This is a genomic window from Belliella alkalica, assembly GCF_022549785.1.
Lineage (GTDB): Bacteria > Bacteroidota > Bacteroidia > Cytophagales > Cyclobacteriaceae > Belliella > Belliella alkalica.
Genome location: NZ_JAKZGO010000008.1, coordinates 1 through 57,671 on the forward strand (window position 1 = coordinate 1; position 57,671 = coordinate 57,671).

The following is a 57,671-nucleotide window of genomic DNA, read 5'->3' on the forward strand; positions in this document are numbered from 1 at the left end:
CTCACTGTCACCAGGAGCCAATACTGCTATCGTCTCGCTCAGACCTGTCAATGGATCTTCTACCTCAATATTGGTCAGGGTAACATTACCATCGTTGCCCACTTCTATACTGTACGCAATCACATCGCCAACAGCACTGAAGCTTGTCGCTCCCGCATCGCCGTTCACCGACGTGGCAGTCTTCACTACCACTAGCGATGGGTTCAAGACAGGACCGTCTACTTCCTCTTCATCTGTCGCAGGATCTGTAGGCTCGCCGTCAGGATCTGTGCCCGTTGCGCTCGCTACATTCAATACGCTGCCKSMATCGATATCTGCCTGTGTTACTGTATAGGTCGTCGTAAAGGTCTCACTGTCACCAGGAGCCAATACTGCTATCGTCTCGCTCAGACCTGTCAATGGATCTTCTACCTCAATATTGGTCAGGGTAACATTACCATCGTTGCCCACTTCTATACTGTACGCAATCACATCGCCAACAGCACTGAAGCTTGTCGCTCCCGCATCGCCGTTCACCGACGTGGCAGTCTTCACTACCACTAGCGATGGGTTCAAGACAGGACCGTCTACTTCCTCTTCATCAGTCGTAGGATCCGTAGGATCGCCGTCAGGATCTGTGCCCGTCGCGCTCGCTACATTCAATACGCTGCCTGAATCGATATCTGCCTGTGTTACTGTATAGGTCGTCGTAAAGGTCTCACTGTCACCAGGAGCCAATACTGCTATCGTCTCGCTCAGGCCTGTCAATGGATCGTTAACCGCAACATTGGTCAAGGTAACATTACCATCGTTGCCCACCTCTATACTGTAAGCAATCACATCGCCAACAGCACTGAAGCTTGTCGCCCCCGCATCGCCGTTAACCGACGTGGCAGTCTTAACTACCGATAGCGATGGGTTCAAGACAGGACCATTAATAGTCACCATATCCGTACCCGTAACAGGACTTGGAATTGGTACACCTACATTACCGCCGACAATAGGCATTGCTGTCGCAGTCGCAGTGTTTTCAACCTGACCGTTGTCGATGTCTGATTGGGTAATCGTATATGTCGCAGTAAATTCAACCGAAGCTCCAGCTGCTAAAGAAGCTACCGAAACAGGCGTAATCGCTGACAAGCCCGACAATAGGTCTGTCACTGTAACATTCGTTAAAGTCACAGTGCTGTTATTTAGAACCGTAAACGTATAGGTAATCTCATCGTTAAGCTCATAGGTAAGCTGCGAGGCAGTCTTAGTCAGTGTAAGATATGCATAAGTAATAGTAACCGTCGCTGCATTCGAAACATTGCCCTGAGTATCGGAAATAGTATATTGGATAGGAGCAGGATCTCCTACAAAACCGGGCTCCGGCGTGAAGGTGATCTCGCCGGTGATTTCATCAACCGTCCAAGTGCCCTCACCAGGAACCACGAGCGGATCGCCGGCATTACTCGTCCCGACAATCTGAACGGATGCGACGTCCATTGGGAAGACAGTCGTCTGATTGTCATTCCCCACAACATCAAGCGTAACTGCCTGACCAACTGGGTTGCCAAAGCTTGAATCATCATTGGCAATAGGTGGGGAAATAGGCATAGGTGTAACCTCTGATGTGTTGTTACTCAAATTTGGATCATCATTATCACCAGAAACTGTAGCCACATTGGTATAGTCTCCTGTGGCATTTACAGTAGCTGTGATCTCAAGTGTAGCGCTAGCACCATTGACTAAATTACCAATGGTCCAAACACCTGTAGCATCATTGTACGTTCCTACAGACGGATCTGCACTTACGAAATCATAGCCTGATGGCAACTGGTCAGTAACGGTAACTCCTGTATTATCTTTTGGTCCAAAGTTAGAGGCTGTAAGGGTAAAAATAACTTCGCTCCCAACAAGTGGAGTTTCATTGTCTACTGTTTTGGAAATTCTTAAATCCGAATCACACACATCCTCAGACCTAATGATTAGAATCTGAGCTCGGTTTACTGGGAATGTATGCGAACCTGTGGCACCAAAGATAAATGTCCCAGAGCTAAACGAGTTATAGAATAATTGAATTGCATGATTAAAATCCTCAATACCTACATTAGGGCCAGGTATATTTGCAGGCCTAAAAAGCTCAAAACCTGATGGACTAGAGCCAATAAATCCTTCATTAACCAATTCAGAGCCTACTATGATTGCATCAGGAGCAGATGATAAAGCATAACCTGTAACCTCTCCCATAGGAATTATCCCACCGCCATCAATATCTGCCAAAGTAATCCAAACATTGTTCAAGGTAACAGGAGTACCAATTGGACTGTCAGGAGTAGCAGAGCCAGACTCCACTATGGTGTAGCTATACACAAAGTAAGGGTTGTTTGTTGCAAGCACTCCAACCAGTTCTAAATTTCCAGGATTCTGTCCTGCGTCAGCTATCTCCAACCTTCCGCTACCCAAACCATTTAACTCTGTAATTTGAAGTACCACATCATAAAAGGTACCACCTATATTGAAGGCATCACTTTGGATAACATAATCACCAACTTGAAGATTCCCCTCAGTACCAGAACCAGCTAAGAACTCTAAGCCATTCAATACACTATTGCCAATCAATCCGGCTTCTGGACAATTGATTACACTTATGATTGAGGCGGAGTCTTCATTATTAGTGGGATCTGGGTCAAAATTATCCCCATTAACTATTGCTGTATTTAAGTAATCTCCTGTAGCATTTACAGTAGCTGTGATTGTAAGGGTAGCTTCAGCCCCATTTGACATATTACTAATATCCCACAAGCCCGTATCAGGGAAATACTGACCAAAGCCAACAGAAACTGAATGACTCACATAAGTATAACCAGACGGCAAAACATCTTCAACCTGAACTCCCGTTGCTGCGCTAGGCCCATTGTTAGTAACAGTTACAGTAAAAGTAACCTGGTCGCCAACCAAAGGAGTCGGATTATTTACAGTTTTGGTAATCGCTAGGTCAGATTCAGCATTATTAGTATCAGTTGCTGTATTATTACTAAGATCTGTATCATTGATATTTGCAGGAGGTGTAGCTGTAACAGTATTGGTCAACGGCCCAGTAAAATTAGAAGGTACAGAAACTGTTAAAGTATAAGTGACTGTTCCTCCCACTGGCAAATTAACCAAATCATCAATAGCACCTGTTTGAATACCAGATACAGTTGTTGTCGCCCCACCTGAAGCTGTGGCTGTATAACTATAGTTCGCTGCTGGAATACCGGGAATCAATGGATCTTCAACTCGAACATTTGTAGCTCCGAAAGGACCTGCATTTGTCACCTCTATGGTGTAAACCACATTAGTTCCTGGGGAATAAATATCACTCCCATCTGTTTTCGTAACTTGAATATCCGCATCAAATGTAAGTATGCTAGACGGACAAATTGCCCCATCATTTAGGGATGATGAAGGAGCAGCAGAAATAACAGTTCGTTGGCCCGTAGTTAAATCAAACTGATAAAATCCACTTCCAAGATTAGCTGCACCATAGAAGCCACCTAAAGCATCTATAAACAAAGCCCCAAAAGCAATTGCAGTAGCAGGCGTTGGCCCCACTGCTTCGACTGCACCAGTAGTTCTATTTATTTTCCATATTCTACCTGGAGCTGTTGGGTCTCCTGGACCAAGCACCGTATATAGAAATCCATCAACTGGATTATATGCCAAATCAAAAAAGAGGACATTTCTAAACAGAGTTAATGTTTGAACCACAGCTCTAGTTGATACATCAATTTTATAAATCCTATTTGAAAAAGAACTGTTTGTAGTATGAACATAAAGAATTCCATCCTCATCAAAATCACCTGATAGGTAGTTGGTAACAGGAAGTCCGGTCACTTCACCCAAATCCACTGGAATTCCGGATTGGTCTATCCTTACTAAGCTATTAGTATTGGTACGGATTCCATACACAAGATTATCTTGGGAATTATACCCTATAGCATTATATGTAATTCCATGTGTACCATCATCAATCGGTTGAAAAACGAAAGGATTAGCGGACCTGATTATATCATATAAAATCGATGGATCTCCACTAACAATTGACTGGTTAAGGAATAAACTATTAGCTCCACAATCAAAAGGTACTGCAGGTTGGGTAGTAACGCTTGCTTCATTATTAGTAGGATCTGTATCATTGATATTGGCAGGAGGTGTAGCTGTTACAGTATTGGTTAAGGGCCCTGTAAACCCAGAAGGAACAGTAACTGTCAAGGTATAAGTAACTGTACCCCCTACTGGCAAATTAACCAAATCATCAATAGCACCTGTTTGGGTACCAGATACAGTTGTTGTCGCCCCTCCTGAAACCGTAGCTGTATAGCTATGATTAGCCTCAGGAATACTGGGAATCAATGGATCTTCAACTCGAACATTTGTAGCTCCAAAAGGCCCTACATTGGTAACTGTTATAGTGTAAACAAGATTATCTCCTGGAAAGTACGTTTGGTTATTGACTACTTTGGTAACTTGAATATCTGCGTCAAACGTAAGGGTACTTGTATAACACATAGCACCATCATTGTTAGACGAGCTTGGAGCATTTGAAATTAGTGTACTTTGCCCTGTATTTCTATCAAATTGAAAAAATCCACCTCCATTAACCGCTCCATAAATATTTCCATCTATATCGACATACATTGCTCCAACGCCACCGCCCGATAGATTTGGTGTACCAACATTAATCCAAGCTCCAGTATTTTGATTAATCCTGACCAACTGCCGAGTACTACTAGATACACCCCAAAAATTTCCAGAAATATGATCATATGCAATGTCAGTTATCCGCTCATTCGTGCCAATGGTTACAGCCCTGTCTTCTTCAACAGTTCTAGTTTGGACATTAACCTTATAAATCCGTGTACTATTATTGTTGAGAACCCAAAGAAATCCATCCGGATCAAAATCTGCCGCAACATAAGTAGAGTTAGCTGGAAGACCTGATACTGGTCCCATGTCACGAGCCACACCTGTAGCATCAATTACAATTAATCGATTGGTTGCTGTTACACTAGGATCAACCCTAAAACCATAAATAAGGTTATCAATAGGATTAAAACCAATAGCATTATAGTCAAAAGCACTAGTGCCAATGGTAGGAAATTCAAAAGGATTTGAGGAACGATCAACATTGCGGAGTTGATTCCCTTGAGAAAGAAAAATAGTGTTTGCAACACAGACATCGTCAAAGGCCTCAAAAGCCTCTGATACTGGGATAAAGGCAATATCACCTATATCCAATCTGTGACCAGTAGTAGCGCTAGTAGGTGAATTCAAGCCAATTATCATTCGGTCTGACAAACCATCAACGCGAACCAAAACAGATCCTCTAGCTTCGCTGGAAGAGTAAGCCCCAGTCAGATTATTCTGGGTTGCAAAGCGTCTGTTATCAGGGGCAGCAAAAACACCTATATTAGGTGATGTCGCAGTCCCTGGTGTCAGTGAAACTGAAGTAGGCTGGTTTGTACCATCTAGTCGCGATTGAAAAAATACCCGATCTTGCCAACCTGTACTTACGGTTGATCTATCGATATTATTTGCTCTAAAGCGCAGACCAACAATCGGTTCAGAAAACTGGATCACCATAAACCCGGCATTCGTTAGATCACCAGAACAGTCTACCCCAGTCGTAGATCTAAACCATATCATACCCGAATCTTCGTCGAAAGGCTCGCCAGCGCCAACATATTGTGGAGTCGTATCAATAATTCTTGGAGAATTTTGACCACAAACTGCACCAGTGAAACTTATTTCCGCATCAACCCCACTTCCTCCGATATTAGTAATGGTAACACCATTAGCGATATTGGTACCTGGCGCAAGCACATCTGTCCACTTAAGCAGCACCTCACCCGATTGAGCGTGTAAACTATTGTTAGACGCCAAGATTCCAGCGAATACAACAAAAAAATTTAGAATAGCCAAAGAGAGCTGTCGTTTTAAAGGACCTTTTGATCTTCTGAATAGATGATTAGTCATCGCAAAAAAAGAAGTAGGTAAATTTGCATTTTGCATTTTTAAAATACCAAGTAAAGAGGCCAAGTAAATTTGTAAATATTTCATCATGCGTGCGATTTCAAATTAAATGCATTATATCAATAAGAGATAGTCCTCTGACTACTTGACCAAAGTATTAAACACTATGTCAGATAGGGTTTTAATTGGAAAAATCTTTTCACTAGTGACATATGAGACCACTGATCTTTTACCGGTTTCAAAATAGATTCTAGTGGGGAACGGATTATTCCACACTACTTCAGAATAAGTAATGAAGTCACTTTTTACAGCTGCTGCAGAAACGATCAGATAGCCTCCAATAATTTGAGGCCTACCACTCACTGATTTCTTCTTAAGTGGATTAAAATCATGAATAAACCATAGTTCCGTCAATGTTGAATTGATCCTTAAAATCTGATTATCAATAGTCCACAAATTTTCTATTTGGCTATTTGTGAAATTTTTAAACCTGATAGTCGTAGAAGGAACTGGCCCTTTATCGAGAATATTCGCAAACCCAAAAGCAAATTTTGAGGAAGTGATTTTTGCATTTACCATCCCAGATACTGTCAAAAACAGACTGAAGAGGATTAATAGGTAAATATTTTTATTCATATCATTTGTATTAATATATTATCATAATCATATACCTGTTGTACTAAATCTCGTGAAGTTAAAAGGCATATATTTTTTAAAACACCAACCGCACCTCGGTTAATTAGCAAGTAAAAGGTACTTACCATACCAATTAAATTATTCTTTTTAAAGGCTTACCCTTTTTTACAATATGACTTTAATGAAGATTTAATACTTTTGCTGAAACTAGCATAGTGATAGAAACTCCATTAAGTTTAAAGTCCTTCATTTATTTAAATTTAGCCTAGAAATATTTGCACTACTTTAGGATTTCAACCTATCATCTCACAATTTTTCACATACTATATAGAGATATAAACATAATTTGAAAGAGCATAAAATTATCATACAATTAATGCATATCATCTTCGTGAGGCGATATACATAGATTACATTTTTTTTTATATAGAATACAAAATTAAGGTAAGTTATGACGAAAAGCACTTTATGGAATACGCATAACTACTCACGCTAGGGATAGAGTATACATAATTACAATAATCACATACTAAAAAATCATTTGACTATTGGTGCTCAATAAACTAAAGTAGGTTATAATACAATTGGGAATGATAAAATTTCTTTTGATAGAGTCAAATAAGATATCAAATACTTTTCAGAAAACTACTTCAAGATTTGAAGTGAATGACAAATTTAATAAGGGGTAAACTATGAAGAACCAGATATCTCAACTACTTAGTTTTCAAATATGCTATTTCACTATAAAACACTTAACTCTAAAGAAAATATCACAGATATTTTATCTCTATTTTATAAATCAGATAATGCATTCAGGATAGCTAACGAAAGGAATATTATTAATAGACTATTTATTTAGATTGAAAACTTATCACATATTTTTAAAAAATAGCTAAATCATTAAAGTAGGTAGGATATTAATATATGAACAAATATATATTCAGAATGATACCAGTAATTTAAAAAGAAAGTTCGCTTTGATTTATTTCAATACACCAGAAGCGGAAAGATTGCTAATTGCTAATTGATATTAGATATTAATCTAAATCAAACATAAATACTAAAATTATAATCTATTGGCAAAGTAGCGTATAATCATATGTGATTTTTTGAATATACATAATGACACCAACAGGTGAATACATAATATATAATTATGCGAATAAACACAAAATTAGATTGAAGCTAGCTTTAGTAAAATAATCTTCTAAAGAAAAGTCTTTCAAAAAAATATTAGACTGATTTAAATAAAAAAAACCACAAACTTCTTAGCTTGTGGTTTTATATATATGTAAATCTAAAATTTTAGATTTTAATTCTAAAATTACTTTCCTCCTAGTGCATTTGCGCCTGCAACAATCTCAAGGATTTCATTGGTAATCGCTGCTTGACGGGTTCTGTTATACATCAATCTCAATTCTTTCAACAACTCACCAGCATTTTCTGTTGCTTTGTCCATTGCTGTCATTCGAGCTCCATGTTCAGACGCATTGCTTTCTAATACCGCCTTAAAGAATTGTATCTTTAATGAAGTAGGCACAAGTTCCTCTATGATGTATTCTCTGGAAGGCTCAAGGATATAATCGGTATCAGAACTTTTAGTATCTAAACCTTCACTCTCGGAAATCATTGGTAAGAAATTTTCTGTAATTACTTCTTGAGTTGCCACATTTTTGAAGTGGTTATATACCAATACAACTTTGTCATAGTTTCCTTTTGCAAACTCAACCATTGCAAATTCAGCAGCCAACTTTACATTCTCAAAGGAGACATCAGAAAATATTTGATAGTAAGTATCAATTACATTGTATCCTCTTTTCTTGAAAAACTCGAATGCTTTTTTTCCTAAAGGAAGGATTGTGATATTTTTATCAGCAAACTGATTATTGACTGCAAAGCTTGAAGCTTTCAAAACATTCGTATTGAAAGCACCACAAAGCCCTTTGTCTGAAGTGATAGGTATTACAAGGACATTGTTGATTTCGCGTTTTTCAGCAAAAACAATGTCTGCTTGTCCGTCACTTGCCGCAGAAACATTATTCAGGATAACAGTCAATTTTTGAGAATAAGGACGCATCTGTGTGATTTTGTCCTGAGCTCTTCTCAATTTTGCGGCAGCTACCATTTTCATGGCTTTTGTGATCTGCTGCGTAGAGACTACCGAATTGATTCTTTCCTTTACTTCCTTTAAATTAGCCATATATTATTGTGATATGGAGAGGTATTTTTATAAAAACATACTTGAAAATCCCTTTCCAAGTATGTTTTGATCGATTAATTACTTAGCGTATTTTGGAGACAACTCTTTAGCAGCTGCTTCCAACAATTTACCTGCTGTGTCAATGTCTCCTTTTTTGATCGCAACCAAAGCTTCAGGATAACTAGCAGCCAACAGTAAATAGAATTCTTTTTCGAATTGTCTTGCTTTTTCTACAGGGACATTGTCCATCAAACCTTTAGTAGAAGCGTAGATAATTGCTACCTGATTCTCAACTGCCACTGGAGCATACTGAGCTTGCTTCAAGATTTCTTGGTTTCTTCTCCCTCTTTCGATTGTTCTTTTTGTAGATGCATCAAGATCAGAACCGAATTTAGAGAAAGCTTCCAATTCACGGAATTGAGCTTGATCCAATTTCAAAGTACCTGCCACTTTCTTCATTGATTTGATCTGTGCAGATCCACCTACCCTAGATACAGAAATACCTACGTTGATCGCAGGTCTGATACCTGAGTTGAAAAGGTTGGTTTCCAAGAAAATCTGACCATCCGTAATTGAGATCACGTTTGTTGGAATATATGCAGAAACGTCAGATGCTTGTGTTTCGATAATCGGAAGTGCGGTCAAAGATCCACCACCTTTTACCAAATGCTTGATAGAATCAGGTAGATCGTTCATTTCTTTTGCGATTTTGTCAGAAGCGTTGATTTTCGCAGCTCTTTCCAATAATCTTGAGTGAAGGTAGAATACATCACCAGGATATGCTTCACGTCCAGGAGGTCTTCTCAGTAGTAGGGATACTTCACGGTATGCTACTGCTTGCTTAGACAAATCATCATAAACAACCAATGCTGGTCTTCCTGTATCACGGAAAAACTCACCGATAGCAGCACCTGTAAATGGAGCAAAGAACTGCATAGGCGCTGGATCAGCAGCAGAAGCAGATACTACTACAGTGTATGGAAGTGCTCCACCTTTTTCCAAAGCAGCAACAACACCAGCGACAGTAGAAGCTTTCTGACCGATAGCTACATAGATACAGAATACAGGTTCCCCTCTATCGTAAAATTCTTTTTGGTTCAATATCGTATCGATAACAACTGCAGTTTTACCTGTCTGACGGTCACCAATTACCAATTCACGCTGACCTCTTCCGATTGGAATCATCGCATCAATTGATTTGATACCTGTCTGAAGTGGCTCTGTAACTGGCTGTCTGTAGATTACACCTGGAGCTTTTCTTTCCAAAGGCATATCATAAAGTTCACCTGCCAAAGGTCCTTTACCATCGATTGGGTTACCCAAAGTATCCACAACACGGCCAAGCATCCCTTCACCAACATTGATTGAAGCAATTTTCTTGGTTCTCTTTACAGTATCACCTTCTTTTACCTCTTTCGAGTCACCGAACAATACGGCACCGACGTTATCTTCTTCCAGGTTAAGCACCATTGCTTTGAGTCCGTTTTCAAACTCTAACAATTCACCAGCCTGAGCTTTAGAAAGTCCATAGATACGGGCTACACCATCACCTACTTGAAGGACGGTACCCACTTCTTCCAATTCAGCCTCAGTTCTGACACCAGAGAGTTGTTCTCTCAGTATTGCCGAAACTTCGTCAGGTCTTACTTCTGCCATTATCGAATATGATTAAATGTTATTGCTATGATTTATATTTTACTTTCGTAATGATTGTGAGAAAATTCCAAGCGAAGTGCTTTCAATTTGCTGCTTAGCGACTCATCCAATTGTCTGTCATTTACTTTCAAGACAAACCCTCCGATGATATCAGTATCAATTTTCTCTACCAATTCAATGTTGTCAAGTCCGGATATTTCCTTCACAATACCGACAAACTTACTTCTAAGGTCTTCGGTGATTGGGAAAGTAGTAGTCAAATCTGCTACTTGGATTCCTTTATGACTATTATATTGTTTTTGAAATTCTCTAGCGATGTCCACCAAAAGATCCGCTCTGTTTTTTCTAGCTACAATGCCATAAAATGCCATTGTCATTTTATTTGCAGTACTTGCAAACAATGCATTCAATACTTTCAATTTCTTGTCAAAATTGACGATTGGGCTTTTTAGACTCAAAGCAAAATCACGGTTAGCAGCTGCTACCGCTGTCAATTGCTTCATGTCAGCTAGGACTTCTTCAAGCGCACCCTTTTCAATGGCTAGCTCAAGAAGTGATTTTGCGTATCTGGTAGAAACTCTAAATTCAGACATCTTAGTTCAAGTTAATATCTTTTACCATTCCTTCTACCAACTCCTGCTGAGCTGCTTGGGATGAAAGATTTTTTCTTAATAATTTATCTGTAACTTCCAATGTAAGCTGAGCAACCTGATTTTTCACTTCAGTCAATGCCGCTTTTTTCTCATTTTCAATTACAGCCTTCGCATTCTCAATCATTTTTGCACCTTCGGAGATAGCTACCTGCTTGGCATCTTCAATCATTTTTGCAGAAGCTTCGTTGGCAGTTTTCAAAATGTTATCTCTTTCGATTCTTGCTTCTTGAAGCAATTTCTCGTTTTCAGATTTTAAGTTAGCCATTTCAGCTTTCGCTTGTTCAGCTGCTTTCAATGCATTGTCAATGCTTGATTCTCTTTCTTCCAAAGTCTCAAGGATAGGCTTCCAAGCAAACTTCATCAAAATAAATAACAAGGCTAGGAAACCGATTAGTTGCCAAATGATAAGCCCCGAACTAGGTAGTATAAGATCCATGTAATATGAGAGTTATAATTTCAATTTTGTTCAAATCAAGAGAAGGGATTGGCCTAACGCCAATCCCTCTTTTCTGTTGTTCTTAGAAAGTAAGACCACCTGCATTCAAAGCAATAAGTAGACAAACTACTACTGCAAACAGGGATACTACCTCAATAAGAGCTGCAATGATCAACATGGCAGTCTGAACTTTACCAGCAGCCTCAGGCTGACGAGCAATAGATTCCATAGCCTGACCACCAATTCTACCGATACCTAGACCTGCGCCTATCGCTACAATTCCAGCACCGATACCTGCACCCATAAGTGCTAATCCAGCAGACAATAATAATGAAGTTAACATACGTGTGTATTATTTATAAATTGAACAAAGAAATTCCAAATTAATGATGCTCATGCTCTGCTACTGCACCACCGATATACATCGCAGTGAAGAGTGTAAATACATAAGCCTGAATCGTTGCTACCAACAATTCGATAACATTCAAGAAAGTTACCATCAAGGTACTAACTACCCCAATAGCATAAGACTCAAATATGAATACCAATGCAATAAATGCTAAGATCACAATGTGACCTGCTGTAATTGCCACAAAGAGACGGACCATCAAGGCAAAAGGCTTGGTGAACAAACCAATAATCTCTACTGGCACAATAACTAACAACAATGGAATAGGAACTCCTGGAGTCATAAATACGTGCTTCCAGTACTCTTTATTCCCATTGACATTTACCAAAATAAAAGTCAAAACCGCTAGTGTTGCAGTCACAGCAATATTTCCCGTGAGGTTGGCTGCTCCTGGCATCAAACCCATCAAATTACCTATCCAAATAAAGAAGAATAGCGTAAGTAGATAAGGAACAAATTTTTTGTATTTAGGGCCAATTGCTTTGTGGGCAATTTCATCTCTTACAAAGATCACAATCGGTTCGATAAATGAAGCGATTCCCTTTGGAGACTTTACGCCATGCTTTTTGTAATGACTTGCAGCAGATAAGACAAGGTATCCCATCACCAAGATCACCAAAAACAACATCGCAACATTTTTTGTTATGGAAAGATCTGTAAAACTTGCGCCATCAGCTCTTTGCAAATGATCATGCTCATCTATATAGAAACCTTCTATACCATAAGCTTCTCCAAATTTGTGTGTCTCATGATCTTGAAAATCTGAAGACATGAAAATATCTAAGCCACGATCTGCGGAATAAATTATTACAGGCAATGGAAGCGTCACATGTGTATGCCCAAAGGTAGCAAAATGCCACTCGTGGGAGTCCTTTATGTGATGCATAATAAAACCAGTCTTATCTTCATCATCACCACTGGCAAAAGTGGGTGTTGAAAACGTCAGCAAAACGGCTGTAAATAAAACACTTAGGCAAACAAACTTACGGAACATCAAATCGAATTTTTATGACCTATTTTGAATTCGGGCGCAAATTAGCTATTAACCCGTATATATCAAATATTAAATAGAACAAATAAATAACAAAGAAATTAGCAACGAACAGAATTATATTCTCAACGTCCAATAATAGATAAATTACAATGAAGCCTAAACTCGCCAAAAATCTCAAAGCAGTAGCTCCAAGAAGTATATTTGAAGAATTTTCTTTGCTCAGTCTTGTTAGATAGTGCACAAAGGTTCCAGTAAGCCAAGTCAATAAAGCAAAAAAAGAAAGGATCTTCCAAATAGAATCATGAATCCAGTTTGGCTGGACATAATTTTGAAAGACATAGATGATACCTGCCAAAATTAGGGTTAGCGCCAAAATCCTTACTGTAAATATTTTTATGCTTGACATGATATCTTTACGAGGGCGCAAAATTAAGAATTTTTATTCTTTTCTTCTATTTTCTCGTCATTTTTAAGTGATTGAAAAAGTTGATAAAAAGCAAGAGTGATAGAAAGGAAACAAAAAAACAGGAGCCATACGGGAAATTTCATCTCACTTTTTTGTTGAATTACCCACCCAAACCACGTTCCAAGCCCTATAATGGCAAAAAGTTGAAATGATAGTCCGATGTATTTTACATACACAGGAAAACTATCCTGTGATAAGTTCTTTTTTGGATTCTTCAAGTTTTGCTTTCCCATTTACTTCATTAGAAGGGAATTCTCCCATTTGACATTTTCCATTAAACTTTGCCCCTGCCTCTACTACAAGTTTCTGGGTGAAAATATCTCCATCTATCAGTGCTGTTTTTTTCAAAAACAAAGTACCCAGACAATATACATCACCTTCTACTTTCCCAGAGACTTCAACCTCTTCTGCCTTGACTTTTCCAATTACCAATGCAGATTCACCAATTACAATTTTATTTTTTGAGTCTAGCGAGCCGTCTACTCTTCCTTCTACCCTTATATTTCCTTGGGCTTTGATATCACCAGTGATAGATGTTTCTTTTGAAATCACATTGCTGGAGCTAACCATTTCAGCCACAGATTTTTTATCTTCTTGCTTTTTAAACATATTAATTAAATGTAATGAATTCTTGGGGATTAAGTGGGCTACCTTTGTACCATAGCTCAAAATGTAAATGTTGCCCTGTAGTCAATTCACCGGTATTGCCAATGATGGAGATTATTTCTCCAGCTCTTATGATATCTCCTACAGATTTCAATAATACTGAATTATGTTTATAAAATGAAATTAATTCATTAGAATGCTGAATACCAATCACATAACCTGTATCCAAAGTCCAAGAAGAAAAAATGACTGTACCAACTGCGATTGCTTTGACTGGTTCATTAGCACTTGCAACTACATCAATACCAAAGTGATCAATCTGAGGATCAAATCCAGATACTACTACACCTTTTATGGGTGGAAAGAAATAGCTTTCCGTAAATGTATTTGGAACATAATCTCGTGGAGATGAAAAGTCAATCGGAATTCCCTTAAACTCCATTTCGATTGCTTTTGTAGATTCACTCTTACTAAATAAGTCAATTTGATCAGCAGATGCGGTAAGTCTATCTACATTTATGGAATCTTGTAGCAAGACTGTTCCTAGATCTTCACCGGAAATGATTCTCTGAATATTTTTTACATACAAGTCCTTTTGTTTGAGATCCACCATCAAAGAATCAACCATATCAGACAATTCCACAATCCTAGCCATATTTTCGTTTTCAAGGTACTCAGGGTCAAACCATGCCTTCAAAAAGGTCCTTGAAGCAAAAAGTGACAATCCAAAAGTGATAAACAAAAATAAAAAAATAATTAGTGCTATTTTTACCTTTGTAATACTTAAAGATGAAATGACAGAAAAGTCTTCCTCCTTTCTTATTACAAAAAGAAACTTAGTATCTATCCAACTTCTTATTTTATCTTTTAGCATTAATTTATTTTTGATTTAAGTATTTAGGAGTTTCAAAAATATAATATTAATTAAAACCGTTTAATAAATTGAAGCAAAACCTTTATTTTGGTCAATTCTTTATCTCATGTCAGCAATGAAAACGCAACACGCTTGTTTTATTATATTTTTAATTTTGCTTTTTTCGGCATGTTCCTCTGAAAGAAACACATTTACAAATAGGGTGTATCATAATACTACCTCACGATACAATGCCTATTATCTTTCGAACGAGAAAATTATTGAGTTAGAGAATATCATCCAAAAAACACACAAAGAAGATTTTAGTCAGATTTTACCAGTTTTTTACCCAATAGACAGTGCTACCATAGACCAAAACAAAGAACTTTTGAAAGAAGCTAGAGAGCTCTCATCAAAAGCAATCGACTGGCATAGGATCTCAAAATGGGTAGATGACAATTATTTTTTGATAGGGATGATTGATTATTACCAAGCTGATACAGATGATGCTATCAACACTTTCAAATATATCAATGTAAATAGTAAAGACAAAGACCTTCGGCACAGAAGCTTGATCCAATTGATGCGTATTTTCATAGATCAAAAGAGCTACGATGATGTGATATTCGTCATCGATTATCTTTCAAAAGAATCTAAAATCAACAAGGAAAACAGGTATCAACTATTCAAAACCCTTGCATACTATTATCATACGAAAGATGATGTTGAAGGAAAGATTGGAGCATTAGACAAAGCTTTGGGGTATTCAAAGGACAAAAAAGACAAATCAAGAATCAACTTTATTCTAGCTCAACTTTACCAGCGGGAAGGACTTGACGCATTGGCTTATAGCTATTACCAAGAAGCCCTCAAAGGGAATCCCCCATACGAAAGAAGTTTTTTTGCACAGCTATATGCACAAAAGGTAGCCGAGCTTGACAAAACCAAAGACATAAAAAAGGTTAGAAATTATTACGATGACCTATACTCCGATAGCAAAAATAAGGACCTGAGAGACGTCGTTCTTTATGAAAAAGCACTGTTTGAATTGAAGCAAGAAGAAAGGGAAGATGCTGTAAAACTTTTGATCAGAGCAGCAAAAGAGGAAGGGAGTAATCCAATACAAAAAGGATACATCTACCAAAAGCTTGCGGAATTAAGCATAGAACCAAATAAAGATTATCGTGCTGCCAAGTATTACTATGACAGTGCTTTGATACATTTTAGGCCTATTGACCCTTCTTTTGCAGAAATAGAATCCAAAAAAGGTATACTGGATGATTATGTAATGCATTATGAAACAATCACAAAAAGTGATAGCCTAATCAAACTTTCCAAGTTGAGCATAGAAGAACAAGAGCTCATTGCTGATAATTTTATCAAAAGTGAAGAAGAGCGATTGCTGAAAGAGGCAGCGGCCAAAGAAAAACCAAAAAATTCGGGGATTTTCGATAATCTACTTGCATTTGGTGGCAGAAGCTCTGGAGAAAATTTCTACTTTGACAATACTGTAGCCATGCAGCAAGGTTCTATAGATTTTTTCAGAAATTGGGGAAACAGACCACTCCAAGATAATTGGAGAAGAAGTACGCAGGGATTTTCATCATCGGCATCAAATGTTATAGAAGAAAGTAACGTAAATCCTGAAATAGATGAATCCAAAGAAAACTTATTTGAACAAATCCCAAGTAGAGAAAGCCTGATTTCAAAAATCCCAAAATCTGAAGAAGATGTAAGTAAACTTAATGCAGCACTGGAAATTTCTTATTTTGAACTTGGCAAATTATTATTTTTTGATTTTAAAGAGCCTGAGTTCAGCATTGAAAATTTGGAAAATCTGATCACATCTTACCCAAATACTGTAAAGAAACCTGAAGCGTACTACATTCTATATCTCGCACAAAAAGAAAGAGATGGTAACTTTCAATTATACAGTCAGCGGCTAAATCGTGAATTTCCTGATTCTCCATATACATTTTCGGTTAACAACCCTGGTGGAGCGTCTGGTAACTTGGCCTATATGCAATCTTCCAATGGTTATAAAAAAGCTTACGAGCTTTATAATGCACGAGATTATAGCCAGGCAAGGAAAATTCTAAGAAGCACATTAGAAGAATATCCATTGACTAGAAATACAGACAAACTTTTATTGTTGGATGTAATGATCTCAGGAAAGTTGGATGATCGAGAAAGGTATAAGGCAAGACTAGAGTCCTACATACAAAGTACAGAAAACCTTGAGTTATCAAATCTGGCAAGAAATATGTTAGTTGCTCTCACTGGAGAAAAACCAGAACAAGACAAAATTGAAGAGGCAAAAAAAGAAGAGGAAGTAGCTTCCACAGAAGACAAAGTTGAAGAAGAGAAGATAGAAGAAGAATCTCCTTATAAAGAGAATCCTAATCAAACACATATATTTGTAATTGTATTGGAACCAGAAAAATCAAAAGACGCTAAAAATCTTTTGGGAGAGCTTGAAGGTTTTCATTCAGCAAATTTTTCTTCATTACGTTTGCGAACTGGAAATATGACCCTCAATAAAGAAAATGCTATCTATATAGTGAGCCCGTTCAATAATGCAGAAAAGGCAATGGAATATAGGTCCAAATTTCTGAATGACTTCCAATCTACATCTTTGTCGGATACCGATAAAAGTAAAAGCTTATTGATCTCAATTGAGAATTTCCAAGAGTTAAATAAAAGAAAGAACTTAGAAGAATATAGAATCTTCTACAAAGAAAAATACAAGTAATTCTACATTTCCAATTACAAAAATATAATGACCAAAAAAACAATTAAATATCTCTGGCTCTCACTAGTTGCTGGTCTTCTCAGTTTTATAATTTTTGTTTGGGCGGTTAGCGCTAACTTTCTAGGCTTGTTCGGAGAAATGCCTGACTTCAAGGCGTTGGAAAACCCACAAAGTGAATTGGCTTCAGAGCTGTATTCTGCAGATAATGTACTTTTGGGGACGTATTTTAGAGAAAACCGCAGCCCCGTTACATACAACGATTTATCTCCAAATCTTGTCAAAGCTTTGATTGCAACTGAAGATATTCGTTTCGAAGAACATTCGGGGATTGATTTTCAAAGTATGGGAAGAGTGTTTTTCAAATCAATTATCTTGAGACAAGGTGCAGGAGGCGGTAGTACACTTTCTCAGCAAACTGCCAAAAATCTTTTCAAAACCAGAACCAAGGAATCACAGGGCCTTCTAAGCCGAATACCAGGATTGCGGATGCTAATCATCAAAACAAAAGAATGGATAGTCGCCACAAGATTGGAAAAATCTTATACAAAAGATGAAATTCTGACATTGTACTTAAATACTTCGGAATTTGGTAGCAATGCATATGGCATCAAAACTGCTGCAAAGACTTTTTTCGATAAGACACCGAATGACCTTAACATTCAAGAGGCCGCGGTTTTGGTTGGACTATTTAAAGCGCCAACCTACTACAGTCCAGTATTCAATCCTGAAAATTCACTCAGAAGAAGAAATACTGTATTAAGTCAAATGGAAAGATATGATTTTCTTACAAAAGACCAGTATGACTCACTTAAGGTATTACCTATAGAACTTGACTATAATGTACAAAACCATAATCAAGGTCAAGCGCAGTATTTCAGAGAGGTCTTAAAATCAGATCTGATAAAATGGACAAAAGAAAATCTAAAGCCTGATGGGAACCCTTATGACCTTTATGGTGACGGATTGAAGATATATGTGACTATAGATAGCAGAATGCAGAAATATGCTGAAGAAGCAGTCTATGAACACATGAAATCACTTCAGGAGCTATTTGAAAAAGAAATGGGTAATAGAGACCCATGGATAGATCAAAATGGAAGAGTTATTCCAAATTTTCTTGAAACACAAGTTAAGAGAACAGAGGCTTATAGAAACCTAGTAAAAAGGTACAATACAAACACCGATTCCATTCAAATCAAACTCAATGAAAAGAAAAGAATGAAGATTTTCTCTTGGGAAAAAGGTGAAGTTGATACGCTAATGAGTACTATGGATTCTCTGAGACATTACAAGAAACATCTGCAGACAGGTTTTGTATCTATGGATCCCGAAAATGGTCATATCAAAGCATGGGTAGGTGGCATCAATCAGAAATATTTCAAATATGACCACGTAAAGCAAGGTAGAAGGCAACCTGGATCTACATTCAAACCGTTTGTCTATGCTGCAGCAATAGAAAATGGCTATAGCCCTTGTTATTCTGTCATAGATCAGCCTGTAGAAATCAACATTCCCGGACAACCAGCTTGGATTCCGAAGAATGCCGACAATAAATTTTCTTATGAAAAATTAACTATAAGAAGAGCGATGGCTCAATCGATCAATTCTATAACTGCCTTTATGATGAAAAAACTTAGTCCGAAAGTGGTTGTTGAAACTGCAAAAAGATTGGGTATAACAAGTGATTTGGAGGCAGTTCCTGCGCTTGCCTTAGGAACCAATGATGTCTCCATCTATGAAATGGTAGGTGCATTCGGGACTTTCGTAAACAAAGGAGAACACATTACGCCATTCTATATAGACAGAATTGAAGATAAAAATGGCAACTTACTTCAACAATTTACTCCAAGAAAAAGGTCTGCCATGAGCGAAGAGCATGCATATCTTATGGTATATATGCTTCGAGGTGGATTTGAAGAAACTAGAGGGACTTCACAAGGTGTTCCGTATGCACTTCGTGAAGGAAATGAGCTTGGCGGAAAAACAGGGACTACACAAAATGCATCGGATGGGTGGTACATGGGTATCAGCAAAGACCTTGTCTCTGGAGTTTGGGTAGGAGGTGATGATCGTGCTATTCACTTCAGAAGCTGGACAAATGGTCAAGGCGGAAGGACAGCTAGACCAATTTGGGTGAAGTTTATGGAAAAAGTTTATGCAGATGAAACCCTAGGAATCACCAAAGGTCCATTTCCACGACCAGAACGACCATTAAGTATTGAAATCAATTGTGATGAATATGAAATGCAAAGTAATCGATTCAGTGATTTTGATTACGATCCACGAAAAAATGACTTCTAAACTTAATTAGATATTAATAGTTCTAAAAACAGCCTCCAACACAGGCTGTTTTTTTATATTTGTACATCTATGGAAGCATCCTTTTATACACCTGACGAATACAATACACTTCCCGATCAACCTGGAGTATACAAATACTATAACGAAAACCAAGAATTGATTTATGTAGGAAAAGCCAAAAGCCTCAAGAAAAGAGTATCAAGCTATTTCGTTAAAAACACGGGGGTAAATCACAAAACACGAAGGATGGTTAGGGAAATCAGGAAGATAGAAATCACTTTGGTGAATACTGAATTTGATGCATTGCTTCTAGAAAATAACCTTATCAAAAAAACACAGCCCAAATACAACATATTACTAAGGGATGACAAAACCTACCCCTATCTTTTAGTCACCAAAGAGAATTTTCCACAAATCTACCCCACCAGAAAAATGATTTCTGGAAAAGGTACTTATTACGGGCCTTTTGCAAGTGTAAAAGCTATGAATAATGTACTTGAATTGATAAGAAGTCTTTTCACTATCAGAACATGTAAATTAGATCTCAATCCTTACAAAATTGCAGAACAGAAATACAAAGTTTGTCTAGAATATCATATTGGTAATTGCCTCGGACCTTGTGAGGGACTTCAGGGAGAGCCTGCATATATGAAAGACATAGAGCAAGCCAAAAACATCCTAAAAGGAAATCTTGGGATTGCAAAAGCGTATTTCAAACAATATATGCAGGAAGCTGCTGAAAAATATGCTTTCGAAAGAGCTCAATACTATAAAGACAAGCTAGATCTACTCGAAAAATACCAAGCAAAATCTATGGTGGTCAACCCGGCCATCAAGGATTTGGACGTATTCACAATCGTCACTGATGAAAAAATCGCTTATGTCAACTTCCTGAAAATAAAAAATGGAAGTATCAATATTACCAAAACTGTAGAGCTCAAGAAAAAACTTGACGAAACAGAAGCTGAATTACTACTAACCGCAATTGTAAGACTAAGAGATCAATTCAACAGTGAGTCGCCAGAGATCATCGTAAACATAGAATTTGATGAAGAGTATGAAGGACTCAACATTCATGTTCCAAAAATTGGTGACAAGAAACATTTGCTAGACCTCTCTTTAAAAAATGCCAAATACTATAAAAAAGAAAAAGCATTGGCAGCAGGAGATGTTGCCGACAAGAAATTTAGGGTATTGAAGCAATTGCAAAATGATCTATCACTGAAAGAAATGCCTGATCATATTGAATGTTTTGATAACTCAAATATTCAAGGAACAAACCCAGTAGCCAGTATGGTCTGTTTTCTGAATGGAAAACCTGCCAATAAAGAATATAGGCATTATCATATCAAGACAGTAGAAGGCCCCAATGATTTCGCATCTATGACCGAGGTCGTAGGACGCAGGTATAAGCGACTTTTAGAAGAAAACAAGCCTCTTCCAAAGCTCATAGTAATAGATGGCGGAAAAGGACAGCTTTCATCTTCAGTGGAAGCATTGAAGAACTTGGGGATATATGGCAAAGTGCCAATCATCGGAATTGCCAAAAGGTTGGAGGAAATCTATTTCCCAGAAGATTCCTATCCTATCCATATAGACAAAAAATCTGAAGCACTAAGACTCTTACAGAGGATCAGGGATGAGGCACACAGGTTTGCTATCACCTTCCATAGAGACGTGAGAAGCAAAAAAGCTTTTGGAACACAACTTACAGAAATCGAAGGGATCGGGCCCGGTACTTCTGAAAAGCTTTTGAAACACTTCAAGTCTTTCAAAAAAATCAAGGAAGCCACACCGCAAGAGATTGAAGCTGTAATAGGAAAAAGCAAAGCTGAAAAATTACTGGAATCATTAGAACAAAAAAAGAGCGATTGACCTATCAATCGCTCTTTTACTTATATTCTTCGAAAATGGATTACCATTCCCAAAGGGCATTTTCATAGTCTAACAATTTGTATTCAAACTCCAAGGCATCCAAAAAGGCTTGCAACTCAGGATTAGGATGTGAAGGATCTACCATATCCACTATCAAGGCGTCATTTCTATTGGCATATTTTCTAACAACAGACCTAAATAACCTCAAATCAAATGCCTGATCATAAGTCAATTCCTTAGATGCATTTTGAAAATTAATCCATTTTGCTTCAGGATGATCTTTGAAATGATTGTAGAAATCTTTGAATCTAATAAATGCCACTGATTTTTGACCAGCATTTGCATTCGTCTCAGATGGCATTACGATCTCTATGTGCTTTACATCAAACTTTGTTTGGGAATGATGCTTATCAAATAGAAAATCTTCTCTGAAATCAAGATAATAAAGATTTTTTACGAATATGCTATCGCCATTTGCAGCCATCCAAAAATTATTTTGGAACTCTGCAATAGAAAGCGGCTGCGTAAATTTTTCATCCGCAAAAACTTCTAGTGCGTTATCTTCAACTACAGCTTTATAAATATTATTTATAATTCCATTGTTTTTAGAATCTCCAGACCCATAGAGTGGTAGATTGTACTTTTCTCTTAAATCTATCCTTCTCCATACAGCTATTTGATACATTTTATCATCTTCACGAATTGGGCGGATTGAGAAAACTGTATCCATCTTAAACTGACGATCACCGGTGCCAGATGGATTCATGCTCGTGGGAACTTGCGCAAATCCTTCAAAGCTCAAGAACACCCCGAGGAATAAGATTAGACTTAATTTTTTAGCATGCTTTATCATATGCTTATGTTTTTTGGTCCTCTCGGACAATTCAATTATTTACTTAATTGCAATAATTACAATCTGAGGATTTGGAAGCGGCATTTTAATTTTCCTATTCTGGAAATTAGTCCTAGTAATTTCTGTCACTCTTATGACTAATCTATCCCCAGCTTTTGCAGTTTCAGCCAAATTTCTAATCCCAACAGTTTCTCCTGCTATATTTACAGAACCCCTTGGCACTTCACTTCTAATCAAAGTTATCTCTCCTCCCGTCACTTCAAATTTCGCATCCCTTGCCATTGTTCGTGCGAAAGTTGGTTCAGCTACAGCCTTTATCATTATAGACTGCAATGGAGCAATACCTTGAGCTAAATCTATTGGTCCCTGAGTTGTGGATGGAACGATCGTTGGAAGAGGAACAGGTCTGATATCATACGAAACATCTCCAATTCTATTACCTCCACTACTCACTCCGATTACCGTCTTTCCCGAAGATCCAGGGATAATAGTCACCTGTCCAGGTCTTGAGCCTGAAATAGCTGTTCCATTTGATACAGAGAACGAAGGCGAATAACTATTTCCAAGTGCTGGCACATCAATCATCAAGTCATTAGCACAATCTGCGTAAAGCTGATTAACCACTTCTGATGTAACTCGAATCACTGGCTGCGCAACGAAATATTCATATTCTATAGGTAAAACTTGATCTTCTCCACCTACATTGGTGACAATCTCACCTTTAATCACACGTCTCGAAAGTCCTTTGTCGTCATATTGTCCTGGAGTAGCTGTGAATTCAATTTTACCAAAACCATCCACAACATTCACGACATTACCATCATAAGTCATTTTCGGTATATCCGAAGAAGAACTGGAAGCTATAAACATGTCAGCCTGGAATTTTGTACCTGCTGCCACCACATTTGATTGAGCAGCTATCCTTGCTTGAACTATATCAGCCTTGTAATAGAATGACCCAATTGTATTTGTAATTGCTGACAAAGATTCACTCTCAACATTTAAAACCTCGTTTTGAAATTGTGAAATCAATGTCAAAACTGCTCCAATAGGCGATTTAACAAATGTTAGATTCACGAAATCCTTACTTCTTACATCTGGATTATTCTTAAACAGGTCGATTTGATCTGCATCTTTGGCTATAGGCTGGAAAGTCAAATCAATACCGATTTCTTTAAGCATAGATGAAACTTCTTCCGGATATGAATTTAGAATTTCCTGCATCTCATATCCTTTTCTATTATTGTTGAAGATACGCCCTGGGACTTCCACATTCTTCAAAGCAGAAGTTCTAAACATCCCTTGGTCATCTCTAGCATTTGATTCTGTAATCAACTCTCCTTTCATAGACTCGAGATAGTTGAACACTTCCGCCGTCTTTTTTCGCAATTCTCGCGCCACTTCCACTTTTGGAAGATCCTTCACATTATTGCCTTGCTGCTCTACCGTTCCTGCTATGGATTGAACAGCAAATTCATTTTTCAAAATATAATTCTTAGAAGTTCGTTCCAATCCATCGTTTATCAATACAAACTTCTGAAGGATTTGATTACTTACCTGAAGTGCCAACAATGCTGTCAGTACTAGGTACATCATACCAATCATCCGCTGTCTTGGTGTCTCTTTTCCGCCGGCCATATTATTTTTCTAAAAGGTTAAACATACTTTATTATTTCAATAAGGCTTAACCTTTCATGGCTGATAGCATGCCACCATATATTTTATTCAATGAACTTACATTCGCATTCAACTTTGCCAATTCATTCTTGAAAGCTTCAGTTTCTTTCCCTGCTTCATTCAATCCTTCCAAGGCAGTAGTCATGTTAGAATAGAATTTATTCAATGTCTTCACATGCGAATTAGCATCTTGAAGTTCCATTTCATAAACATTATTCAATGCAGATAAATTTTTTGTTACTGTGACTACTTGGTTGTGGTATTCTTTTGCATCAGCAGAAGCGTTAGACATTTCTGTCAAAGCAGCGGCTGTTTTACCATAAGACTGATTGATATCTACCAATGTTTTGGAAGCTGACTTTACATTTTCCGCATATTCATTTGTAGCGACGGCTGCATCAGATAACTTACCCATTTTCTCAGCAGAGGAGGCTAGATTTTGCATTCCTTTACCGAGACTTTCAATCAGATCAGGACCAATTTTGGCATTGGCAAGCATTTCATCTAATTGTTGAGTAGCACTAGGCCCAGTTGCTACTACCCTAGCTGCAGCTCTTCTTTCAGCAGGTGTATCACCCGCTAACTCCGGATATACTTTTGTCCAATCCAACTCTTCATGTGTAGGCTCGAAAGCAGATAAAAAGAAAATCACTGCTTCCGTGGATAGACCTATTCCAATCATCCAGTTTGCACCTGGCCAATCCAAAATTTTAAACATTGCCCCAAGGATAACTACAGCTGCACCGATACCGTAAATCTTTGGCATGATAGAGCCATAAAATTTATACTTAAATGATTGTTTATTCTTTTCCATTGTAATTAAAGTATCTATTTGATGATTGAGTTGTTAATTATTAGAGTTTGTTTATCGTTGTCTTCTTCTGTTGTTACCTACATCCATTGATCCTGATCTCCCTATAAATGTCATCGTAGTTCTGAATCCAATATGTGCAGTCTTCACGTCTTGAAATTCATAGGTTCTTGTGCTAGTCTCCAAGTAATGTGCGATATCTTTCCATGAACCGCCTCTGACTACTTTTCTCATCTCTCCTTCTTTCGTATATCTTGGATCCAAATCCCAAGTCAATGCTGTACCGACTTCGCTATAATCATCTAAAACCCACTCTGCAACATTTCCTGACATATTATACAAGCCAAATCCATTAGGAGCATATACATCTACTGGTGCAGTGTAAGAAAACCCATCATCGATGTAGTTACCGCGACCTGGTTTGAAATTTGCCATTAGACATCCTCTTTTGTTTTTCAAATATGGGCCACCCCAAGGATATTTTGCTACGTCTTTACCTCCTTTTGCAGCATATTCCCATTCTGCTTCTGTAGGAAGTCTGAATGGAGGCATTTCAAAATCTGCCTTATCGTTAGCATTCATGTGGTAAGTTCTCCATTCGCAATACATGTTAGCTTGTTCCCAGCTAACTCCTACCACGGGATAATTGTCAAATGCAGGGTGATCGAAATAGAATTCCATCAATGGATCTCCATAGTGGTATGAGAAGCTAGATGACCAAACAGTAGTATCAGGGAGTACCTCATCTAAATTGAATTGAGGAGGATCCTTTAATGTTGTTGGGGTAGAATATGAATACTCTCCCAATCTAACTGCCTCCACAAACTGTCTATATTTATTGTTGGAAACTTCATATTTGTCCATGTAAAACTCTGAAATTGTAACCTGCCTGTTGAAGGCGGATTGCGTTGATGCAATATCTTCATCAGCTTGTCCCATCCAGAACGTCCCTGCTTTGACTGGAACCATGTCGATAGGAAGGTTTTGTTGCCAGCCAACTCTCTTTGCAACCCCAGTTACTTCACCTCTTCTATTATCCTTTTCACTTGCAGATCCTTTCTTTCCAAAAAGCCCACATCCTTGCAAAAGCGAAACGGCTAAAACCATCGCTATCATAGGGAAATACCTTGAAATCATTTTTTTATACATTAATGACACTAATTAAGTTATATAAATAACTGTTAACCTTCGCTACCAACGAAAGCGAAATTTAAATGAAAATCTGAGAAAATTACTAATCAATCATAAAATTTTATTTTAGAATCGATATCTCGGTGTTCTCTGAATTACTCTTTGAAACTCTCTCGAAACCTGAGGGAGATTATATGTCAACATAAACTCGTGACTTGTAGGTGATTTTGCTTCAACCCCACCAACTACTAAATCAAAAGCATAACCTATTCTTAATGAATTATCTTTTAGAAGACTGTAACCTACCAAAAGAGAAATACTTTCTTCACCTCTAAATGCCAAGCCTCCGCTTAATTTTTGATTATGTGTCGCTATAACGCTCAAGTCATAAGAAAAATTATTAAAAGAAACTGTTTTTAATAGAAAACTTGGCTCAATTGTCAGAAAAGCAAATGTTCTTATCCTATAACCTGCATTAAGATATGTGTGATTTTTTAATTGATTTTCAATTGCCCCATCACCAAAGTCAAACCCTGGCTCATTGAGGTGCTTTGTGCTTGCCCCAACATAGAAATTCCCTCTATCGTATATTGCACCTAACCCGAAATTGACATTCATCTGTGTTTCATTACCAGTCGCAGGCACATTAGGATCAGGATTGACAAGGTTTAACTCGTCATAATTTATCGTACTGGAATATAGCCCGCTTGAAAAACCTACGCTCAAAATACCTCTGCGAAGTCTCATGTGATATCCCAATGACAAATTAACTTCTTGATTTGTAGTTGGACCAATATTATCGTTAACAAATGTCAGGCCATAACCCATATTGAGATTATCCAACGATCCTGCAGCAGTCAATAATTGCGTGATGGGAGCAGTCCCATTTGATCCTGAGTAATTGGCCCATTGTGTTCTATGTAATGCTGAAAAATTATACCCTTTTTGCTTACCAGCAAAAGCTGGGTTATAAAAGAGTCCGTTATACATATATTGAGTGAACTGCGCATCTTGCTGCGAAAAAGCACTGCTAGCGAATAGTATCGTTAACAACAAAATGGGTAAAAATCTAAGTGAGGGGTTTTTCAGCTTATCCATGTATCAAAAGATTTTATCTTTTCAGAACCTATTCTACACAATTAAACTGAAAAACCCCACAAAAGATTGAAAAGATGTCATAAATTATTTGCCTTTTTTATATAAAGCTCCAAAGCGCCTGTCATACTTGGTGCGTTAGGCATGGGAGCTTCTATATCCAGAAGAAGGTTTTCTTCTCTTACTGCCTCTGCTGTAGTCGGTCCAAATGCTGCTATCCTTGTATTATTCTGCTTAAAATCCGGGAAATTTGTCATCAAAGATTTGATTCCAGAAGGGCTAAAAAAAGCAAGGACATCATACTTGATATCTCTCAAGTCTGATAAATCTGCCGCAACGGTATGGTATATAATTGCTTCAGTAAACTCTATGTTACTTTTGGACATGTAAGTAGGGATTTCATCCTTTCTGATATCCGAACATGGGAAAAGGTATTTTTCAGATTTATGCTTTTTGAAATAATCAAACAAATCTGAAGCAGTTTTCTGACCGACAAATAATTTTCTTTTCCTAATTACAATATATTTCTGAAGATAATGGGCCGTTTGGTCTGAGATACAAAAATATTTCATGTCAGCTGGCATTTCTATTTTCATCTCTTTGCAGATTGTAAAGAAATGGTCTATAGCATTTCTGCTGGTGAAGATGATTGCAGTATGTTTGAGTATATCAATTTTCTGCTTCCTAAAATCTTTTATAGAAACTGGCTCAACCTGAATGAATGGCCTGAAATCAATTTTTAGATTATATTTTTCCGCCAACTGAAAATAAGGAGACTTATCATCGCTAGGTTTAGGTTGTGAAACTAATATGCTTTTAACTGGGTGGAATCTGTCTTTAGTAGATTTACTCATAGTGTATCGCTTATTCTTATTTAAACCTTCTTTTGAAATTAGCTAACCCATGATAAGTTTTGAAATTATCAGAAAGGGCACTAATTCCGCGGTGCAAATGTAAGCAAATAAATGGTAATTATTAAAAGCTACGCGATTCATCATAATAAACATCAAAAGTCCTATACAAATCAGATAAATCCAGAACACCAACAAACTTGATATTTTAACAACAATAGCTAAATCCTCTGGGCTATTGAGTACAAAATAAGATATCACCAGCGAAAACAACAACGCCAATACAGAAACGACTCTCAATAAATAGAAAAAATGTGAAAATTCGTTTTTACCAAGTTCATAGATAATTGACATGAACTTTATGAATAAAAACTTAATCATAGTCAATCCAAACAAAATCAAGGTTGCAAAAAGCCAGTACAAAAACAGCTCGTTAATACTTCCTTCAACGAATCTGCTAAAATATTCAAACCCGACTTCTCTAACTCCTACCATGGCAATCAATGCTAACAACATATTCACGATTATAATATAGAATATAATATCCAACGAAAAAAATTTCTGCAATGAATTGGACTCTGAAAAATCTTCCGCATTAAATATCCCTTGAGGATTGACAATATAATTCAATACCAAAGGATAAAACATTTTATAGATTGCAATTAAAAATAGAATAGCAATCAAAGAAAGAAAGTAAAAATCATTAAAGTTATCAACCCTTCTTTCTTCAAAATTTTGCGCCAATTCCTCTCGTGCCAATTCTTGAGGAGTTGGCTTATCGAAATACCCTTTTTTTATAGATACATCTGAAGTTCTTATCCCCTTTTTCAAGACTGAAAAATCAATTTCCGAGACTTCTTTCAGTTTGAATTTTGCTTCAAGTGCATCACGTGAGATTCTAAAAATAGTATCATTTGATGTATTGAACCACAAAACCTGTCCTACAAATAACGTAGCGCCAGATGGGATTTTTACCAAAAATTCAGAATTCGGAAATGTCCTAATATCAAGGGATGCCTGTACAATCTCAGATGATTGAAACCATCCAGATTGCACTACATATTCTAGTTTTGAATCATAATTCTCAATTACTTGGCCTATCAATTGAAATTGAAACGCTGAAAAATAAATTACAATCAAAATGATCTTCTTAATTCTATTCATAAAATTAAAATCTTCCTGTATAACCAAAATGAATCTTGGAGAGATTTAGCGCAAATTCTTGGCCATTGGAACTTCCAAGTGCATAGATAAAATTGAAAATCCCACTATTGGTTTCCAAACTAAATCCCAACCCTGTGGAAAACGTGTAGTCTGTATTCAATCTTTGAACGCTATTCTCCAATCGACCTGCATCTGCAAAAATCATAAAATAAGAATATGTATCAAAGTAGAATCTTGGCTCGAATGTAAAATATGCGTAATTATTGGCAAAAAAGAAATTTTCATTGAACCCCCTGATAGTCCTCAAACCTCCCAACCTGTACAAGTCATTTCCTAATAAGTTGTCATTTACGAGCATTCCTCCTGCCAGTTTGGCCATCAAACCCCAATTTGAGTTAAAGTAAAAATGCTTTACAGCTTCACCTTTTATGTAGTATTGGATTGTTTTCATATCAATCCCTTCATAAACTGCATCTGGAAGGCCTGTGTTTCTTAATATTTCTTTATTCCCAATCGCAAATTCCAATTGCCCATAAAATCCCCTTCTAGGAAGTAACATGTCATCCAATCTAAACAACTCATATTCAATTCCGTAATTGTTATATCTAAAATCAGCAAATTCCGGCAAAGTTTGAGTCTCTTGTAAACTCGCTGTAGCCAGCAAATCCCCTGCTTGCCTACTTCCAAAAAACCTGATGTAACTATCCGCCTTGAATCTATACCCAAAATCCAACCTGAAATCCCTATTCAGAAATGTGGTATCTTCCTTCAAAAGCGAAAATGTAGCTCCTATATCTATCATAGAACCCAAAACCATCGGTTCAATTGCTTCGACTTTCAGATTTTGGGAATATTGACTGAGACGCTGCCAATTTAGCCTATAATTCCTGCCCTTTCCACCCACATTATATAAACCTAGGTCGAATTGTCCAGTTACCAACAGTTTGTTTTCCTCAATTTCATTTGGCAAAAAGCCAATAATCCCGTCCAAGGTGTTTATTTTCCTGTCATTAATAGGTAAATACAATGTTGCTTCTTCATTTTGAAAACTGATTTGTGGTTCACCTGACCACCTGAGATATGGCAAGTTTTTGATTTGTCTGATTGCTTGTTCTACTTTCTTTTGAGAAAATGCATCTCCTGGCATGATTTGAAGATATTTTGCCAAAAACATCCTTTTCGTTTTTGAGTTTCCAGAAATCCTCAAAGTGTCAAAAGAAATAAATGGACCTAGATTTATATTTAGAGCACCAGAAAAACCATCTTCAGTTCTTTCCAAGCTATCTAGCTTGATGGTCGCAAAAGGGAAGCCCTCATTTTCAGACTGAATCAAAACCTTTTCAAATAGGTCTGCTACTTGATTATATTGGAAAGGCTTTTTTCGAAATCTGAACTGATCAAATCCAGAATTCAGCAACAAAACAGGATCAACATTTCCCGATCTCAACTCAACCCAATTAAATTTGATTCCAGTGGCAATAGCCAAAAAAAGTGTATCCTCCCTAATTTCCCTTTTAAACTCGGTGGCTGCCAAAAACCCTGATGCATACAATTCATTAAAAATACTCCTGATCTTGTTTGATCTTTCAATCGAGTCTAGGAAAGTCAGCGTCTCAGACTTATCCACACCTCCGAAGATTTCATAATACAGATGTTTCTCCACTTGCCCTATTGCAAAGCGGGAGGCAAAACAAATGAAAAGAGCGATTATGAATATTGATTTTTTCAATGATAGTATGAAATATGTATCAGGTCTTTGGCTGAATTTTCTTTGGACAAAGAGCAATGATCATTTGATACGAGTGCAAAATTTGGGTTAAAAATAAGCTAGATTTTGATACTTCTTTGCATCCGCTCTATCTTTATGTCCTAAACTATCAGATTTGGCCGGTATATACATCCACATTCCATTTTGCAAGCAAGCGTGTCATTATTGTGACTTCCATTTCTCGACCAATCTTGATATGGCTGAAGCTATGGTGAGCATGATTTGTAAAGAATTAGTCCAAAGAAAAGAATATCTTCCAAAAGACTCGACAATCAATACTGTCTATTTTGGAGGTGGAACACCTTCTTTACTAAACACCTCTCAGCTTGAACGAATTTTGGAATCTGTTTACCAAAATTATTCCGTCGACCTTGAAGAGCTCACGATAGAAACTAATCCGGACGATTTGAAAAAGGAGAAATTGGGAAACCTTAAAAGTCTAGGATTTGACAGACTGAGTATTGGCATTCAGAGCTTCAATCCTGAAATTCTCAAATTTTACAATCGTGCACATACTTCCGAAGAATCTTACTCGGCGATAGATTTGGCAAAAAGTTCAGGATTCGAAAAACTATCCATAGATCTCATCTATGGATTCCCGCATCAGGATCATTCGATCTGGAAAAAAGACCTTGCTATTGCTATCAGCCAAGATCCTGGGCACATCAGTAGTTATTGTCTTACTGTAGAGCCCAAAACCGCATTGGGAAACTGGGCGAAAAAAGGAAGCTTCACTCCCGCTTCCGAAGATTTTTCAGCCGAACAGTTCGAAATGCTCCAAGATTCTATGGAAAAAGCCAATTACATACAATATGAAATTTCGAATTTTGGGAAAACCAATCAATTTGCTGTGCATAACACCAATTATTGGAAAGGTATTCCATATTTGGGAATCGGTCCAAGTGCCCATTCTTTCGACGGAAAAGAACGTGGATCGAATTTGGCAAACAATGCGAAATACATCAAAAACTTATCGGATGGAATAAATTCATTTGACATCGAGCCTATGTCTGATGAAGATTTGATAAATGAGTACATTTTGACATCACTCCGTACAATCTGGGGCACGGATATTGGCTTTGTAAACTCAAAACTCAAAATGGATTTTGTTTTGCAAAAAAAGAGAATGTTGAAACAATTAGAAGATGAAAAGTTGATAGCAATTCAGAACGACCACATTCTGTTAAGTAAGAAAGGAAAGCTTTTGGCAGATAGTATTGCGGCTTCACTTTTTATCTGATAAATTAGCTTACTTTTGAAATTGAAATGGAGAAGTACAGAGATCACTCAAACAGGAAAAAAGAAGTTGCACCACTTCAAGAAGCTTTCGATGAATTGCTCAAAGCTTATAGGCTAAAGGATAAATTTGACGAAAGACTTCTGGTACAATCATGGCCTGAAATGATGGGAAATACTGTAGCGAGCAGGACTACCTCAGTTTATATCAAGGACAAAAAACTTTTTGTAAAAGTCACCTCAGGTGCAATCAAAAAAGAAATGTCAATGAATCGTACCAAAGTGTTGGAGATTGTAGAACAAAAATTTGGGAAAGGGATTATTACTGAGATTGTGTTTTTGTAAGTTCATAGTATTTTTTTTCAAATTCACAATCAGTAACGCACTGAAGATTTTCGTTAGATACTGTTTGATTTATAAAATGATAGTATGAAGTAAAGAATCTTGACCCATCGTTGATATCTGTAGTGATCTCTTTTCCCTCTTCATTATGATGAAAATTACGCATATGACCAGAGACAATGAAATTGTGATATTTATGCAAAGTCCCTTCCCTTTCGAGAATAGTATCTTTTTTAGCAAAAAAAGGTTGAAAAAGTTGGCGACAGTATGCTTGGTCACTTTCGGGGATTTCTATTAATACCCTGACATAATTAAAGAAAGTTTCGAAGAGGTGATTGATCTTATCAGCGTCGTTTATGATATAATTATCCATCTAGTGGGTGCTCTTTTCTAAATTAAAACCTTCGCTAAATTGCTTTTTCTTTTGATTAGATGTTTTTGATTTACGCAAAATAAGGGATTTGACGTATATGAAAAGTAGCCTATTTCCCTTTCCAATAAAGAAAAGCACTCCCGTAGGAAATGCTTTCCGTTATATTGTGGACATACCTTAATTTAATCCTGTGCCCCAAAAACTCTTCTCATCAATGCGGAGGTTCTTGCCAATGGATCTTTTCGGATATTTTGTTCTTCTTCTGCGATCAATTTGAAAAGTCCGTCAATTGCCCGATTGGTAACATAAGCATTAAGGTCTGGATCTATTTTTCTATTTGTAAGTGGTATGGCGTTATAGGTAGTGGCTATATCGCTATAAAACTTTGTAGCTTCGACCTCATTGAGTGATTCTTGTATCCTTGGCTGAAATAATTCTACGAGCTGCGTCTCGGTAGTCCTTCTCAAAAACTGAGTAGCTGCATCGGGTTCTCCTTTGAGGATGTTGAATGCATCTTGGATTGTAAGTTGTCTTATGGCACTGATAAATATTGGTTTCGCCTCGACCGCTGCTTTTTCGGCACCTCTATTGATTGCCAACAAAGCCCTGTCCACTTCAGATCCTAAACCAATCTGTCTAAGGGTAGATTCTACCCTGCGTGCATCTTCGGGAAGGAGAATTTTAATCATTTCATTCTTAAAAAAACCATCAGTAACAGACGCTTTATCGGCCCCTTTGCTGATTCCTTGTACCAAAGCTTCCTTCAAACCACTTGAAACTTCAGCTTGTGTCAGTGGTCCTTGACCACCTGCAGACTCAAGAAATCTATTGATATCTGCCGCAGTACAAGAGGCCAATACTAAAACTAAGAAAATTGAAAAACTAAATAATCTACTCATAATTAACTTTTAAAATTTTAACATTTATTTATACTTATTCAGGTAAGCGGTTTCATGAAAATTAAGTTAGTTTGTGTATTATTGTAGTCTTCTACACAAAATGTTCAAGTTTCCAAACCTAAATATCGGCAAGATAAGTCTTTTGGTTGCCATTATGACTTGGCTATCCTTACTTTTTGTAGATATTACTAGGCTTTTTGGTAAACTAAATCAAATGGATTCTGGTACCGCTCCAGAAATATCCTACATTCTTGAGATACTTTTTTTTATAGTTGTATATATTTATTTTAATTACTCCATAAATAATAGTAAAAAAAACAATTTTATTGACCTTATTTGGAGAGCTGCAACCACTGGAATAGTAGCTACCAGTATTTCAATATTTATATCAATTTTCTATTATTTTCTTGGAGAGAGCAGGTTGGCATCTGACCCCTTATTAAGGAATGTTTTCTACCATGTTGATTTTGGTTTTGCCACTGTATTTCTGGTGTCGTGTACTTTGCTGTGGAAGCATTTGATTCTTTATCAAAAAACCAAAAAAGTCGTTCAGCAATGGCAAGCATTTGAGATAGGACTCTTAGTAAGTATGTTTTTTGTGTTTTTCAATCAAAATACTCTCGACTACAGTTTCCTATTTGGTCTTTCAGTTCTTGTAATATTTGGGGCTTCTCTCTCAATCAACTTAAAATGGATACCATATTTGACTTTTAAAGAAAAGTGGAAATCCATTCTTTTCATGCTTTTAATCCAGTTTTCGGCTGCATATCTATTTATTCAAATCCTTACTTACAGTCAAGGAAACTCACTCTATATTAACTTGACTGACAACCTTTTTCTACTTTCTTTATTTGCTTTTGTTTTCATCTACGCTGTCTTCAGTTTTTTGGTTACACTATTTAACCTACCTACTTCTTCTGTTTTTGAACAAAAACTCGTCGAAGCGATCAACTTCCAAAGATTGAGCCAATCAATCAAGCCAGGAGAAAATGAGAATCAAGTTTTGGACATATTAATGGACTCTTGTATGAGTGCTGCTTATGTAGATGCTGCATGGCTTGAAATAAAAACAAATGAAAATGACTGCAAGGTAATCCACCAACGATATGTCACAAACAGTGAGCGCAAGGATTTGCAAAACCTGATTAATTCCACCAGGCCATTTTCGGAATTTTCTTGGCAAGAAAAAAATAATGACTCAAAAATTCTGTCTGGAAAAATTCAAGACCTCAAATACAAATCTGTAACGATCACGCCATTGGTCATCAACAAGGAGACGGTAGGGAGAGTTATCCTATTAAAAGAAGTCAAGGATGGGTTTAACAAAGAGATGATGAATATCATTTCGACTTTTGTAGGACAAGCATGTATTTCTGTAGAAAATTATAGACTTTTGAATGAGGCGTTGAAAAACGAACGCTACAAAGAAGAGCTTCTAATTGCGCAACGTGTACAAAGGAGCCTGCTTCCATCCACATTACATCATGACGATACATTCGAAATCCATGGATTTTCTGAAGCCGCAGATGAAGTAGGAGGAGATTATTATGAAACGCAAATACTCGGTAAAAATGAGTTTGCTGTGATAATCGGGGACGTATCTGGAAAAGGCACTTCAGCAGCATTCAACATGTCTCAGATGAAAGGCATATTCCATAGTCTTGTTCAACTAAACCCTACTCCAAAAGAGTTCTTGATCAAGGCTAACAAAGCTCTTAGCCATTGTTTGGAAAAGAACCATTTTATTACGACGGCTTACTACATAATAAATACCAAAGAGCGAAAAATCAACTACTCAAGAGCAGGCCATTGTCCTACTTTGTACTACAATGCCAAAGTAGAAGATTGCGAATACTTGAGTATCGATGGAATGGGCTTAGGGATTTTGAGGAATCAGCTTTATGAAAAGTATGTACATGAAAAAGAACTCTCTCTAAATAAAAATGATATTTTGGTTTTGTTTACTGATGGTATTGTAGAAGCCAAAAATGAAAATTCTGAAGAATTTGGATACGAAAGACTTAAAAAAGTGCTTTGTAAGTTTCATTACTTGAGTGCTGCAGAAATCCAACAAAAAATCATTGATCAAGTTTATGAGTTTATAGGCTCTTCAACTCTTCCTGATGATGACTATTCACTTCTTGTAATCAAATTTATTAAATAACCCCTTGACAATAAAAGCGTATACAATATCATGCTAAAGATCGAAACTTCAAAAAACTCAAATTATACAACAATCAAACTGATTGGAGAAGTCGATGCAAGCAACTCCGTGGAGCTTGATGAAGCAATAGTTGCCTTGGTAGAAACCGACACTAAAAACATCTTAGTAGATGGTTCCCAACTAGAATACATATCTTCAGCTGGTTTGGGTGTATTTATGTCATACATTGAGGATTTTAATGAAAAAAAAATAGGCCTAGTGATCTTTGGACTCAATGAAAAAGTATTTCATGTATTTCAAATCTTGGGATTGGATCAGTTGATCAATATCAAGTCTAGTAAAGAAGATGCAGTGATGGAGTTATGATGAAGTATGAGCTAAAATTATATTGTGAAACAAGTCGACTTTCGGATCTTAGAAATTTTTTGAATAAAATCTTACAGGATACATCCCTTTCCGAAATAGAACAACACCAAGTTACATTGGCGGTGGACGAGGTTTGCGCAAACCTAATCATACACTCCCATGGATGTAATTCTAATGAGTCTATACAAATAAGCGTAGAGAAAGAGAAGGGCTTACTAAAAATTGAAATTACAGATTCTGGTGATGGCTTTAATATTACTGAGTATGTAGAACCAGAAATCGCCCAAGTCAAAAAAGCGAAAAGAAAAGGAGGCTTAGGCATCATCCTTGTTAAAAAAATTATGGATAAAATTGAGTTTGAGACATCTGGATTACAAAACACATGCAGATTGTTCAAAAATCTTAAATCCAAATAATTGTTAATTATAGATTCTTTATCATTGCGACCCAAATAAATCTACATTTTAATTTGTAACATTGCAGTATAATTTTCGGCATGCCAGCATTATGAATATCAAATATTTCTATAGCACTTTATTGATCCTTGCTTTTTCTTGTAGTCCAAAGGCTACAATCAAGCAAGAGGACAATCTGGATAAAGGGCCTGTTTCTCTTCTTACGATCGGAAACGAGGATATTTATGCGGATGAATTTTTAAATATACTTTCCAAAAATAGGACATTTCAAAACAAAGAAGAGCTTATTTCAAAAGAGGAGTTTGAAGATAACTTTAATCTGTTCGTCAATTTTAAGCTAAAAGTAAAAGAGGCTGAAAATGAGGGTTTGGACGAATTAGATGAGTTCCAGAAGGAATTTAGCATGTTCAAAGAGGATCTTATAAGACCTTTTTTGATTAAAAACTCACTTCAAGAAGGTGAATTGATGAAAGCATATAACAGAATGCAAGAGGTCATCAAAGCAAGTCATATTCTTTTACAGTTCCCATCAAATGCTAACAGAGAAGACAGTGTAGCAGTATTTAGAATGGCAGAAAAACTCAAATCTGAGGCCGAAAACGGGGCTGATTTTAATGAATTAGCCTTCGAACATTCAGATGACCCATCAGCTAAAGACAACAAAGGCAATCTTGGGTATTTCACTGCTCTACAGATGGTCTACCAGTTTGAGGATGCAGCATATAGACTCCAAACAGGAGAAATATCTGACCCAATCTCCACAGAGTATGGATATCATCTTATCAAACTTGAAGACAGAAAACCAAATCCTGGGGAGATTAAAGTTTCACATATTCTTATCAGAACCCAATCAAATGATCCAGTAGTAGAAGAAAGAGCTTTGAGAAAAGTGGGTGATATTTATAGTGAATTGCAAAAGCCAGAAAGTGTATGGGAGGATGTGTGCACCCTGTACTCAGAAGATATGGGCACCAAAAATTCAGGTGGCAAACTACCATGGATAAGTGTGGGTTCTGTGATTCCTGAATTTGAAAGAGTAGCTTTCAATTTGTCGGAATTAGGAGAGATTTCTTCGCCTGTAAAAACACAATATGGCTATCACATCATTAGGTTGGAAGATAAAAAACCTATAGCACCATACGAGGAAATGGAGGAAATGATTAAATCTAAAATTCTAAGAGACAGCAGATCCACTCTAATTCAATCTCAAGTAATTGCCATACAAAAATCCAGGTATTCATTTCAGGAAAACGAAAAACTGATAGATTCATTAAACCAAATTTTCAAAAGCGCACCGAGAAAAGAAGCTTTTGAAAAAATTGATGCTAAATCTTGGAAAGAAGATATGCTAATCTCTATGCAAGGAAAAGAGAAGTCAGTCAGTGATCTATTGATATTTATGAATTCCAACGACCAAATTGTAAGGTTAGGCAATAAAGAATACTTTAATGCATGGTATGATAAGTTTGTAGAAGTAAATCTTAATGATACAGAGGAAAAAGATTTGGAAGCTAACAATAAAGACTACCAAATGATCCTTAAGGAATATAGAGATGGCATTCTAATATTTTCACTTATGAATCAAAAGGTTTGGCAAAAAGCACTAGAAGATAGTCTTGGTCAAATAGCATATTTTGAAGCAAATAGAGAAAAATATCAATGGAGCGACCGCTACGAGGCACTTATTGTGAAAATGGGCAAAGATTCTAGAAAAGATGCTGTCAAAAGGTTTCTGATAGATAAAAAGTACCAAAACAATCTTGAAACACGCTTAGAAAATACTTTTCTGAATGATGACCCTTTGGCATTTACAATTCAAAATAACATATTTGAAATTAATTCACATCCTGTTCTTAGCAGAATCACGACAAATAATACGTTTCAAGAAATTTCAATCGATGGGAAAACTCATTTTGTCATATTAGGAAAAAAAATCCCTGCTGGTCCAAAGAAGTTCGAAGAAACAAGAGGAAAGGTTATACAAGATTATCAAGAGTATCTTGATAAATCTATGGTTACCACCTTAAAAGAAAATTACATAATTCGCATCAACGAGGAAGAAAAAAATAGAGTGTACGAAGTTGTTACAAAAAAATAAACTCATTTACCCAGTTTTGCTGAGCATCTTACTCAGTTCATGTGATTTGTTCGAGTACAAATCAGGAGAAGATAGTGAAGAAGAAAATCCTATCATAGCATCTGTGGGGAATCAAAGCCTGAAAAGGTCAGAAGTAACCTTTCTCGTGACAGAGAAAAGTACTGAAGAAGATAGTATCAATATCACAAATAGGTACGTGCAGTCTTGGATAAGAAAGCAATTGATGATCAAAGAAGCTGGAAGTACAATAACTTTTGATGAAACAGAGTTAAACAGAAAACTTCTTGACTATCGCTATGCTTTGATGATTTATGAATTTGAAAAAGCATATATAAATGATCATATAGATTCAATTATAAGTGAGAATGAAATTAAAAGCTACTACAACGAAAATAAGAGTAATTTTAGCTTAAAGGAGATAATCGTAAGAACAAATTTCTACAAACTGGAAAAAAATAATCAACAAAACAAAACCTTAGAGAAGTTACTCTCATCTGATAAGCAAGAGAATAAGGCAAATTTAAAACAGATAGCACTCAATCATGCCTCAAATTACTACATAGAAGATTCAACGTGGGTTAGATTTGAGGACATTATTGTCAATACTCCACTTGCCGAAAACAACAATAAAGTGGAATTATTGAGAAATAACAGAACACTAAAAGTAGATGATGAAATCTACACATATTACTTCAAAATATTGGAATACAAATTGCAAGATCAAATCCCACCTTTGGATTTTGTCAGAGAGGAGATTGCCAAAATACTAATGAATAAAAAAAAGGTAGCATTGGTGGAACAACTCCAAAAAGATATTTACAAAAGAGCACAAGAAAATAATGAGTTTCAGATATATGATTAAAGTAAAATACCTCTTGGCAGTTGCAGGTTTGTTTTGGATAACAAGCAGTACAATCGCACAAGAAGAGAACAAAGAGGAAGAGAAAAAGGATACTCCCAAAACGGGTCAAGTAATTGATAGAATTGTCGCCAAGGTAAATAATTCAATCGTCCTAGAATCTGATGTCCAAAAAACCTATTTAGAAGCAATTGCCAACGCACAACAAGGCTTTGAAGCTCCTACCAAGTGTGATATTTTTGAATCATTGCTGATCAACAAACTGATGGTAGCCAAAGCTGAAATAGATTCAGTGATGGTGAGTGATGCTGAAGTGATGATTCAGGCAGACCAACGATTCTCGATGGTCATGTCACAATTTGGAGGCGATGAAAACACGCTTGTGGAAGTCTATGGTAAAACTTCTGAGCAATTGAAAGCCGAGATCACAGAAGCTCTGAAGGAGCAAATGATCGTGCAAAGAATGCAAGGGAAAATCACAGAAGGAATAAGTGTATCACCTGCAGAAGTAAGAAGATTTTTCAATTCTATCCATAAGGATTCATTACCATTTTTCTCTGCTGAAGTGACAGTAGGGCAAATCGTTAGAAAACCTGAAGTGAATGAGGCAAACAAAAATAAAGTAGCAGCATTCTTGAAAGGTCTTAAAGAACAAATAGGGAATGGTACATCGGATTTTGCGACACTCGCTAAGCAATATTCCCAAGATCCAGGATCAGCTGTTCAAGGTGGTGAACTCGGCTTTTTCAGAAGAGGAGAACTTGCTCCTGAATTTGAAGCTACCGCTTTGGGTTTGAAGCAAGGTGAAATTTCCGATCCAGTAGAGACAATGTTTGGATTTCACATGATCCAATTATTGGAAAGACGTGGAAATACTTTCAATACAAGGCATATTTTGATCAAGCCTGAGCCTTCTGAAGAAGATATACTCAAAGCAGAAAGATATCTTGATAGTCTTAGGACAGTAATCATGGATGGTAAAATCGAGTTTGCAAAGGCAGCTAAAGAATACTCAGAAGACAGAAACACCTCTGATAACGGCGGGTTTTTYTCTGATCCGGGATCTGGATCGAACAAACTTACTTTGAGAACATTGGAAGATCCTGTATTGTACTTTACTATTGACAGCATGAAAATTGGCTCCATAACCAAACCAATGAGATTTGAAGATCCAAGAGAAGGTACTAAGATCAGGATTTTATATTACCAAAACAGGTATCCTGCGCATAGAGCAAACATGAATGATGATTATGAAAAGCTAAAGGCAGCAACTATGAGGAAAAAGGAAGATGATATCCTCAGCACTTGGTTTATGACTGCTAAAGAAGATGTATATATAGACATTGACCCTGCTTATGATAAATGTGAAGTCCTTAAAGATTAAACCGGCTAACACAGAACAAAAAAAAGAGTCCTGAATTAATTTTCAGGACTCTTTTTTTTAAATATATTTAAAAATTGAAGCTTACTTTTCTAGCTAATCTTTCACTTCTTCATAATCCACATAATCTCCACCTTTGATTTCTTTGGAGCGCTTGGATTTGAAATTCTCAGGAATATGATCAACATTTACGTTCCCATTTTTCGGAGTAGTATTTCTTTGTTGAGCATGCTGTTGCTCTCTGGCTGCTTCATTTACTTGCTGTGCAAATTTCGCCAACTTGCTTCTCAGAAAATACCTGATCAACTGGCCTAACAACCAGCCTACTCCTAGTAATATTACTACAAACTTTAATAATGCTCCCATTTAATATAATTTTGAAAATCAATGAATAATAAAGTTGAGAAGGAAACCGTTAAAGTAACTTTCTCAACTTTTATCACGCATCATTTCTCTACCTACTCAAATAAAGGTTTCTCTCACTATAGATTTTAAGGAAGAAATCATCCATCAAATCATCAATAAAGTAAATCGCTTCTCCAGTTGATTTCATTTCTGGACCCAATTCTTTATTGACATTTGGGAATTTGTGGAAAGAGAATACCGGTTCTTTAATAGCATAACCCTTTTTCACTGGTTTGAATTCAAAGTCTGTGACTTTATTCTCTCCTAGCATCACCTTAGTAGCATAATTGACATAAGGCTCTTGATATGCTTTACAGATAAATGGAACGGTTCTAGATGCCCTTGGGTTGGCTTCAATGATAAAAACTTTATCATTTTTGATTGCAAATTGGATATTGATCAATCCTTTTGTTTTCAATGCCAAAGCAATCTTCTTTGTAAAGGTTTCGATCTGCCTGATCACCAAATCTCCCAAGTTGTATGGAGGCAAGACTGCATAAGAATCTCCAGAGTGTATCCCTGCTGGTTCTATGTGCTGCATTATCCCGATGATATATACATTTTCGCCATCACAGATCGCATCAGCTTCTGCTTCTATTGCTCCTTCAAGGAAATGATCCAATAAGATTTCATTGTTTGGAATATCTCTTAGGACATTCACCACATGTTCTTCGAGCTCTTTTTCATTGATCACAATCTTCATACCCTGACCACCCAATACATAAGAAGGCCTTACCAAAAGTGGGAATCCGATTGTTTTGCAAAGCTCCAGAGCTTCGTCAGTATTGTGAATAGTACCAAATTCTGGATATGGGACATCGTTTTCTTTCAATAGTTGAGAAAATCTACCTCTGTCTTCAGCCAAATCCAAGGCTTCATAACTGGTTCCTATGATTTTGATACCATATTTATCAAGTTTCTCTGCGAGCTTCAAGGCTGTCTGACCCCCCAACTGTACGATGACTCCAACTGGATTTTCCTGAAGGATTATTTCATAAATATGCTCCCAGAATACTGGCTCAAAGTATAATTTATCAGAAATATCAAAATCTGTAGAAACAGTCTCAGGGTTACAATTGATCATGATAGTCTCATAGCCACATTCTCTCGCAGCCAAGACACCATGAACACATGAATAATCAAATTCAATTCCTTGCCCTACCCTATTTGGGCCAGAACCTAATACCACAACTTTCTTTTTGTTGCTCGGAATCGATTCATTTTCATCACCAAAAGTAGAGTAGTAATAAGGAGTTTGTGCTTCAAATTCAGCAGCACATGTATCTACAAGCTTATAAACACGCTTGATACCCATTTCTTTGTAACGCTTGTCAAAGACTTCACTTTCCAAGCAATCCAACAGATGCGCTAATTGTCTATCAGCATAACCTTTTTTCTTGGCTTTGTCCATCAAGTCACGTGAAATAGAATTGATATCAAACTTTTCAATTTCCCTTTCCAGATGAATCAATTCTTCGATTTGCTTCAGGAACCATTTGTCGATTTTGGTCAAATCTTGGATTGTTCTGAAAGAAATCCCCAACTTAAAAGCATCATAAACATGGAACAATCTGTCCCAGCTAGGATTCGCCAAACTATACAAAATCTTATCTTGATCTTTCAGCTCTTTCCCATCTGCACCAAGTCCATTTCTCTTGATTTCCAAAGATTGACAAGCCTTCTGAAGTGCTTCTTGGAAATTCCTTCCAATCCCCATTACTTCACCCACAGCCTTCATCGAGAGTCCTAATTTTCTATCCGACCCTTTGAACTTGTCAAAATTCCATCTAGGGATTTTTACGATTACGTAATCTATAGAAGGTTCAAAAAAAGCAGAAGTTGTACCCGTAATGGAATTTTGGATTTCATCCAAATTATAACCTATGGCCAGTTTTGCAGCTACTTTAGCGATTGGATATCCAGTCGCTTTGGATGCAAGTGCAGAAGAGCGAGATACCCTAGGATTGATTTCAATACCAATGATCGTTTTATTATCTGGACTTACAGAAAACTGTACATTACATCCTCCTGCAAAATTCCCAATGCCATTCATCATTTTGATGGCTTGGTTTCTTAACTCTTGATAAACAGTGTCCGGTAAGGTCATGGCAGGTGCCACAGTGATCGAATCACCAGTATGCACACCCATCGGATCAAAGTTCTCAATTGAACAGATCACAACCATGTTTCCGATAGAATCCCTCAAAACCTCCAACTCATACTCTTTCCATCCCATGATACTTTGCTCGATCAATACTTCATGGGTAGGTGAAGCCTGAAGTCCTGCCGTCAAGGCCTTTTCAAAGTCCTCGGCTTTTTCTACAAATCCACCTCCTGTACCTCCGAGAGTGTAAGAAGGTCTAATTACTAATGGAAAACCAATTTCTTGTGCAATTTCATTTCCTTGAAGGAAAGATGTCGCAGTCTTACCAATACAAACCCCTACGTCCAATTTCTCCAACAAGGCTTTGAATTTTTCTCTATTCTCAGCAGTTTCTATCGCATCGATATCAACGCCGATCATTCTAATTCCAAATTTTTTCCAAATTCCTGCTACATCGCAATCAATAGCGAGGTTTAAAGCTGTCTGTCCTCCCATAGTTGGCAAAACACAGTCTATGGTCGGCTGTTCTTTGAGGATTTGAACGATGGATTTCTTTTCCAATGGGAGCAAATACACGTTGTCAGCGGTAACTGGATCTGTCATGATAGTCGCTGGATTGGAATTGATCAGCGTGACAGTGATTCCTTCTTCCCTGAGTGATCTGGCTGCTTGCGAGCCTGCATAGTCAAATTCACATGCTTGACCAATGACGATGGGACCTGAACCGATGATGAGGACGTGTTTGATACTGCTATCCTTAGGCATTATTAGTGAGGGTTTAAGAGGTGTAAATACTTATGGCTAAATTGGTGCAAATTTAGACAAATAATTTTAAGTAGCCCGATGGAATTGAAAAAAAGCAGGAATTCTATTCAGATTTTTGAATCACCTAAGCCTAATCAAGATAAAGTATACATGATGCGAAATTTTTCAAGCAACACTTTTTAAATACATATCAATGGACTTCATGTTATTTTAGCGCCTTTGGATTTAAATCGAATAAACACGGTTACTAACGCTTCATCAATCATTTGATACCATTTATTGACAGTGAGCAAGCACAAAATTGTTAAATAACAATAATTTAAGTTTCAAATAAACCAATGTATTCAGTTTTTATCTATAATTGCATTTCAATTCTTTAGAATTGTTTGTATTTGAATGTTTTCTATAACTTTATGATGAAAAACTACTTTTTTACAATCTTGTTTTTTTTCTTGTTGGGGCATGTTAATGCACAGAAGGTAACCATCAATGGGAATATTAAAGAAGAAGGTTCTGGGGAAAGCCTTATCGGTGCCAATATTTATGATAAGATTTCACAAAAAGGTGCCGTGGCTAATCAGTTTGGGTTCTACAGCTACACTACAGAAAAAGATAGTGTGGATTTGTATTTCAGTTTTGTAGGGTACCAAACAAAACGCTTTCAACTTGCCCCAAAAAGTGATACGGTTATCAATGTTTTTTTAATTCCTGATGGTGTTTTAGAGGAAGTCGTAGTATCTGCAGAATCGATGGACAAGGTACAGGAGATCACTAGAATGAGTTCTATCAATGTCCCTATCAAACAGATAAAAGAACTTCCCGCACTGATGGGTGAAGTTGATGTTTTTAAAGTATTGCAACTGCTTCCTGGAGTGCAGTCAGGGACAGAAGGTGCGAGTGGTCTATATGTGAGGGGAGGTGGACCAGATCAAAACTTGATTCTTTTGGATGGTGTGCCGGTTTATAATGCTTCTCACCTTTTCGGATTCTTTTCTGTTTTCAATGCCGATGCAATCAACAATGTAGAACTGATAAAAGGGGGCTTTCCGTCAAGATATGGCGGCAGGTTATCCTCTGTAATCGATATCACTATGAAAGAAGGAAATATGCAGGAGGTCAAGGGAGAAGGTTCTATTGGTCTTATTGCCTCCAAAATCACTGTGGAGGGCCCTATCAAAAAAGACAAGACTTCCTTTATCCTTTCAGCCAGAAGAACTTACCTAGACATCTTAGCTAGGCCTATTATAAAGGCTGCTACCAATGGAAATGAAAGCGTTGGTTATTATTTCTATGACCTCAACGGTAAAGTCAACCACAAAGTAAATGACAAAAACAGAATCTATTTTAGTGTGTACTCGGGTGATGATAAAGCATATGCGAGATACAATGATTTTTATGTAAACAACAATGAAAGAACTGATTATCAAGAGGAATTTGGCCTAAAATGGGGTAATTTTATCTCTGCGCTTAGATGGAACAATGTCATCAATAGTAGGCTTTTTAGCAATTATACTTTCACCTATAGCAGATATCAATTTGACCTTTTCAATGAATACAAAGAAAAAATAACAGGACCATCTGGAAGCCAATCTAATCTTTATTCTGAAAGGTATTTTTCTGGTATTCGGGATTGGGCAGCCAAAGCGGATTTTGAATATATCCCAAACCCAGATCATTATATCAGGTTTGGAACAAATGTTATCCTACACAAATTCTCACCTGGAGTCTATGCCAGTAAAAATTCCCAAGAAGCCAATGACTTGAGACTCGGAGCTAGCGAACTCAATTCTACAGAATACTCATTCTATGCAGAAGATGACATCAATATCAGCAGTAGATTCAAAGCGAATTTGGGTTTACACTACTCTGGTTTTCTCACTGATGGACAAAATTACAATTCCCTCCAGCCACGGATTGCTGCAAGATATCTATTGAATGAAAGTACATCCATCAAAGCTTCATTTGTCACCATGGCGCAATTTATCCATTTGCTGACTAATGCTGGCTTGGGATTACCCACTGATCTTTGGGTACCAGCTACGCCAAATATTGGTCCGCAAAAAGCTATGCAGGCAGCTATTGGAGCTGTGAAGAATTTCAAAGGCTTCGAATTGAGTGCCGAAGCCTATTACAAAACTATGGATGGCCTTATCGAGTACAGAGATGGTGCAACCTACTTGAATATTGACGAAGATTGGCAAGACAAAGTCGCTGTAGGAGAAGGGAAAAGCTATGGGATAGAACTACTTGCACAAAGGAAAATCGGAAGAATATCAGGTTGGCTAGGATATACGTGGTCTAATACAGAAAGGAAATTTGACGAAGTGAATTTCGGAGAATGGTTTCCTTACAAATATGACAGAAGACATGACATAAGCTTGGCTTTGACCCATGAATGGAAAGACAATAAGGATTTTTCACTTGTTTGGGTCTATGGTACAGGCAATGCAATATCACTTCCAACACAAAGATATGAAGGTCCCGAAATGAGTCGTTGGGGCGGAAATTATAGACCTGAGATTCAATATTATGAAAGCAGAAATAATTTCAGAAACCCTGCTTATCACAGATTGGACCTGAGTTTCAGTTGGTGGAAAACCAAAAGATGGGGCGAAAGAAAGTGGACGCTAGGAATCTATAATGTCTATAACAGGATGAATCCATTCTTCATGGATCTCAGCTATGATAGAAATGGCAATCGGAAAATAATTCAATACAGCCTTTTCCCAGTTATTCCTTCTTTTTCTTACGGTTTTAAATTCTAAGCGCATATGAAATCATATCAGACTTTTCCGGCACTTTTAATTCTAATATTGGGATTGGTTTCCTTTTCTTGTGAAACAGTCGTGGATGTTGACATTCCATTTGACAGACCTCAGGTCACACTCACAACTGTCCTAAAAGCCAACGAATTTCCAAAAGTAAGACTATCCTTTAGTAAGCACGCTTTGGACAACAATTACATTTATGAACCGATCAAAAATGCCCAGGTTTTTTTGGAAAGTGAAGGTGTGACCTATGAATTAGAGTTTGAAGAGGAAAATGGAATATACAAAAATCTTAATTTCCTTATTCAAGAAGGAAAACAATATAAGGTCATAGCTAATGTCCCTAATTACCAACCTGTAACTGCTATTGAAACTATCCCTGAGATAGTACCGATCAAAACCTTCACTTTCAATGGTGAAATTCAAAAGGATTTTTGGTCTGTAGAGCAAGACATAACCATAACTTTTGATGATCCCATTGGAGAAAACTTTTATGAGATTTATGGATATGCAAACGTCAAAACTACGTTTGAAGATCAATTCGGAAATGAACAACAACACACAAGTTTCTATTCACTTCAATTGAATCCTAAAAACCCCACTTATCAAAACGATTACCGCTTTGACAATGCTATTTTGATCAATGATAGGCTTTTTGAAGGTCAAGAAGCCATATTAGATATGTTTTCTTATGGAACATTTTTTACTTTAGAAGGAGATGTTGAGATTTTTATCGTGCTGAAATCTGTCTCTGAGAGTTATTATAAGTTCCATACGACCTATGGGTTGCAATGGTGGAATGATGGTGACCCATTCGCTCAGCCAGTTCAGGTCTTTGCAAACATTCAAAATGGAATCGGGATAATTACAGGCGAAGCAAGTTATGTCTATCAGGTAAAGTAAAAAATGCAAATCAGACCGAAACCTTTGGTTCAACAGCTACAATCAAATTTTAAATAAAACAACTCAATACTCTGAAGAAAAATCTAAGATTTCTCCTTCCAGCGAAAACTTTTATCATCAATAGCTCGCATGGTACAAAGCACCCCATTTAAGTGGTCATATTCGTGCTGAACCAGTTCTGAAACATCACCTGAAAGATCCCACGACTGTGCTTCCCAGTTTTCATCCAAATACTCCAAAGTAAGTGATTGATGCCTTTGGACTTTGACAAGGAGGTTTGGAAAACTCATACAATCATCCCAAAGCTCAAACATCTCTGGACTTTGATTCTTTAAGATGGGATTAATTATGACATATGGTCGATTTAGATTCAAATAAAATAATCGCTTCAAGATACCGAGTTGAGAAGCAGCAATACCTCTTCCAAAGCCATAAACCCTACGAATATCTTCCATGGCATCATGTAAATCCTTTACCCAATCCTCAACGAGATGAAGCTCTTCTTTCAGTACTGGTTCACAAACTTGATACAATCTTGGATCTCCAAGCTTCACAATATCATCTATTGTCTTGGTTTTTGTTGAAGAGCTATTTGACATTTATCTTTCAATTTATCTAAAATCCATTATTTCCACATCTGCTTTTATACTGGGCTTACCCATGACGGAATTCCATTCTCCCAAACTACTTTCCCTCGACAAATATTTACCTAAAGGAAACTTGACTGGTAAGGTTACTATCCCTCGAACATTTTCACCATGAAAATCTACAAACTCTATTGTAACCCAAGATTTTTCGCTCAAAATTAAGTTCTCACTTTTAAGTGATACAGAATGAACACCTTTGCCTTTTTCTGTCACTTCATAAATTTTTTCCAAAACCTTTTCGCCCGGTTTGTCCTCAAGAATGGCATCTTCTTTATAAATATTAACCCTGCAAGTTATATGTCCAATTTGATTACTTTGAATTGCAAAACTGACCTTATTCAGTCTCATTTCTTTACCATCTGGATCAATCTCAATTCCCAACTCTCTTCCTAAATTTGCCCTTGCATCTGATTTCATAGGATTAAAAGCAAATCCAAATCGAGATTTTAAAGGCAAAATACCGAATGACTTCTGACCTTCAATATAATCCGCATTTATAGTGAATTCATTCAAGTCTATCATGCTTTGTTTGATCGTGATTATAATAGGTTCTGAATCTGAAAATCCGAAATCAGCAATAGGTGCTTTGATTTTTTCATAACCAATCCTTGAAATTTCGATTGTATCCGAATTTGCAGATTCTGTTAATTCAATTGAAAAATAGCCTTGATGATCTGAGACCGTCCCGGCAAACTTATTTTTGATTCCAATATTGGTATAAGGAATTGGCATTTCTGTGTCTCTATCGATGATCAATCCCGAAAGCTTCAAACTTTGTTGAGAGCTGGCATTGTTTGAAATGGAAACAATGAGAAATATTACAAATGTCAGCGACTTTGATACTAAGTTCATATTTCTCCAATATCGTGATTTTTAGAGACTCACAAAGAATGGCAGTTTTTAAAATTGATAAATATGAAAAATATTAGCTTTTTTTAACTTTCATTCCAACCTTTTTTGGGTATGAAGACTCTTTAAGTTGAATATGGGACAAAACTACTCCAATAAAGATGAACTGATTGAAGCCTGCAAAGCCCAAAATGCTCAGGCTCAGTTTGCGCTTTTTGAGAAGTATAAAGTAGCCATGTTCAACATGATCTATAGAATCTGCAATGATTATGATCAAGCGAATGACTACTTGCAGGAAGGATTTATTGATGTATTCAGAAATATCAAAAACTTCCGCAAAGAATCGACTCTGGGAGCTTGGATCAAAACAATAATGATCCGCAAAGCGCTGAAAGGAATCCGCTCTGAGATGGCATTTGAAGAGCTGAATGAGCAAATCCAATCAAATGATCTACTGCTAGACCAATGGATAGACGGAGATATGCTAGATCAGGCCATCCGAAACCTTCCAGAATCAAGCAGGGCAGTATTTGTTCTTTATGAAATCGAAGGCTATTCCCATGAAGAGATCTCCAAAATGCTCAAAGTGAGCATTGGAACTTCCAAGTCCCAGCTTCATTACGCAAAAAAAGTATTGCAGAAAACTTTAAGCAAAAACTATTACTCCAAATGAAAGATCCTAAACATAATTCTTGGAAAAACCGCTTGACAGAGCACCTTCCGGATGAAAATGTCTGGGGTAGGATCTTGGATAACAAACCCTTGGATCAGCAAGTATCAAACCTGAAAAATCAACTCCCAATTTATCTCCCCAAAGAAAACACGTGGGCTGGGATTCAGAAAAGTCTCAAACGCAAAAAGCGAGTAGTGGCATTATATAGACTTTCTGCAGCAGCAATATTCCTTTTGGGATTTTGGGGAATGATTTGGTTAACAAACAGTGATAACAACTTTGAAGAAGAGTTTTTAATGACTGACATTTCAAATACAACTATCACCAAACCAATTCCGACCCAAGTTAAACCACAAGAAGTTAGGAAGATAGAAAGTGTAACCACTACAAAAAAGGAGGTTTCACCTTCTGAGGAATTTATCCAGATTATTGGAAAAGAAGAAATAATGGAAGCGATTGAAATTGATATCCCTCTACCGGAATTATTTGTGGCTGAGATTCATGAAGATGAAATAGACACTGAACTTGACACTACAAAGGATTTCAAGGGAAGTAAAAAAATCATCATAGTCGATTGGGAAGAGCCTAGCCGAAGGATCAAGATTGATGGATTTAACGTAGAGCTTACTGAAAAAGAGCTACAGGCTATCCAAGATTTAAATAGTAAAAAGAAAGGCGGACTCAGGTTACAAATCAATGAGCTGACGGCCCGACTTTATGAACAATAAAACAGCTGAATACCTAAAATCCTGTGCACAGGGATCATTCAACCAAAACACACAAACCAATGAAAAAAATCATCATTCTAATTTTCTTATGTTGCTTCAGCTACCTTGCACAGGCACAGTTGAAAGATAATACTCCTACGTATACTTCATCATTTAAAAATTTTACGAAGAATAATCCAGATTATTTTACAGATACTTTGGTGTTCGTAATGCCAAATAAAGGTCGGCTTGAAGCTATTTTCAACTCAAATGATTATCCAAAGGATGATATAGAAGAAAAATTATTGAGAGCTGTCAAATCTATTAAAGATTTCAATAAAGATGGAGTTAGAACATATTATTTACACCCAGATTGGGCTGAAAACACTTTTATTGGAGCTCTTAAAGATATAATTACTCAATATATTCCACATAGAAAAAGTTATACTCTTGGTATTCCTTTTGGTTTGGACTATATAGGTGGAAAGTTTGCTCCTGAGATGGGATTTAGAACTGTAGTCAATTTAAAAAAAATAGGTCTAGGAGCATCGATTACCAATTCAGTTTTTTTCACTGACAAACCAGATGGTGGGGTCAATGTATTCCATAATCCATTTATAAATGCTGAAATTTTAATCAACCCTACTAAAGCCCCTTGGAGTACTATTCAGATTGGTTACCTTTTAAAAGATTCTGGTCCAGTCTTCCAAGGAAAAACATTCAAAGCATCTTATAGATACAATATCAAAGGAAACCTTCAACTTAACGGAGGCTTTATTTTCACAGACAACATAAAAACAATCATACCGACAGTGGGTGTTAGGTTGTTTTAGTCTAAAATTTTAAAAATCAGGATATACTCAGATTTCTGAATCTAGAAGTATATCCCGATTTATTCAAAGTCTAAGCCTTTCAGAGTATCGACAACCGAGTCTTAAGTCTTTTATCCTTGTCTCATATCTTATGTCTTCCTTCTCAAAAAGGTATTCTTACATTCAATGCAATATTTCTTCCCATTTGATTTACTCCAAAAGGTCTGAAAAGTGACATGTGATCTAAATAGGTTTTGTTCAGAATATTTGAGCCACTCACATAGATATCAAGTGACTTGCCAGCCATCATTACCTGACTTCCTACATTCAGTCCCAACAAGTAATACCCTGGAGTAGCTTCTTCCAAAGGTGCTTCTCTATTTTGGTCAAAGATAAACGATCCAAGTACACTGATATAAGGATTTGTAAATACTCCCACATTATTCAATCTGAAATCTACAGACTGATTCCATCTGAATGCCGGAATATAAGGCAAATAAGTCATATCTGACCTTCTTTGGCCGATCACCATGCTATATGAAGTCGATCCTGAAACCCACTTTGCCGAAGTAGGGTGGATATCCAGTTCCACTTCTCCACCATATAGCCTAGCATCAGTTTGCTCAAACTCCCACACGGTCAAGTCTCCCATCAATTCATCTGTCGGAGCAAAGAAGATATAATTGTCTATGTGGTTGTAAAAAACCTCACCAGAAAGTGAGAAGTTTGGTGTGCTATACCTGATACCAAAATCGGTTTGGATGTTCTGTTCTCTTACAAAGTCAGCACTTCCCCTTTCAAATCTATTCGTTCCCGGATGTGGTCCATTGGAAAACAACTCTCCCAAATCAGGAGCTCTGAATCCCTGAGCTACATTCAACCTGAACCTCCACGAGGAATTTGGCCTGAATGTCGTCCCGGCACTAGCTGTCACCCCATCAAAAGTCCTAGTCAAAGTCCTATCTGCCGGCTCTCCAGGAAGCAAAAATCCGTAATCAACAATATGTGCCGCACTTGCATCGGCTGTCACTTTTCTATAATCATAGCGGATTCCACCCTGAGCTACCCATTTGTCTTTATTGTAGTTCAATAAGAAATAAACAGACCTGTCATCCTTTGTGGCATCAGGAATCAAAAATTCATTTGCTTCCTCATAATTGATATTTCTCAAATAGAAACCTTGAACACCCAAAATCGCTTCAAGACCATCTGTCAATTCTTTGTAATATTTGACATCATACATGAAATTTGACTGTCTCAAACCCAAATCCACTTCATCAGCGGCTTCTTCTACTTCTTCCCTGAAGTTGATATGATAGCCAAAAGTTGCTTTTATCCTGTCTTCTCCGATAAATAGATTCGTCTCCGAGTTGATAAAGTGATCTTTTACATCTTGGAAGGGTAACTGAACTTTCCTATCTCCTCTATTTGTCACCAACTCGCTCACATCATCCTCATCTATAATTCCAAGTTTCTGGCTCAAATAGGTATAGCGTATTCTGGTATCACCCCATTTCTTCTGTAACCCTACTCCAGCTTTGACATTCTGGGTATTGAATCTTGTATTACCTACGGCATTGCCATCACCGTCTAGATAATCTGCATGGGATTCTGCAGCAGCTCTCAATGACCAAACAAAACCATTTTCACTAGCTCCTTTTGCTCCAGCTTCCGTCCTGAGTCCAAGTGAATTGCTGTATCCTCTCAAGTTCACATCTCCTTCTACCTTACCGGCAGCTGCATCTTTTTCCTCTATCAAGTTCACTACACCTGCCATTGCTCCAGAACCATAAATGATCGATGCAGGGCCTTTGATCAATTCAATGTTACTGATGCCTGTCTCAGACAAACCCAAACCGTGATCTGCTCCCCACTGCTGATTTTCAAATCTTCCACCTTGATAGACAGAAAGCACACGGCTGAATGACAATCCTCTGATCACAGGCTTGCTAATGCCAGGACCCAAGGAAATTTCATTGACTCCCGGTGTTTTGGTCAAGGAGGTCATCAAGCTAGGAGAGGGCATTTTTAGAATTGCATCTCTGCTTACTTTCTCAATAGAGATCGGTGAGCTTTCCTTGCTCATGATGTATGCACCTGAAACTACCACTTCGTCAATGTTGGATATTGTTTCTTCCAACTCAATGACCAAAGAATTATTTGAGGCACTCAATTTTACTACCTCGATCTGAGTAGCGTAGCCGATGAATGAAAACTGAACAGTGATATTTCTCTCAGGCAAAGCCCCAAGGGAAAAAGTCCCATCCATCTCAGTAACTACTCCTCGGTTCAATTCAGGAATAAAAACCGAAACCCCAGGAATTGGTTCTCTTGTATTTTTGTCTATTACTTTTCCAGCTATAGATAGATTTTGTGATGCTAATGCGCCTACAGAAATGAAGCACATAGCAATTAGTATGATTAATCGCATTTCGTCTGATTAGATATTTTTTTTAAAATAAGGGTATTTCGCAGTTCAGGATTGTAGAACTAGCGATTGTCAATGAAGAAAAAAATCAAACGATGGGTGGGCCTCTATGCTCAAACCCAAACTCGGTATCAATGTAAGAGTTAATCGATACTACAAAGGTATCGTCAGTTGTGTTTATCGCTGAAATCTCCCGAAAATCAATTTGGAAATCAAACAGCAAATATTCTGCATGGGCAATCAAATCGAGGTAGAGTAACTCTTCCTCAGTATGTCCATGATCTGGTAATTCCTGATGGTCCTCTGACAATAAAGGATGCGCATGGGTAATTATCCGGCCATTGTCAAGTGTATGGGAGTGAAAAAAGAATACCCCGTTGGCTAAAACACTTAGCAACAAAGCCAAACAAAAATGGCTAAACTGAGGCAATATTTTTCTAAACTGATCCAAGGTCTTTGCTAATCTTCAAACTGAATATTTGCAATTAAGTTGTGAAATTAGAAAAGAATATTGAAATAATAAGCAATTAATTACTTTTAGGTTGAAATTGTGGGGGTGAATGGTAAAATTCAAATAGATCTAAAATCCTTCTTAAATCTAACTTGACTATTAAAGAAGATTATTTTCAAGATGAAACATATAATCTTGTGGTTCTAACAAAATCTCACCTTCTACAACAAATGTTCCCTTTTTTAACTTTAATAAAACCGGTGAATTAAATTTAAAATTAAAATCAAAGTATTTTGTTCCTGAGTCAAAAACCATATTCTGATGATCAAAAATTTCTTGACCATATTTAATTTTATAAGACTTTAGGGAATTAAATTTTACTAAAATAAAAAGGTTTTTGTCTAATACCGATGGGTTTTCCGAGACGAATGAAATTATACCATGGACACAAGAATTACATGCATCAAAGGGAACATAGACTATATTTTTTACATTCTGATTTAGGAGTTCTGAATCTACTTGATTTAGATAACCTTGAACATTCGGAAAGTTCTGTTTAGGATTACAATTCGAGATAAATAGAATTAGTAATATAGATAAGCTATTTTTCATTTTAATTTTAATTTTTTATAAATTAGCTCTTCTTCTGATTGATCTTTATTTAAGGCGCTTACATAAAGACTATTTTCATTTTTTATAATAAAATTATCCATTCTATTCACTAAAAACACAGATCCATCATCTTGAGGATTTTTAAATAACTTTTTCGCAAGCAATTGGCCTTTATAATTATAAGCGTATACCTCAAAATCTCTAAAGTCAATATTAAATGAATTAACATTAGACTCTTTTTTCTCGTGAATTAAAATTCTATAAATAATATCATCACAAGTAAGAATGCTCGAAAAGCTTTTATTTTTTTCAAAGATCTCTACTCTCCTTATAGCTTCTTTTTTTTCTTCTTCAGAAGTACCAAATTGTCTTAAATCTGAAAAAAGCACATTGGAATGACCCGAAAAATCAACTTGAAATTCGGGAGATAAGCTAATTTCCGTTAAAACCTTATCTTTTAAATCATAATGGTAAATCTCATTTCTTATTGGAAATGAGATATATAAAGATTCTTTATTTTTATCCCAGTCCCAATAAACAGTTCGATAAATGTTTTCAAAAATATAATTTCCATTTTCAAACCCATCAGTTGGGAAAAAAATAATTTCCTCAAGCTCATTATTCGATATGTCAAACACTCCTAAGACTGGTTCTTTAATATCAATATGAGTCGTTGGATAAAAAACCTTATTCTCAAGAAAAAAGATTGGTCTTGCGCTAGCCGAAGAGAAATATGCTGGGATTCCATTATATAATTGGTTTTCAGATTTTACTTCACCAATTTTAAAATTTTGGAGAACTTTTCCATCTAGATTTATAAGCTTTACCCCGAATCCTAGATCTTGTACAAAGATTGAATCCAAATTGTGGATATAAAAATTAATGGGGGTAAATAATTGATCCGGTCCATCATCTTTATTAAATTTTATTTTCTCGACAATTTTACCACTTTCCCAATCAAAAAGATTAATATGGTTCATAACAATATCCATTGTCGCTAAATATGACATTGAATCTGTCTTAATCATTTGATGTTGGACCAATTCGCTTGTACTAACACTGTCTAAAATAAAAATCTTTTCAGTTTCAAAAGCAATCTCATTTGGAAGATTGTAATTGTCTTGATTTTTCGTACAAGAAAAGATTAAAATCGAAATTAGAAAGAAAATTGAGCTAATTTTTAAGAATTTCATATCTGTAATAAATAATTTTTTCATCTGATAATGGGACTAGTCTAACATACAATAAGCCATTTGAGAAAAATATATCTGAGTGCTCAAAAAGTCCTATTTGGAAATAATGCTTTGGTAATAAGGCTTGACCAATTATTTCAAGCAAATCATTATAAATTACCAAAGAATGATCCGATGAACGATACTTTTGTGGGGTTGGAGTTTGATCATAAATATGGGATTTTGTAGGATGCTTTATCAACCTTAAGTAGAATTTATTTTTTTCATCATACATCAAGTTTGTATAGTGATATTGGTTATATATGTTTTTCAAGCTTTGATAGAAATCTTCTTCTGACATAGTGCCTTCATCTTCTACATAGTAATAGTGCCCTTGATGAAATGGTTTTGCATGAATATTAGCATTTGTCTCTATTTTCAATGAGGCTAAATTCAAACGGTATAGCTGATGATCAATCGGAAAACCAAAAATTAAATCACCTGACTTTTTATCATAATAATGATTGATATACTGATACCATGATCCAGTCAGATATTGGTCTTTATCCTCATACATTTTTGGAAAATCAAAAAAATCAGTAGACACTTTTTTTTCGATATCGAATACGCTAAACACCTTTTTTTGAAAATAAAAGTCATCAATTTTAGTTGTCAATACATATTTTCCATCGAAAGCAAATGGGTATTTATTGTCAATCTTTACTCTATTATTATTAACTCCCTTCGATTCTCCATTAAGATTATAAATGTCTTGTATAGCGCCTTTCTGAAGATTAATTAAAACTAATCTATAGGTATAACTCATTAAAAAAAGAGAATCTTCATTATGATAATAAATACCCGTAATCCCATTTCCTCGGGGTATTTTGCTTTGATAATCATCTTTATCCAAATTAATAACCTCAATCTCGTTACCGTTAGACAAATCATAAATTGAAAAGCTATTAAACGCATGGTTATTTGTAATCAGAATATCTTGTCCCTGAAACTTACCATAAGAATACTGAGAAGATGAATAACCTTCTGAATTCAAATCTATAACTAGTGAATCGTA

Annotated in this window: 47 protein-coding genes (1 of these 47 running past the window's edge); 17 read left to right on the forward strand and 30 right to left on the reverse strand. The window is 36.6% G+C overall.

Going from position 1 to position 57,671, the window contains the following annotated elements; genetic code table 11:
• The 11 genes from MM213_RS10815 to MM213_RS10865 form a co-directional block, all read right to left on the reverse strand.
• Positions 1-6,069, reverse strand: a 6,069-nt coding sequence (locus tag MM213_RS10815; protein ID WP_305037286.1) for a CLIPPER-2 domain-containing protein, incomplete at its 3' end; no start/stop codon positions are given.
• A 51-nt stretch (positions 6,070-6,120) separates the two neighbouring features.
• On the reverse strand, positions 6,121-6,615 hold the full coding sequence (locus MM213_RS10820; protein ID WP_241412188.1) for a hypothetical protein: 495 nt from the start codon (positions 6,613-6,615) through the stop codon (positions 6,121-6,123).
• Positions 6,616-7,939: 1,324 nt separating this feature from the next.
• On the reverse strand, positions 7,940-8,815 hold the full coding sequence (gene atpG / locus MM213_RS10825; RefSeq protein ID WP_241412190.1) for an ATP synthase F1 subunit gamma: 876 nt from the start codon (positions 8,813-8,815) through the stop codon (positions 7,940-7,942).
• A gap of 78 nt (positions 8,816-8,893) precedes the next feature.
• On the reverse strand, positions 8,894-10,471 hold the full coding sequence (gene atpA / locus MM213_RS10830) for a F0F1 ATP synthase subunit alpha (RefSeq protein ID WP_241275033.1): 1,578 nt from the start codon (positions 10,469-10,471) through the stop codon (positions 8,894-8,896).
• A gap of 32 nt (positions 10,472-10,503) precedes the next feature.
• Complete coding sequence (gene atpH, locus MM213_RS10835; RefSeq protein ID WP_241412192.1) at positions 10,504-11,064, reverse strand: ATP synthase F1 subunit delta; 561 nt, start codon at positions 11,062-11,064, stop codon at positions 10,504-10,506.
• A 1-nt stretch (position 11,065) separates the two neighbouring features.
• The gene (locus tag MM213_RS10840; RefSeq protein ID WP_241412194.1) at positions 11,066-11,560 is read right to left on the reverse strand and encodes a F0F1 ATP synthase subunit B; all 495 of its coding nucleotides are present in this window, start codon (positions 11,558-11,560) and stop codon (positions 11,066-11,068) included.
• A gap of 82 nt (positions 11,561-11,642) precedes the next feature.
• Positions 11,643-11,903 carry an ATP synthase F0 subunit C gene (gene atpE, locus MM213_RS10845; RefSeq protein WP_014771320.1) on the reverse strand — a complete coding sequence of 87 codons (261 nt, stop codon included), beginning with the start codon at positions 11,901-11,903 and terminating at the stop codon, positions 11,643-11,645.
• Between the two features lie 40 nt (positions 11,904-11,943).
• Complete coding sequence (gene atpB / locus MM213_RS10850) at positions 11,944-12,963, reverse strand: F0F1 ATP synthase subunit A (RefSeq protein ID WP_241412196.1); 1,020 nt, start codon at positions 12,961-12,963, stop codon at positions 11,944-11,946.
• Positions 12,964-13,392: 429 nt separating this feature from the next.
• The gene (locus MM213_RS10855) at positions 13,393-13,662 is read right to left on the reverse strand and encodes an AtpZ/AtpI family protein (RefSeq protein WP_241412198.1); all 270 of its coding nucleotides are present in this window, start codon (positions 13,660-13,662) and stop codon (positions 13,393-13,395) included.
• Positions 13,613-14,038, reverse strand: a complete 426-nt coding sequence (locus MM213_RS10860) for a bactofilin family protein (protein ID WP_241412200.1) — start codon at positions 14,036-14,038, stop codon at positions 13,613-13,615. Before MM213_RS10860 ends, MM213_RS10855 begins: the two co-directional genes overlap by 50 nt.
• A 1-nt stretch (position 14,039) precedes the next feature.
• Positions 14,040-14,909, reverse strand: a complete 870-nt coding sequence (locus tag MM213_RS10865) for a M23 family metallopeptidase (protein ID WP_241412202.1) — start codon at positions 14,907-14,909, stop codon at positions 14,040-14,042.
• Positions 14,910-15,024: 115 nt separating this feature from the next.
• Here MM213_RS10865 and porW point away from each other — a divergent pair, with 115 nt between their 5' ends.
• The 3 genes from porW (at position 15,025) to uvrC (ending at position 21,816) form a co-directional block, all read left to right on the forward strand.
• A complete protein-coding gene (gene porW, locus MM213_RS10870; RefSeq protein WP_241412557.1) occupies positions 15,025-17,640 on the forward strand; it encodes a type IX secretion system periplasmic lipoprotein PorW/SprE in 2,616 nt (871 codons plus the stop codon).
• Positions 17,641-17,667: 27 nt separating this feature from the next.
• Positions 17,668-19,941 (forward strand): penicillin-binding protein 1A, encoded by a 2,274-nt coding sequence (locus MM213_RS10875; RefSeq protein ID WP_241412204.1) that lies wholly within the window; start codon positions 17,668-17,670, stop codon positions 19,939-19,941.
• Between the two features lie 69 nt (positions 19,942-20,010).
• Positions 20,011-21,816, forward strand: a complete 1,806-nt coding sequence (gene uvrC, locus MM213_RS10880) for an excinuclease ABC subunit UvrC (RefSeq protein ID WP_241412206.1) — start codon at positions 20,011-20,013, stop codon at positions 21,814-21,816.
• 40 nt (positions 21,817-21,856) lie between these two features.
• On the opposite strand, the gene porN is transcribed toward uvrC, so the two are convergent.
• From porN to MM213_RS10920, 8 genes are all read right to left on the reverse strand, one after another.
• Complete coding sequence (gene porN, locus MM213_RS10885) at positions 21,857-22,669, reverse strand: type IX secretion system ring subunit PorN/GldN (protein WP_241412207.1); 813 nt, start codon at positions 22,667-22,669, stop codon at positions 21,857-21,859.
• 39 nt (positions 22,670-22,708) lie between these two features.
• A complete protein-coding gene (gene porM / locus MM213_RS10890; protein WP_241412209.1) occupies positions 22,709-24,307 on the reverse strand; it encodes a type IX secretion system motor protein PorM/GldM in 1,599 nt (532 codons plus the stop codon).
• A gap of 46 nt (positions 24,308-24,353) precedes the next feature.
• Positions 24,354-25,160: a type IX secretion system motor protein PorL/GldL gene (porL, locus tag MM213_RS10895; RefSeq protein ID WP_241412211.1), complete on the reverse strand. Its 807-nt coding sequence runs from the start codon at positions 25,158-25,160 to the stop codon at positions 24,354-24,356.
• 51 nt (positions 25,161-25,211) lie between these two features.
• Positions 25,212-26,306, reverse strand: a complete 1,095-nt coding sequence (gene porK / locus MM213_RS10900) for a T9SS ring complex lipoprotein PorK/GldK (RefSeq protein ID WP_241412213.1) — start codon at positions 26,304-26,306, stop codon at positions 25,212-25,214.
• 108 nt (positions 26,307-26,414) lie between these two features.
• Positions 26,415-27,386, reverse strand: a complete 972-nt coding sequence (locus MM213_RS10905; protein ID WP_241412215.1) for a PorP/SprF family type IX secretion system membrane protein — start codon at positions 27,384-27,386, stop codon at positions 26,415-26,417.
• A 77-nt stretch (positions 27,387-27,463) separates the two neighbouring features.
• Positions 27,464-28,237, reverse strand: coding sequence for a uroporphyrinogen-III synthase (locus tag MM213_RS10910; RefSeq protein WP_241412217.1), 774 nt, complete (start codon positions 28,235-28,237; stop codon positions 27,464-27,466).
• A gap of 42 nt (positions 28,238-28,279) precedes the next feature.
• Positions 28,280-29,398 (reverse strand): DUF4271 domain-containing protein, encoded by a 1,119-nt coding sequence (locus MM213_RS10915; RefSeq protein ID WP_241412219.1) that lies wholly within the window; start codon positions 29,396-29,398, stop codon positions 28,280-28,282.
• Positions 29,399-29,402: 4 nt separating this feature from the next.
• On the reverse strand, positions 29,403-31,061 hold the full coding sequence (locus MM213_RS10920) for a POTRA domain-containing protein (RefSeq protein WP_241412221.1): 1,659 nt from the start codon (positions 31,059-31,061) through the stop codon (positions 29,403-29,405).
• Positions 31,062-31,092: 31 nt separating this feature from the next.
• Between MM213_RS10920 and MM213_RS20880 the strand changes: the two genes are divergently transcribed.
• From MM213_RS20880 to MM213_RS10930, 3 genes are all read left to right on the forward strand, one after another.
• The gene (locus MM213_RS20880; protein WP_255806952.1) at positions 31,093-31,218 is read left to right on the forward strand and encodes a hypothetical protein; all 126 of its coding nucleotides are present in this window, start codon (positions 31,093-31,095) and stop codon (positions 31,216-31,218) included.
• Between the two features lie 63 nt (positions 31,219-31,281).
• Positions 31,282-32,406, forward strand: a complete 1,125-nt coding sequence (hemW, locus tag MM213_RS10925; RefSeq protein ID WP_241412223.1) for a radical SAM family heme chaperone HemW — start codon at positions 31,282-31,284, stop codon at positions 32,404-32,406.
• Positions 32,407-32,432: 26 nt separating this feature from the next.
• On the forward strand, positions 32,433-32,747 hold the full coding sequence (locus MM213_RS10930) for a DciA family protein (protein WP_241275014.1): 315 nt from the start codon (positions 32,433-32,435) through the stop codon (positions 32,745-32,747).
• On the opposite strand, the gene MM213_RS10935 is transcribed toward MM213_RS10930, so the two are convergent.
• Together MM213_RS10935 and MM213_RS10940 are read right to left on the reverse strand one after the other, a co-directional pair.
• Entirely contained in the window at positions 32,725-33,117 is a 393-nt protein-coding gene (locus MM213_RS10935) for a cyclic nucleotide-binding domain-containing protein (RefSeq protein ID WP_241412225.1), read from the reverse strand. The genes MM213_RS10930 and MM213_RS10935 overlap by 23 nt on opposite strands.
• Positions 33,118-33,299: 182 nt before the next feature.
• Positions 33,300-34,016, reverse strand: coding sequence for a DUF4197 domain-containing protein (locus MM213_RS10940; protein ID WP_241412227.1), 717 nt, complete (start codon positions 34,014-34,016; stop codon positions 33,300-33,302).
• A 100-nt stretch (positions 34,017-34,116) separates the two neighbouring features.
• On the opposite strand from MM213_RS10940, the gene MM213_RS10945 reads away from it, so the two are divergent.
• The 6 genes from MM213_RS10945 (at position 34,117) to MM213_RS10970 (ending at position 41,303) form a co-directional block, all read left to right on the forward strand.
• On the forward strand, positions 34,117-36,180 hold the full coding sequence (locus MM213_RS10945) for a GAF domain-containing SpoIIE family protein phosphatase (protein ID WP_241412229.1): 2,064 nt from the start codon (positions 34,117-34,119) through the stop codon (positions 36,178-36,180).
• 30 nt (positions 36,181-36,210) lie between these two features.
• Positions 36,211-36,546: an STAS domain-containing protein gene (locus MM213_RS10950; protein WP_241412230.1), complete on the forward strand. Its 336-nt coding sequence runs from the start codon at positions 36,211-36,213 to the stop codon at positions 36,544-36,546.
• On the forward strand, positions 36,546-36,962 hold the full coding sequence (locus MM213_RS10955) for an ATP-binding protein (protein ID WP_241412559.1): 417 nt from the start codon (positions 36,546-36,548) through the stop codon (positions 36,960-36,962). The genes MM213_RS10950 and MM213_RS10955 overlap by 1 nt, the downstream gene beginning before the upstream one ends.
• 91 nt (positions 36,963-37,053) lie before the next feature.
• Complete coding sequence (locus tag MM213_RS10960; protein WP_241412232.1) at positions 37,054-39,060, forward strand: peptidylprolyl isomerase; 2,007 nt, start codon at positions 37,054-37,056, stop codon at positions 39,058-39,060.
• A gap of 16 nt (positions 39,061-39,076) precedes the next feature.
• The gene (locus MM213_RS10965; protein WP_241412234.1) at positions 39,077-39,922 is read left to right on the forward strand and encodes a peptidylprolyl isomerase; all 846 of its coding nucleotides are present in this window, start codon (positions 39,077-39,079) and stop codon (positions 39,920-39,922) included.
• Entirely contained in the window at positions 39,915-41,303 is a 1,389-nt protein-coding gene (locus MM213_RS10970; RefSeq protein WP_241412236.1) for a peptidylprolyl isomerase, read from the forward strand. The genes MM213_RS10965 and MM213_RS10970 overlap by 8 nt, the downstream gene beginning before the upstream one ends.
• A gap of 93 nt (positions 41,304-41,396) precedes the next feature.
• Here MM213_RS10970 and MM213_RS10975 read toward each other — a convergent pair whose 3' ends face one another.
• Positions 41,397-41,666, reverse strand: coding sequence for a DUF4834 family protein (locus MM213_RS10975; protein WP_241412238.1), 270 nt, complete (start codon positions 41,664-41,666; stop codon positions 41,397-41,399).
• 88 nt (positions 41,667-41,754) lie between these two features.
• Positions 41,755-44,574 (reverse strand): carbamoyl-phosphate synthase large subunit, encoded by a 2,820-nt coding sequence (gene carB / locus MM213_RS10980; protein ID WP_241412240.1) that lies wholly within the window; start codon positions 44,572-44,574, stop codon positions 41,755-41,757.
• 413 nt (positions 44,575-44,987) lie between these two features.
• Here carB and MM213_RS10985 point away from each other — a divergent pair, with 413 nt between their 5' ends.
• Together MM213_RS10985 and MM213_RS10990 are read left to right on the forward strand one after the other, a co-directional pair.
• Entirely contained in the window at positions 44,988-47,339 is a 2,352-nt protein-coding gene (locus MM213_RS10985; RefSeq protein ID WP_241412242.1) for a TonB-dependent receptor, read from the forward strand.
• 6 nt (positions 47,340-47,345) lie between these two features.
• Entirely contained in the window at positions 47,346-48,245 is a 900-nt protein-coding gene (locus tag MM213_RS10990) for a DUF4249 domain-containing protein (protein ID WP_241412244.1), read from the forward strand.
• A gap of 83 nt (positions 48,246-48,328) precedes the next feature.
• Here the strand turns inward: MM213_RS10990 and MM213_RS10995 are convergent, their stop codons facing one another.
• Both MM213_RS10995 and MM213_RS11000 read right to left on the reverse strand, forming a co-directional pair.
• Entirely contained in the window at positions 48,329-48,844 is a 516-nt protein-coding gene (locus MM213_RS10995; RefSeq protein WP_241412246.1) for a peptide deformylase, read from the reverse strand.
• Positions 48,845-48,856: 12 nt separating this feature from the next.
• Positions 48,857-49,744: a carboxypeptidase-like regulatory domain-containing protein gene (locus MM213_RS11000; RefSeq protein ID WP_241412248.1), complete on the reverse strand. Its 888-nt coding sequence runs from the start codon at positions 49,742-49,744 to the stop codon at positions 48,857-48,859.
• A 133-nt stretch (positions 49,745-49,877) separates the two neighbouring features.
• Here MM213_RS11000 and MM213_RS11005 point away from each other — a divergent pair, with 133 nt between their 5' ends.
• Genes MM213_RS11005 through MM213_RS11015 form a run of 3 tightly spaced genes read left to right on the forward strand, consistent with a single transcriptional unit; the run spans position 49,878 to position 51,954 of the window.
• Positions 49,878-50,414 carry an RNA polymerase sigma factor gene (locus MM213_RS11005; protein ID WP_241412250.1) on the forward strand — a complete coding sequence of 179 codons (537 nt, stop codon included), beginning with the start codon at positions 49,878-49,880 and terminating at the stop codon, positions 50,412-50,414.
• Positions 50,411-51,142, forward strand: coding sequence for a hypothetical protein (locus MM213_RS11010; protein WP_241412252.1), 732 nt, complete (start codon positions 50,411-50,413; stop codon positions 51,140-51,142). Before MM213_RS11005 ends, MM213_RS11010 begins: the two co-directional genes overlap by 4 nt.
• A 59-nt stretch (positions 51,143-51,201) precedes the next feature.
• Positions 51,202-51,954: a hypothetical protein gene (locus MM213_RS11015; RefSeq protein WP_241412254.1), complete on the forward strand. Its 753-nt coding sequence runs from the start codon at positions 51,202-51,204 to the stop codon at positions 51,952-51,954.
• 142 nt (positions 51,955-52,096) lie between these two features.
• On the opposite strand, the gene MM213_RS11020 is transcribed toward MM213_RS11015, so the two are convergent.
• The 5 genes from MM213_RS11020 to MM213_RS11040 form a co-directional block, all read right to left on the reverse strand.
• A complete protein-coding gene (locus tag MM213_RS11020; RefSeq protein WP_241412256.1) occupies positions 52,097-54,364 on the reverse strand; it encodes a TonB-dependent receptor in 2,268 nt (755 codons plus the stop codon).
• An 85-nt stretch (positions 54,365-54,449) separates the two neighbouring features.
• Positions 54,450-54,812: a DUF8478 family putative metalloprotein gene (locus tag MM213_RS11025; protein ID WP_241412257.1), complete on the reverse strand. Its 363-nt coding sequence runs from the start codon at positions 54,810-54,812 to the stop codon at positions 54,450-54,452.
• Between the two features lie 159 nt (positions 54,813-54,971).
• Positions 54,972-55,424 carry a hypothetical protein gene (locus MM213_RS11030; protein WP_241412259.1) on the reverse strand — a complete coding sequence of 151 codons (453 nt, stop codon included), beginning with the start codon at positions 55,422-55,424 and terminating at the stop codon, positions 54,972-54,974.
• Entirely contained in the window at positions 55,421-56,641 is a 1,221-nt protein-coding gene (locus tag MM213_RS11035; protein ID WP_241412261.1) for a DUF4221 domain-containing protein, read from the reverse strand. Before MM213_RS11035 ends, MM213_RS11030 begins: the two co-directional genes overlap by 4 nt.
• On the reverse strand, positions 56,598-57,671 hold the 3' portion of the coding sequence (locus MM213_RS11040; RefSeq protein ID WP_241412262.1) for a DUF4221 domain-containing protein. 63 nt of this gene lie beyond the right edge of the window; only the last 1,074 of its 1,137 coding nucleotides appear in the window; its start codon lies beyond the right edge, outside the window — the gene reads right to left on this strand; the stop codon is at positions 56,598-56,600. Before MM213_RS11040 ends, MM213_RS11035 begins: the two co-directional genes overlap by 44 nt.

Excerpts from the sequence above, each read along its gene's own strand:
- MM213_RS10820 (WP_241412188.1), bottom strand. The coding sequence starts at position 6,615 with ATGAATAAAAATATTTACCTATTAATCCTCTTCAGTCTGTTTTTGACA.
- atpG (WP_241412190.1), bottom strand. The coding sequence starts at position 8,815 with ATGGCTAATTTAAAGGAAGTAAAGGAAAGAATCAATTCGGTAGTCTCT.
- atpA (WP_241275033.1), bottom strand. The coding sequence starts at position 10,471 with ATGGCAGAAGTAAGACCTGACGAAGTTTCGGCAATACTGAGAGAACAA.
- atpH (WP_241412192.1), bottom strand. The coding sequence starts at position 11,064 with ATGTCTGAATTTAGAGTTTCTACCAGATACGCAAAATCACTTCTTGAG.
- MM213_RS10840 (WP_241412194.1), bottom strand. The coding sequence starts at position 11,560 with ATGGATCTTATACTACCTAGTTCGGGGCTTATCATTTGGCAACTAATC.
- atpE (WP_014771320.1), bottom strand. The coding sequence starts at position 11,903 with ATGTTAACTTCATTATTATTGTCTGCTGGATTAGCACTTATGGGTGCA.
- atpB (WP_241412196.1), bottom strand. The coding sequence starts at position 12,963 with ATGTTCCGTAAGTTTGTTTGCCTAAGTGTTTTATTTACAGCCGTTTTG.
- MM213_RS10855 (WP_241412198.1), bottom strand. The coding sequence starts at position 13,662 with ATGGGAAAGCAAAACTTGAAGAATCCAAAAAAGAACTTATCACAGGAT.
- MM213_RS10860 (WP_241412200.1), bottom strand. The coding sequence starts at position 14,038 with ATGTTTAAAAAGCAAGAAGATAAAAAATCTGTGGCTGAAATGGTTAGC.
- MM213_RS10865 (WP_241412202.1), bottom strand. The coding sequence starts at position 14,909 with ATGCTAAAAGATAAAATAAGAAGTTGGATAGATACTAAGTTTCTTTTT.
- porW (WP_241412557.1), top strand. The coding sequence starts at position 15,025 with ATGAAAACGCAACACGCTTGTTTTATTATATTTTTAATTTTGCTTTTT.
- MM213_RS10875 (WP_241412204.1), top strand. The coding sequence starts at position 17,668 with ATGACCAAAAAAACAATTAAATATCTCTGGCTCTCACTAGTTGCTGGT.
- uvrC (WP_241412206.1), top strand. The coding sequence starts at position 20,011 with ATGGAAGCATCCTTTTATACACCTGACGAATACAATACACTTCCCGAT.
- porN (WP_241412207.1), bottom strand. The coding sequence starts at position 22,669 with ATGATAAAGCATGCTAAAAAATTAAGTCTAATCTTATTCCTCGGGGTG.
- porM (WP_241412209.1), bottom strand. The coding sequence starts at position 24,307 with ATGGCCGGCGGAAAAGAGACACCAAGACAGCGGATGATTGGTATGATG.
- porL (WP_241412211.1), bottom strand. The coding sequence starts at position 25,160 with ATGGAAAAGAATAAACAATCATTTAAGTATAAATTTTATGGCTCTATC.
- porK (WP_241412213.1), bottom strand. The coding sequence starts at position 26,306 with ATGTATAAAAAAATGATTTCAAGGTATTTCCCTATGATAGCGATGGTT.
- MM213_RS10905 (WP_241412215.1), bottom strand. The coding sequence starts at position 27,386 with ATGGATAAGCTGAAAAACCCCTCACTTAGATTTTTACCCATTTTGTTG.
- MM213_RS10910 (WP_241412217.1), bottom strand. The coding sequence starts at position 28,237 with ATGAGTAAATCTACTAAAGACAGATTCCACCCAGTTAAAAGCATATTA.
- MM213_RS10915 (WP_241412219.1), bottom strand. The coding sequence starts at position 29,398 with ATGAATAGAATTAAGAAGATCATTTTGATTGTAATTTATTTTTCAGCG.
- MM213_RS20880 (WP_255806952.1), top strand. The coding sequence starts at position 31,093 with ATGAAAAGAGCGATTATGAATATTGATTTTTTCAATGATAGTATGAAA.
- MM213_RS10930 (WP_241275014.1), top strand. The coding sequence starts at position 32,433 with ATGGAGAAGTACAGAGATCACTCAAACAGGAAAAAAGAAGTTGCACCA.
- MM213_RS10935 (WP_241412225.1), bottom strand. The coding sequence starts at position 33,117 with ATGGATAATTATATCATAAACGACGCTGATAAGATCAATCACCTCTTC.
- MM213_RS10940 (WP_241412227.1), bottom strand. The coding sequence starts at position 34,016 with ATGAGTAGATTATTTAGTTTTTCAATTTTCTTAGTTTTAGTATTGGCC.
- MM213_RS10945 (WP_241412229.1), top strand. The coding sequence starts at position 34,117 with ATGTTCAAGTTTCCAAACCTAAATATCGGCAAGATAAGTCTTTTGGTT.
- MM213_RS10950 (WP_241412230.1), top strand. The coding sequence starts at position 36,211 with ATGCTAAAGATCGAAACTTCAAAAAACTCAAATTATACAACAATCAAA.
- MM213_RS10955 (WP_241412559.1), top strand. The coding sequence starts at position 36,546 with ATGAAGTATGAGCTAAAATTATATTGTGAAACAAGTCGACTTTCGGAT.
- MM213_RS10960 (WP_241412232.1), top strand. The coding sequence starts at position 37,054 with ATGAATATCAAATATTTCTATAGCACTTTATTGATCCTTGCTTTTTCT.
- MM213_RS10975 (WP_241412238.1), bottom strand. The coding sequence starts at position 41,666 with ATGGGAGCATTATTAAAGTTTGTAGTAATATTACTAGGAGTAGGCTGG.
- carB (WP_241412240.1), bottom strand. The coding sequence starts at position 44,574 with ATGCCTAAGGATAGCAGTATCAAACACGTCCTCATCATCGGTTCAGGT.
- MM213_RS10985 (WP_241412242.1), top strand. The coding sequence starts at position 44,988 with ATGATGAAAAACTACTTTTTTACAATCTTGTTTTTTTTCTTGTTGGGG.
- MM213_RS10990 (WP_241412244.1), top strand. The coding sequence starts at position 47,346 with ATGAAATCATATCAGACTTTTCCGGCACTTTTAATTCTAATATTGGGA.
- MM213_RS10995 (WP_241412246.1), bottom strand. The coding sequence starts at position 48,844 with ATGTCAAATAGCTCTTCAACAAAAACCAAGACAATAGATGATATTGTG.
- MM213_RS11000 (WP_241412248.1), bottom strand. The coding sequence starts at position 49,744 with ATGAACTTAGTATCAAAGTCGCTGACATTTGTAATATTTCTCATTGTT.
- MM213_RS11005 (WP_241412250.1), top strand. The coding sequence starts at position 49,878 with ATGGGACAAAACTACTCCAATAAAGATGAACTGATTGAAGCCTGCAAA.
- MM213_RS11010 (WP_241412252.1), top strand. The coding sequence starts at position 50,411 with ATGAAAGATCCTAAACATAATTCTTGGAAAAACCGCTTGACAGAGCAC.
- MM213_RS11015 (WP_241412254.1), top strand. The coding sequence starts at position 51,202 with ATGAAAAAAATCATCATTCTAATTTTCTTATGTTGCTTCAGCTACCTT.
- MM213_RS11020 (WP_241412256.1), bottom strand. The coding sequence starts at position 54,364 with ATGCGATTAATCATACTAATTGCTATGTGCTTCATTTCTGTAGGCGCA.
- MM213_RS11030 (WP_241412259.1), bottom strand. The coding sequence starts at position 55,424 with ATGAAAAATAGCTTATCTATATTACTAATTCTATTTATCTCGAATTGT.
- MM213_RS11035 (WP_241412261.1), bottom strand. The coding sequence starts at position 56,641 with ATGAAAAAATTATTTATTACAGATATGAAATTCTTAAAAATTAGCTCA.